38 protein-coding genes (1 of these 38 only partly in view) are annotated in these 47,606 nt (G+C 70.5%); 19 read left to right on the top strand and 19 right to left on the bottom strand.

The annotated features are described in order from the left end of the window. Window positions 1-582: 582 nt before the first annotated feature. Window positions 583-711, bottom strand: a complete 129-nt coding sequence (locus AAHF99_RS18615) for a hypothetical protein (RefSeq protein WP_342165985.1) — start codon at window positions 709-711, stop codon at window positions 583-585. A 24-nt stretch (window positions 712-735) separates the two neighbouring features. Beyond that, entirely contained in the window at window positions 736-945 is a 210-nt protein-coding gene (locus AAHF99_RS18610; protein WP_243951869.1) for a hypothetical protein, read from the bottom strand. Window positions 946-1,567: 622 nt separating this feature from the next. On the opposite strand from AAHF99_RS18610, the gene AAHF99_RS18605 reads away from it, so the two are divergent. Then, the gene (locus tag AAHF99_RS18605) at window positions 1,568-3,628 is read left to right on the top strand and encodes a beta strand repeat-containing protein (RefSeq protein ID WP_342165984.1); all 2,061 of its coding nucleotides are present in this window, start codon (window positions 1,568-1,570) and stop codon (window positions 3,626-3,628) included. Then, complete coding sequence (locus AAHF99_RS18600) at window positions 3,625-10,194, top strand: autotransporter-associated beta strand repeat-containing protein (protein WP_342165983.1); 6,570 nt, start codon at window positions 3,625-3,627, stop codon at window positions 10,192-10,194. The genes AAHF99_RS18605 and AAHF99_RS18600 overlap by 4 nt, the downstream gene beginning before the upstream one ends. A 13-nt stretch (window positions 10,195-10,207) precedes the next feature. Here AAHF99_RS18600 and AAHF99_RS18595 read toward each other — a convergent pair whose 3' ends face one another. Beyond that, window positions 10,208-10,510, bottom strand: a complete 303-nt coding sequence (locus AAHF99_RS18595; protein WP_342165982.1) for a DUF3862 domain-containing protein — start codon at window positions 10,508-10,510, stop codon at window positions 10,208-10,210. Further along, complete coding sequence (locus AAHF99_RS18590) at window positions 10,497-11,708, bottom strand: efflux RND transporter periplasmic adaptor subunit (protein WP_342165981.1); 1,212 nt, start codon at window positions 11,706-11,708, stop codon at window positions 10,497-10,499. Before AAHF99_RS18590 ends, AAHF99_RS18595 begins: the two co-directional genes overlap by 14 nt. A gap of 98 nt (window positions 11,709-11,806) precedes the next feature. On the opposite strand from AAHF99_RS18590, the gene AAHF99_RS18585 reads away from it, so the two are divergent. The 4 genes from AAHF99_RS18585 (at window position 11,807) to AAHF99_RS18570 (ending at window position 19,047) form a co-directional block, all read left to right on the top strand. Beyond that, window positions 11,807-14,995: an efflux RND transporter permease subunit gene (locus AAHF99_RS18585; RefSeq protein ID WP_342165980.1), complete on the top strand. Its 3,189-nt coding sequence runs from the start codon at window positions 11,807-11,809 to the stop codon at window positions 14,993-14,995. Window positions 14,996-15,080: 85 nt separating this feature from the next. After that, entirely contained in the window at window positions 15,081-16,112 is a 1,032-nt protein-coding gene (locus AAHF99_RS18580) for a fumarylacetoacetate hydrolase family protein (RefSeq protein ID WP_342165979.1), read from the top strand. Between the two features lie 154 nt (window positions 16,113-16,266). Continuing rightward, window positions 16,267-18,642, top strand: a complete 2,376-nt coding sequence (locus AAHF99_RS18575; protein WP_342165978.1) for a bifunctional diguanylate cyclase/phosphodiesterase — start codon at window positions 16,267-16,269, stop codon at window positions 18,640-18,642. 78 nt (window positions 18,643-18,720) lie between these two features. After that, the gene (locus AAHF99_RS18570) at window positions 18,721-19,047 is read left to right on the top strand and encodes an NIPSNAP family protein (protein WP_342165977.1); all 327 of its coding nucleotides are present in this window, start codon (window positions 18,721-18,723) and stop codon (window positions 19,045-19,047) included. Between the two features lie 6 nt (window positions 19,048-19,053). On the opposite strand, the gene AAHF99_RS18565 is transcribed toward AAHF99_RS18570, so the two are convergent. Then, window positions 19,054-20,058, bottom strand: coding sequence for an SDR family oxidoreductase (locus AAHF99_RS18565; protein WP_342165976.1), 1,005 nt, complete (start codon window positions 20,056-20,058; stop codon window positions 19,054-19,056). Between the two features lie 172 nt (window positions 20,059-20,230). Between AAHF99_RS18565 and AAHF99_RS18560 the strand changes: the two genes are divergently transcribed. From AAHF99_RS18560 to AAHF99_RS18545, 4 genes are all read left to right on the top strand, one after another. Next, a complete protein-coding gene (locus AAHF99_RS18560; RefSeq protein WP_342165975.1) occupies window positions 20,231-21,322 on the top strand; it encodes an efflux RND transporter periplasmic adaptor subunit in 1,092 nt (363 codons plus the stop codon). Then, window positions 21,315-24,452: an efflux RND transporter permease subunit gene (locus AAHF99_RS18555; protein ID WP_342165974.1), complete on the top strand. Its 3,138-nt coding sequence runs from the start codon at window positions 21,315-21,317 to the stop codon at window positions 24,450-24,452. The genes AAHF99_RS18560 and AAHF99_RS18555 overlap by 8 nt, the downstream gene beginning before the upstream one ends. Before the next feature lie 78 nt (window positions 24,453-24,530). Next, window positions 24,531-24,800, top strand: coding sequence for a type II toxin-antitoxin system ParD family antitoxin (locus tag AAHF99_RS18550; RefSeq protein ID WP_342165973.1), 270 nt, complete (start codon window positions 24,531-24,533; stop codon window positions 24,798-24,800). Then, window positions 24,793-25,095 carry a type II toxin-antitoxin system RelE/ParE family toxin gene (locus tag AAHF99_RS18545; protein ID WP_342165972.1) on the top strand — a complete coding sequence of 101 codons (303 nt, stop codon included), beginning with the start codon at window positions 24,793-24,795 and terminating at the stop codon, window positions 25,093-25,095. The genes AAHF99_RS18550 and AAHF99_RS18545 overlap by 8 nt, the downstream gene beginning before the upstream one ends. A gap of 3 nt (window positions 25,096-25,098) precedes the next feature. Here AAHF99_RS18545 and AAHF99_RS18540 read toward each other — a convergent pair whose 3' ends face one another. The 5 genes from AAHF99_RS18540 to AAHF99_RS18520 all read right to left on the bottom strand — a co-directional run bounded on the left by AAHF99_RS18540 (window position 25,099) and on the right by AAHF99_RS18520 (window position 29,519). Next, window positions 25,099-26,031: a hydroxyacid dehydrogenase gene (locus AAHF99_RS18540; protein WP_342165971.1), complete on the bottom strand. Its 933-nt coding sequence runs from the start codon at window positions 26,029-26,031 to the stop codon at window positions 25,099-25,101. A 19-nt stretch (window positions 26,032-26,050) separates the two neighbouring features. Further along, complete coding sequence (locus AAHF99_RS18535; RefSeq protein ID WP_342165970.1) at window positions 26,051-27,043, bottom strand: Ldh family oxidoreductase; 993 nt, start codon at window positions 27,041-27,043, stop codon at window positions 26,051-26,053. Between the two features lie 62 nt (window positions 27,044-27,105). Continuing rightward, on the bottom strand, window positions 27,106-28,383 hold the full coding sequence (locus AAHF99_RS18530; RefSeq protein ID WP_342165969.1) for a UxaA family hydrolase: 1,278 nt from the start codon (window positions 28,381-28,383) through the stop codon (window positions 27,106-27,108). A 7-nt stretch (window positions 28,384-28,390) separates the two neighbouring features. Further along, on the bottom strand, window positions 28,391-28,678 hold the full coding sequence (locus AAHF99_RS18525) for a UxaA family hydrolase (protein WP_342165968.1): 288 nt from the start codon (window positions 28,676-28,678) through the stop codon (window positions 28,391-28,393). Window positions 28,679-28,754: 76 nt separating this feature from the next. Next, on the bottom strand, window positions 28,755-29,519 hold the full coding sequence (locus AAHF99_RS18520; RefSeq protein WP_342165967.1) for a GntR family transcriptional regulator: 765 nt from the start codon (window positions 29,517-29,519) through the stop codon (window positions 28,755-28,757). 351 nt (window positions 29,520-29,870) lie between these two features. Here AAHF99_RS18520 and AAHF99_RS18515 point away from each other — a divergent pair, with 351 nt between their 5' ends. From AAHF99_RS18515 to sorB, 3 genes are read left to right on the top strand one after another with little or no spacing between them, the layout of a single operon-like run. Continuing rightward, entirely contained in the window at window positions 29,871-31,241 is a 1,371-nt protein-coding gene (locus AAHF99_RS18515; protein WP_342165966.1) for an MFS transporter, read from the top strand. 20 nt (window positions 31,242-31,261) lie between these two features. After that, window positions 31,262-32,458 carry a SorA family sulfite dehydrogenase catalytic subunit gene (sorA, locus tag AAHF99_RS18510; protein ID WP_342165965.1) on the top strand — a complete coding sequence of 399 codons (1,197 nt, stop codon included), beginning with the start codon at window positions 31,262-31,264 and terminating at the stop codon, window positions 32,456-32,458. Then, window positions 32,458-32,772 (top strand): SorB family sulfite dehydrogenase c-type cytochrome subunit, encoded by a 315-nt coding sequence (sorB, locus tag AAHF99_RS18505; RefSeq protein WP_342165964.1) that lies wholly within the window; start codon window positions 32,458-32,460, stop codon window positions 32,770-32,772. Before sorA ends, sorB begins: the two co-directional genes overlap by 1 nt. 13 nt (window positions 32,773-32,785) lie before the next feature. Here the strand turns inward: sorB and AAHF99_RS18500 are convergent, their stop codons facing one another. The 7 genes from AAHF99_RS18500 to cpaB all read right to left on the bottom strand — a co-directional run bounded on the left by AAHF99_RS18500 (window position 32,786) and on the right by cpaB (window position 40,725). Then, window positions 32,786-33,754 (bottom strand): type II secretion system F family protein, encoded by a 969-nt coding sequence (locus tag AAHF99_RS18500; RefSeq protein WP_243951898.1) that lies wholly within the window; start codon window positions 33,752-33,754, stop codon window positions 32,786-32,788. A 10-nt stretch (window positions 33,755-33,764) separates the two neighbouring features. Next, window positions 33,765-34,766, bottom strand: a complete 1,002-nt coding sequence (locus AAHF99_RS18495; RefSeq protein WP_342165963.1) for a type II secretion system F family protein — start codon at window positions 34,764-34,766, stop codon at window positions 33,765-33,767. A 4-nt stretch (window positions 34,767-34,770) separates the two neighbouring features. After that, the gene (locus tag AAHF99_RS18490; RefSeq protein ID WP_342165962.1) at window positions 34,771-36,207 is read right to left on the bottom strand and encodes a CpaF family protein; all 1,437 of its coding nucleotides are present in this window, start codon (window positions 36,205-36,207) and stop codon (window positions 34,771-34,773) included. 18 nt (window positions 36,208-36,225) lie between these two features. Then, a complete protein-coding gene (locus AAHF99_RS18485; RefSeq protein WP_243951901.1) occupies window positions 36,226-37,479 on the bottom strand; it encodes an AAA family ATPase in 1,254 nt (417 codons plus the stop codon). A 67-nt stretch (window positions 37,480-37,546) separates the two neighbouring features. After that, window positions 37,547-38,302, bottom strand: coding sequence for a CpaD family pilus assembly protein (locus tag AAHF99_RS18480; protein ID WP_342165961.1), 756 nt, complete (start codon window positions 38,300-38,302; stop codon window positions 37,547-37,549). A gap of 33 nt (window positions 38,303-38,335) precedes the next feature. After that, window positions 38,336-39,877, bottom strand: coding sequence for a type II and III secretion system protein family protein (locus tag AAHF99_RS18475; RefSeq protein ID WP_342165960.1), 1,542 nt, complete (start codon window positions 39,875-39,877; stop codon window positions 38,336-38,338). A 35-nt stretch (window positions 39,878-39,912) separates the two neighbouring features. Then, entirely contained in the window at window positions 39,913-40,725 is an 813-nt protein-coding gene (gene cpaB, locus AAHF99_RS18470; protein WP_243951904.1) for a Flp pilus assembly protein CpaB, read from the bottom strand. A 256-nt stretch (window positions 40,726-40,981) separates the two neighbouring features. Between cpaB and AAHF99_RS18465 the strand changes: the two genes are divergently transcribed. After that, window positions 40,982-42,223, top strand: coding sequence for an ABC transporter substrate-binding protein (locus AAHF99_RS18465; protein ID WP_342165959.1), 1,242 nt, complete (start codon window positions 40,982-40,984; stop codon window positions 42,221-42,223). Window positions 42,224-42,456: 233 nt separating this feature from the next. Here AAHF99_RS18465 and AAHF99_RS18460 read toward each other — a convergent pair whose 3' ends face one another. Both AAHF99_RS18460 and AAHF99_RS18455 read right to left on the bottom strand, forming a co-directional pair. Then, on the bottom strand, window positions 42,457-42,717 hold the full coding sequence (locus AAHF99_RS18460; protein ID WP_342165958.1) for a CopG family ribbon-helix-helix protein: 261 nt from the start codon (window positions 42,715-42,717) through the stop codon (window positions 42,457-42,459). A gap of 59 nt (window positions 42,718-42,776) precedes the next feature. Continuing rightward, a complete protein-coding gene (locus tag AAHF99_RS18455; protein WP_342165957.1) occupies window positions 42,777-43,937 on the bottom strand; it encodes an iron-containing alcohol dehydrogenase in 1,161 nt (386 codons plus the stop codon). A gap of 240 nt (window positions 43,938-44,177) precedes the next feature. Between AAHF99_RS18455 and AAHF99_RS18450 the strand changes: the two genes are divergently transcribed. The 5 genes from AAHF99_RS18450 to AAHF99_RS18430 form a co-directional block, all read left to right on the top strand. Continuing rightward, the gene (locus tag AAHF99_RS18450; protein ID WP_342165956.1) at window positions 44,178-45,302 is read left to right on the top strand and encodes a patatin-like phospholipase family protein; all 1,125 of its coding nucleotides are present in this window, start codon (window positions 44,178-44,180) and stop codon (window positions 45,300-45,302) included. Window positions 45,303-45,341: 39 nt separating this feature from the next. Continuing rightward, the gene (locus AAHF99_RS18445) at window positions 45,342-45,938 is read left to right on the top strand and encodes a sigma-70 family RNA polymerase sigma factor (protein WP_243951910.1); all 597 of its coding nucleotides are present in this window, start codon (window positions 45,342-45,344) and stop codon (window positions 45,936-45,938) included. A 78-nt stretch (window positions 45,939-46,016) separates the two neighbouring features. Continuing rightward, entirely contained in the window at window positions 46,017-46,763 is a 747-nt protein-coding gene (locus AAHF99_RS18440) for an anti-sigma factor family protein (RefSeq protein ID WP_342165955.1), read from the top strand. 42 nt (window positions 46,764-46,805) lie between these two features. Next, window positions 46,806-47,222, top strand: coding sequence for a cytidine deaminase (gene cdd / locus AAHF99_RS18435; protein WP_342165954.1), 417 nt, complete (start codon window positions 46,806-46,808; stop codon window positions 47,220-47,222). Further along, window positions 47,219-47,606, top strand: partial view of a purine-nucleoside phosphorylase gene (locus tag AAHF99_RS18430; protein WP_342165953.1) — the 5' end (the start) only. 431 nt of this gene lie beyond the right edge of the window; 388 of the gene's 819 nt are visible here — the first part of the coding sequence; its start codon is at window positions 47,219-47,221; the stop codon falls past the right edge of the window. The genes cdd and AAHF99_RS18430 overlap by 4 nt, the downstream gene beginning before the upstream one ends.

Genomic DNA, 47,606 nt, shown 5'->3' with positions numbered 1-47,606 from the left:
GTCGAAGCCGTAACCGGCGTTGAAACCGGCGTAGAAGCCCGTCCAGGTGAAGACCGGCACCGGGGTGAAGACCGGCGGCGGGGCGGCGCGGCGCGGCAGATCGGCGGCCGAGGCAGCGGCGGTCAGGGCCGTGAAGGCGGCGAGGGAGGCGATGAGCGTCTTCATAGGGTGGCTGTCCTCAGCAAAACCGTGGTTGAGCCCTTCCTATATCATTGCCTAAAACCTGACTGTAGCTGATCAGACACACTGGCCACCGAAGGAGATTTGCTGAGAGATCGAAGCGTTTTCGAAGATCGACGCTGGTTACCGAAGTGTAATCGCAATCGTTCGGGATTAAGACTTGGCAAACGCGATGCGGGCCGTGGGCCGGCGCGTGCGGTGTCCAGTTCCCCCGCCACGCCGACCCTCACGCGACCGCCCGGCCGAGGCTTCACGGGCAGGATGGGAGGAACTGGCTCGCATCCGCCTGTCGTCGCGTGCTCGCCCGCTGCGGACCGTGCGGTGTCGCGAACGCCTCGGGGCCGCGTGCGGGGAGAGCGCTGCCTTAGCAGGTGGGCCTGCGGCTGTCCTGCGGTGAAAAGGTCAGCGGCCGTTCGGCGGTGCCCCGTGAACGACCCGATTCCAGGCCTCGACGCCCCCCGCCTGAAGCCAGAGCCAAGCCGTCGCGGCCACCCAGGGACCGCCGATGAGGATGAAGGCGAGTAGGCCCATGATGCCCTCCATGGCCGTGGAGCGTCAGGCAGACCGCGCGAGTCGCGCCCGCAGCGCTTCGGCCTCAGCTTGCCACGCATCCCGCTCGATTTGAACGGCCTCGATCAGGGCGTGGAGATTGCCCGCGTCGATGGCGGTTTCCACGAGCATGTCCTGGGCTTGCGCGAGCTGGCCCCGCAGTTCGGCGTTCTCCGTCGCCAGGGCCATCAGGATGGCAACCATGTCGTCGCCCATCGCCGCTCCCTGACTCCACCGGAGCGGGGGCGTGTAGACCCGCCAGGGCGCAGCGGCAACCGCGTTTGCCGATCCGGGTCTCGGAGCCCGCATTAGCGTTCGGCAGGGCCCCAGCGCCGGGTAGCGGTCTCTCCGAATCCACCATTTGGTGCCTGCATTGCCGATCTGGGCGGTCGGGGATGTAGAAGGATTTGATCCGGTTTCGCCCGATCTGGTCAGGCTCCTCCACGGGCACGGCAAGGAGGACGCAGCCGAGCTGAAATATCGGTCTAAGGCTTGCTGGGCGTCGTGGCTTTGACAAGAGATCGAATAATCGGAAGTTTCGGTGAGTTAGCCGCTGGCTGACATATCGGAGAAGCGATATCGCGTTTTGATATTCCCATTATGGGAAATATTTGAGATAATTTTAGGTCTGTAAACAAATACGTGTATATTGAAGAACTATATATTCGCAATCCATTGTGACATTGGTGCAACCAACGGGCTTAACGGTTATCGGAAGGCCGCTAAACGACTCGGAAATACATTGCGCAATATGCTATCGGTCGTGCGGAGACAGGGCCGGCTCGCGGTTGGCGCTTGTCGCATCGCGTTCGATGGCGTTGTGAAAGCAAATCACATCATGGGCTGGATGAAGTTCGACGGGCCCGCACGTCTTGCGGTACGCGTCCGTCTTGCCTTTTCAACCGCGGCGTCGCGCAGCTTGCCGCTACAAGCACAGCGGTTCGCGGTCGCCGTCTGCCTGCTGTCCTCTACGGCGCTGACGCCGGCCCACGCCGCTTCGCCTGCCCTATGGACAGGTACGATCAGTACCGATTGGGCGGATACGCGCAACTGGAATTCAGGCAGCCTGCCGAGGATTAACGTCGATACCGTTGAGATCGACGTTATGCGTGAAAGCGTGGTTGGGGCTGCTAGAGCGGGCGCCAATCAAATCATCGTCGGTAAAAACGATCACGGCACATTGATTGTGCGAGGTGGACAGTCGCTTGATATATCGGAATCTGGTGCTCCGAGTTTAGTCGTTGGTCAAAACACTGGATCTAACGGATATATATCAATTAATGGGACAAATTCAAAGATAAAAGCTGAGGGTAGCGTAAATATCGGAGTTGACGGATTAGGCATATCCGAAATCATAAACGGTGGTAAGTTGACATCGGAAGACGAGATTGATCTGGGATATTTTGGAACTGGTATTTTAAATATTACGAGTGGTGGAGTTGTTTCTAGCGCAAAAGCAAATATTGGTTTTTCACCCAATGTTTCCGGCATAAGGGGCAGCGGCACAGTCACAATCGATGGTATCGGCTCGAATTGGAGTGCGTCGTCTAACTTCATTGTGGGCGCAGGCGGCAACGGAAGGCTGACTATTACGGATGGCGGATCGCTTTCCGCCCAGAACGGATTCTTGGGCGGCGACGTGACCGGTGTCGGTAGCGCTTCCATTGACGGGGATAACTCTACCTGGACCAACAACAACGGCCTGACAGTCGGCAACCTGGGAACGGGCACGCTGACGCTTTCCAATGGTGGGAAGGCCACCGCAGCGACGGCCTTTCTCGCCAAGAGCCCTGGCTCCATTGGCACGATCAACATCGGCGCGGCGCCCAATGCCACGGCGGAGGTGCCGGGGACGTTGCAGGTTCCTGCCCTCACCTTCGGCAACGGGACCGGCACCCTCAACTTCAACCATACGGGCGACGCCTACGAATTCGCGCCGCAGGTGTCGGGCGGGGGGGCAATCACGCTGGTGGCGGGCAAGACGATCCTGACCGCCGACCCGTCGGGCTTCACCGGCACGACCACCATCGACGCCGGGGCGAAGCTGCAATTCGGCAACGACACCGGCACCACCGCGCCGGACCTGACCTACGCGGGCATTCTCGCGGGCGCGGGCACCATGGAGGTCCTGGCGAACACCGTCCGTCTGACGGGCGCGTCGTTCGGCTTCGAGGGCACAGCCCGCATCGACAGTCACAGGACCCTGAAGGTCGCCACAAGCGGATCGTTCGGCGGGACCGTTCACGCCGACGGCCTGTTCCGGTATGCGAGCACCGCCACATCCTCCCTCACCTTCGAGGGGGCGGGATCGCTCGCGGTGGACAGCGGCCGCATCATCGCCGTGAAAAATTCCTCCGGCTTCACCGGCACCGCGACGGTCGCCCACGGCGCGGTCCTACAAGTCGCCGCGACGGGCGGGACGGCCGTCTTCGGCGGCGCGATCGGCGGCGCGGGCCTGCTCGATGTCGTCGCGACCGGAACCGGCACCCTGACCGGCGACGCCTCGGGCTTCGCGGGCACGGTCACCATCGCCAGGGGGGGAACCCTGCGGATCGGCAACGGCGGCCGGAGCGGGCTGCTCGGCGGTGCCGTCACCAATGACGGCACGCTGGCCTTCGACCGTGCCGACGCGTCGTCCTTCGCCGGCACCCTGGCCGGCTCGGGCACGATCACCACGCGCGGCGGGATCGTTCTCATGACCGGCGATGCCTCGGCCTTCGCGGGGGAAACCACCGTCGATGCCGGCGCGACCCTGCGGATCGACGACGGCGGCACCAGCGGCCGGCTCGGCGGCCGGATCGCCAACAGCGGCACGCTGACCTTCGGCCGGATCGATTCCATCACCGCCGCGAACGTGATCTCCGGCGGGGGGCCGTCGAACTGCGCTTCGGAACGGTGACGCTGACCGGCGATTCCTCCGGCTTCACGGGGACGACCCGTCTCGCCAACGGCGCGACGCTGCAGATCGGCGATGGCGGCACGAGCGGCGCCCTGGGGGGCAACATCACCGACGACGGCACCCTCGCCTATAACCGCCGCGATGCGTCCACGCTGGCCGGCGCAATCTCCGGTTCGGGAGCCTTCAAGATCCTCGGCGGGACGGCGGCGTTGACGAACGATTCGTCCGGCTTCGCGGGCACGACCCGCATCGCCACCGACACGACGCTCCAGCTCGATCCCGGCGGCGCCCTGGGCGGCCGCATCACCGCCGACGGCACCCTCACCTACAACCGCACCGATACGTCCACGCTGCCGGGCGCGATCTCCGGTTCGGGAGCCTTTAAGATCCTCGGCGGGACGGCGGCGCTGACGGGCGATTCCTCCGGCTTCGCGGGCACGACGAGCATCGCCAACGGCGCCACGCTTCGGATCGATGCCGGTGGCGCCCTCGGCGGGGGTATCACCGACAGCGGCACGCTGGCCTACAACCGGAACGATGCGTCCACGCTGGCCGGCGCGATCTCCGGTTCGGGTGCCCTCGACGTCCTCGGCGGGACGGCGGTGCTAACGGGGAATTCCTCCGGCTTCGCGGGCACGACCCGCGTCGCCAACGGCGCGACGCTGCAACTCGGCGATGGCGGCACGAGCGGAGCCCTGGGCGGCAGCGTCGCCATCAACGGCACCCTGGCCTCCCGCCGGAGCGACAGCGCCATCCTGTCCGCGACCCTGACGGGGGCGGGCACGTTCGACGTGAGCGGCGGCGCCGTCCTGACCGGCGACGCCTCCGGCTTCAGCGGCACGACCCGCGTCGCGAACGGCGCGACGCTGCAGATCGGGAATGGGGGCGCCGGCGGCGCCCTGGGCGGCAGCGTGGTCGATCGCGGCACCCTGGCCTTCAACCGGAATGACACGTCCACCCTGCCCGTCACGCTCTCCGGCGCGGGGGCCTTCAAAGTCCTCGGTGGGACGGCGGTGCTGACGGGCGATTCCTCGGGCTTCGCGGGTACCACCCGTATCGCCAACGGCGCGACCGTGCAGCTCGGCGACGGTGGGACGCGCGGCGCCCTCGGTGGCAGCGTCACCGCCGACGGGACGCTGGCCTACAACCGCACCGACAGGTCCACCCTGTCGGACGCGATCCTCGGTTCGGGGTCGTTCCGCGTCCTGCGGGGGACGGCGGTGCTGACGGGCGATTCCTCCCGTTTCACGGGCACGACCGGCGTCGGGCGCGGCGCGACCCTGCAGATCGGCGACGGCGGCAGGACGGGGGCGCTCGGCGGGGCGGCAACCGTCGACGGAACCCTCGCCCTGGACCGCGCGGACACCGTCGAGGTGGGCACGGCGATCTCGGGCAGCGGCACCCTCGTCCAGCGCGGCGCGGGCAACGCCCGGCTCACGGGGGACTCGTCCGCCTTTGCCGGCACGACCCGCATTACCGCCGGCACGCTCAGCGTGAACGGCCGGCTCGGCGGAACGGTGAACGTCGCGAGCGGCGGCACCCTCGGCGGCGGGGGGACGCTCGGCGGCTCGGTGAGCGTCGCGGACGGCGTCCTCGCCGCCGGCAACAGCCCCGGCACCCTCACCATCGCGGGCGATCTCGTCCTGTCGGCGGCCTCGATCCTCAATTTCGAGCTGGGGCAGGCGGGAGTCGTGGGCGGATCGATGAACGATCTCGTCGCCGTCGGCGGCAACCTCACCCTGGCGGGCACGCTCAACGTGACCCAGGCGGCGGGCGGCATCTACGGCGTGGGCGTCTACCGCCTGTTCACCTATGGCGGGACGCTGACGAACAACGGGCTCGCCCTCGGCACCATGCCCACCGGCTCGGCGAACACCCTGCAGACGACGGTGCAGGGGCAGGTCAACCTCATCAACAGCCAGGGCATGACCTTCAGCGTCTGGGACGGCACGGCGGGCGTGAAGAACGACGGGATCGTGCAGGGCGGCGACGGCGTGTGGACCGCCTCGGCCGCGCTCGGCGCGCCCAACACCGACAACTGGACCACCACCAACGGGACCCCGAACGCGGCCTTCTCCAGCGGCACCTATGTGCTGTTCGAGGCGCAGCCCGGCACGGTCACGGTGGATGGCGGCGCGGGGGCGATCCGCGTCACGGGGATCCAGTTCGCCGTCGATGGCTACCGGATCGTCGGCGATCCCGTCACCCTCACCCAGGCGGCGACGCCGATCCGAGGCGGCGACGGCACCGCGGCCGGCGCGGGCATGACGGCCACGATCGGCAGCGTGCTGGCCGGCAACGGCCTGCTCAAATCCGACCTCGGCACGCTGGTCCTGACGGGGGCCAACACCTACACGGGCGGCACCTCCATCGCCCAGGGCACCCTGGCGCTCGCCGGCACCGGCAGCATCGCCGCCTCCTCGGGGGTGACGGATGACGGAACCTTCGACATCGCGCGGACGAACGCGGGCGCGTCGATCAAGAGCCTCGGCGGCGGCGGCACGGTCGTGCTCGGCGACAAGACCCTCACCCTGACGGATGCGCGGGACACCTTCGCGGGCGGCATCGGCGGAACGGGGGGCGTGACCGTGACCGGCGGCACGCAGACCCTGACGGGGGCCAACGCCTACACGGGCGCCACCACCATCACCCCCGGCGCAACCCTGGCGCTGGCGAGCAATGGCAGCATCGCGGCCTCATCGGGCGTCACCGACGACGGGACGCTCGACATCGCGGGCACGAATACGGGCGCGTCGATCACCTCGCTGTCCGGCAGCGGCAATGTGGTGTTGGGCAACCGGACGCTGACCCTGACGAACGCGCGGGACAGCTTCGCCGGCACCCTCGGCGGGACGGGGGGCGTGACCGTCTCGGGCGGCACGCAGACCCTGACGGGGGCCAATCCGTACACGGGCGCCACGACCATCACCCCCGGCGCGACCCTGGCGCTGGCAGGCACCGGCAGCATCGCGGCCTCGTCCGGCGTCACCGACGACGGGACGTTCGACATCGCGGGCACGAATACGGGCGCGGCGATCACCTCGCTGTCCGGCGGCGGCACTGTGGTGCTGGGCGACCGGACGCTGACCCTGACGAACGCGCGGGACACCTTCGCGGGCGGCATCGGCGGCACGGGCGGTGTCACCGTGTCGGGCGGCACGCAGACCCTGGCGGGGGCCAATCCGTATACGGGCGCCACGACCATCACCCCCGGCGCGACCCTGGCGCTCGCAGGCGGCGGCAGCATCGCGGCCTCGTCCGGCGTCACCGACGACGGGACGTTCGACATCGCGGGCACGAATGCGGGCGCGTCGATCACGACGCTCTCCGGCACCGGCACTGTGGTGCTGGGCGACCGGACGCTGACCCTGACGAACGCGCGCGACACCTTCGCCGGCACCCTCGGCGGGACGGGCGGCCTCACCGTCGCGGGCGGGGCGGAGGTCCTGACCGGAACCAACACCTATACGGGCGCCACCACCCTCACGCCCGGCGCGACCCTCGTGCTCACGGGCACTGGCAGCATCGCGGCCTCGTCGCGCGTCATCGACAACGGCACGTTCGACATCGCCGGCACGAACGCGGGTGCCTCGGTCGGAAGCCTCGCGGGCAACGGCACCGTCGTCCTCGGCGGCCGGACTCTGACCGTGGCGGCGGGGCAGGACACGTTCGGCGGCACAATCGGCGGCGCGGGCGGCCTCACCGTCGCGGGCGGCACGCAGACGCTCGGCGGCACCAACACGTATACGGGGGCGACCACCCTCACGCCCGGCGCGACCCTGGCGCTCGCGGGCGATGGCAGCATCGCGGCGTCGTCGGGCGTCACCGACGACGGGACGTTCGACATCGCGGGCACGAATGCGGGCGCGTCGATCACGACGCTCTCCGGAAGCGGCAATGTCGTGCTGGGCAACCGGACGCTGACCCTGACGAACGCGCGGGACACGTTCGCGGGCGGCATCGGCGGCGCGGGCGGTGTCACCGTCGCGGGCGGAACGGAGACGCTGACAGGCGCCAACGCCTATACGGGCGTCACCACCATCGCCCCCGGCGCGACCCTGGCGCTCACGGGCGCCGGCAGCATCGCGGCTTCGTCGCGCGTCATCGACAACGGGACGCTCGACATCGCGGGGACCGCCTCGGGCGCATCGATCCGAAGCCTCGCCGGCACCGGCACGGTGGCGCTCGGCGGCCAGCCTCTCACGATCACGGCGGGGCAGGACCGCTTCGACGGCCGCATCGACGGGGCGGGAAGCCTCGCCGTCGCGGGCGGGACGCAGACCCTGACCGGCGCGAACACCTATACCGGCGCGACCACCATCGCCCCTGGCGGCACCCTGGCGCTCGCGGGTTCCGGCAGCATCGCCGCCTCGTCGGGCGTGGTCGACAACGGGACGTTCGACATCGCCGGCACCGCGTCGGGCGCTACGATCACGACGCTCGCGGGCACCGGCACCGTGACGCTCGGCGCCCGGACGCTCACCCTGACGAACGCGCGGGACACGTTCGCCGGCCAGATCGACGGACCGGGCGGCCTCGCGGTGGCGGGCGGGACGCAGGTCCTGGCCGGTGCCAACACCTATGGCGGCGGCACCGCCATCGCCCCCGGCGCCACCCTGCAACTCGCGGGCAGCGGCACGCTCGGCACCGGCCCCGTGGCGAACGAGGGCGTCCTCGCGGTCAACCGCGGCGATGCGCTCACCCTTGCCAACCCCATCGCGGGGACGGGGAGCGTTGCCCAGATCGGGACCGGCACGACCACGCTGGCGGGAGCCAACACCTATACCGGCGGCACCTCCATCCAGGCCGGCACGCTGGTCGGTTCGGCGGGGAGCTTCGGCAGCGGCGCCATCACGAACGCCGGCACGCTGGTGCTGGATCAGCGCACGGATGCGCCCTTCGCCAACACGATCCTCGGCACCGGCAGCTTCATCAAGCGCGGGGCCGGCACCCTCGTCGTCACCGGGGATTCCGCGGCCTTCGCCGGCCCCACCACCCTCGCCGGAGGCGGATTGCGGGTGAACGGCTCGCTGGCGGGCTCCGAGATCACGGCGCTCGCGGGCACGACCCTGTCCGGGTCGGGGCTCGTGGGGGCCGTGGTGGCGCAGGCGGGCTCCACCCTCGCGCCGGACGGTCTCACGGTGAAGGGCTCCACCCTGCAGCAGGCGGGCTCGGTCTACGCGGTCTCCCTGGCGGCGGCCGGCACGATCACGGGCCGGATCACCATCGGCGGCCGGGCGGTGATCGAGAGCGGGGCCATGCTCGCCGTCACCCGCCTCGGCACGGACGCGTTCCGGCCCAACACGCGCTACACGCTGATGAATGCGGCGGGGGGCGTGAGCGGCACCTTCACCCTCACCGGCGACACGATGGTCTCGGCCTTCTACGGTTTTCGCGACCATTACGGACCGAACGAGGTCTATCTCGAAGTGGAGCGGGTGAACACCTTCGTCGATGTGGCCCGCACCGCCAACCAGCGCGGCGTCGCCCTGAGCCTCGAAGCCATGCCGGCCACCTCGCCCCTGCGCGCCGCGGCCGAGCGCCTGCCCAACGCCGCCACGGCGCGGGCGGCGTTCAGCGCCCTGTCCGGCAGCCTCCATGCCACGATGATGGGCCTGCAGGCGGCCGGGAGCGCCGCTTCGCGGGAGATCGTCCTCGGCCGGATGCGCGGCGACGGCAGCGCGACCTGCCTCGACGAACCCCGGCGCCTCCAAGCCCCGCGGCGCGATTGCCCGGCGATCTGGGTGTCGGGCCTCGAAAGCTGGGGCCGGAGCAGCGGCACCGCCGAGGCGCAAGGCTTCCGATCCGGCCTCGGCGGCGTGCTGGCGGGTCTCGATGCCTCGATCTGGACCGGCAGCCGCCTCGGCCTGTTCGCGGGCTACCAGCGCCAGACGCTCACGGGCGCGCGCGGCGGCGGGTCCGCCTCGGCCGAGGCGCCCATCCTCGGCGCCTATGGCAGCGCGGACTGGGGCCGGTTCAGCCTGCGGACGGGGATGTCCTATGCCTGGGACGATGCGAAGGCGAGCCGGTTCGTGGCCCTTCCCGGCTTCTCGGACAGGCTGAGCAGCCATTCCGAATCCGGCACGGCGCAGGCCTTCGGAGAGATCGCCTACCGCTTCGACATGAGTGTCACGGACCGATTCACGGCCGCGCTGGAGCCGCTGGCCGGGCTCGCGGGGGTGCGCGTGGCCGCCGACGGCTTCACCGAGCGCGGCGGCCTCGCTGCCCTGGCGGTGGACCGGAGCGAGATGGACACCGGCTTCGCGACGCTGGGCCTGCGCGGGCGGTTCGGCTTCGATGTCGGCGGGGTCGCGGTGGAGGCCACCGGCACCCTCGGCTGGCGCCACGCCTTCGGCGACGTGGTCCCGGTGCGGACGATGCGCTTTGCCGGAACGGGACCCTTCCCGGTCCTCGGCGTGCCCCTCGACGCGGACAGCCTCGTCGGCGATCTCGGGATCGGGGCGCAGGTCACGCAGGGCGTCAACCTGTCGGTGTCCTATACCGGCGAGGTCGGCGAGCGGGCGCACCGGCAGGGGGTGCGCGGCGCCTTCAACCTCGCGTTCTGAGGCGCCGCGAGGCTCACCGCAGGCCGAGCTGGGTCTTGTCGGTGAGCCGGTCGTTGCGGAAGGTCAGGGTCAGGTTCGCGCCATAGGTACCGTGCCCGGCCCAGCTGTAGGTCGCCCTGTGGATGTCCCCGATGGTGAGGTGGGAGACGCGACGCCCCTTGCAGCCAAGATGCTCCGTCACCCGGTGGAGGGTCATCCCCTTGTGCAGGGCGGCGTAATGCGCCCGGTCCACCCGGCATCCCTTCGCGGCGGCGGGGAGGGGGGCGGCCAGTGTCGCCGCGACCAGGGCGAGGCGGAGGGCATCACTGCGAGTCACGGCGCGTGCTCCCGGTCTCGTCGGCCTTTATGCCCTGGCTCGCGTCCTGCGGGGTGCGGACCTCGACCTTGAGGTCCTGGCGCATGTCCTGAAGGTGGTCGGTCACGATCCGCTCGCCTTCCTTCAGGCCTGCGATGATCGCGGTGTTCTCCCCGAAGCTGTCGCCGGTCGTGACCGGCTTCTGGCGCACGACGCCCTGGTCATCGACCACGTAGACGATCTGCTGCGCGAGGCGGGCCGAGAGCGCGATGGTGGGTACGAGGAGCTTGTCCTCCGTGCCGAGGGTGACGCGGGCGCGAACGAACTGGCCGGGCAGGAAGCGCTCGTCCTCGTTGGGGAGCAGGGCGCGCACGAGGCGCCGGGCGGTGCGGGGGTCGAAGCGGTTGTCGAGCTGGTAGACCCTGGCCTTGCGGATCGGCTTGCCGGCCTCGTCCAGCACCTCGACGGCGACGGGACCCTTCTGCATCGCCTCGCGCAGGGCCTCCGAATCCTCCGAGGAGAGGGCCATCTGCACGTCGATCGGGTCGAGCTGCACCACGGTGACGAGCTGCGTCTGGTTCTCGATCACGAGGTCGCCGGGATTGACGATCGAGAGGCTTGCCCGCCCGTCGAAGGGGGCGTTCACCTCGGCGTAGTCGAGGTTGAGATTCTGGCGGGCGATGGCCGCCTCGGCGCCTTGCACCTGCGCGGCGGCCGAGGCCGCGTTCGATTGCTGCTGCTGGAGGCGCTGTTCGGAGGCGTAGCCCTTGTCCGCGAGGGAATCGGTGCGGTTCACCTCGGCCTGGGCGAATTGCAATTGTGCCTTCGCCTGCGATTCCTGGGCCTTCGCCTGGGCGAGGGCGACCTCGAAGGGGCGCTTGTCGATGCGGAAGAGCAATTGCCCCTTCTTCACGTGGCTGCCGGGCTCGAACGGCCGCGCGGTCACGTCGCCCGTCACCCGCGCCTGCAGGGCGGCGTCCTGCTGCGAGATGATCGTGCCCGTGTAGACGAAGCTGATCGGCACCGATTGCCGGTGGGCCGGCACCGCCGTCACGGTGATCGTGGGCTCGGCCTCGTCCGGCTGGGCCGGCGCCTTCGTTCCCGGCAGCATCGCCAGGATCGCGGAAGGCGAGGGCTTGCCCGCCACGTACCAGCCGCCGCCCGCCAGAGCGAGGGCGAGCCCACCGCCCACCAGTCCAATTTTCACGCCCCTGCGCACGCCGCTGACCCCCCGCGTCGAACAGGACGGGGAACACGCCAAACCGGATCGCGTTGCATGCCCGGCTTTCGCGGCCATTCCTGTCCCGGCGAGGTTCGATGTTCGCCCGCTTTGTCGATCGCCCCATTTTGGCGGGCGTGATCTCGGTGCTGATCACCCTGATCGGCGCCGTGGCGGGCCTGACCCTGCCCATCGCGCAGTTCCCGGAGATCGCGCCGCCGATCATCAACGTCCAGGCGACCTATCCCGGCGCCAGCGCGCAGCAGGCCTACGACGCGGTGACGACACCGCTGGAACAGGAGATCAACGGCGCGCAGCACCTGCTCTACATCGCCTCGACCAGCAACACCGACGGCAGCGTCAACCTCGACGCGACGTTCGAGATCGGCTCCGACCTCGACGCCGCCGCCGCCGAGGTGCTGACCCGCGCCAACCGGGCGGAGGCGAAGCTGCCGGCTTCGGTGCGGGCGCAGGGGCTGGAGATCCAGAAGAGCACCCGGCAGCAGCTCGGCAACATCGTCCTCTATGCCGAGCCGGGCTCGCCCTACGACGAGCTGTTCCTGGCGAACTGGGCCGAAACGCAGGTGATCAAGCCCCTGCGCCGGGTCTCGGGCATGGGCCGCATCCAGAACTTCTCCCAGAAGCGCTACGCCATGCGGTTGTGGCTCGATCCGGTGAAGATGGAGGCGCTGGCGATCAGCCCCGATACGGTGATCAAGGCGGTGAGCCAGCAGAACGAGCAGATCACCACCGGATCCCTCGGCAAGCCGCCGACGGGCGGCAACCCGACCGCCTTCGAATTGCAGGTGATCACGCAAGGCCGCCTGAGCCAGCCGCAGGAATTCGCCAACATCCTCCTGCGCGCCAACCCCGACGGCTCCGTGGTGCGGGTGCGGGACGTGGCGCGGGTGGAACTCGGCTCGGAACAATACGGCGTGCGCTCCAGCTTCGACGGCCGGCCCTCGGCGACGCTCGGCCTCTACCAGACCCCCGGCGCCAACGCGGTGCAGGTGATGGACGGGGTGAAGGCGACCATGGCCGACCTCGCCCAACGCTTCCCCCCGGGGCTGAAGTACAAGATCGCCCTCGACCGCACGGAATTCGTCCGCGAGGCGATCACCGAGGTGGTGCACACCCTGTTCGAGGCGCTGATCCTCGTAGTCGTCGTCACCTACATCTTCCTCCAGAACTGGCGGGCGACGATCATCCCCTCCATCGCGGTGCCGGTGGCGCTGGTGGGCACGTTCGGGCCGATGGCCCTGCTCGGCTTCTCCTTCAACACCCTGAGCCTGCTCGGCATGGTGCTGGCGGTGGGGCTCGTGGTCGATGACGCGATCATCGTGGTGGAGAACACCGAGCGGCTGATGGACGAAGGGATGGAGCCCCGTCCGGCCGCCCGCGAGGCGGTGAACGAGGTGGCGGGCCCGGTCATCGCGACGACGCTGGTCCTGGCCGCGCTGTTCGTGCCGGTGGCCTTCATCCCCGGCCTGACGGGCCAGCTCTACAACCAGTTCGCGCTTACCATCGCCATCTCGGTGATGATCTCGGCGGTGGTCTCCCTCACCCTCACGCCGGCCCTGTGCGGGATGATCCTGAAGCACCGGCCGGAGGGGGCGGACAAGCACCAGAGCCGCTGGAAGGCACCGCTGCGCTGGTTCAACCGGGCGCTGGAGAAGGCGGCGAACGGGCTGACGACGATGATTGGCGCGCTCAGCCGCCACATCGTCCTCGTGGGACTCGCCTTCGCGGCCTTCGCGGCGGTGACGGTGCTGCTGGTGATGCAGCGGCCCGGCGGCTTCGTACCGAACGAGGACCAGGGCTATTTCTTCGCCGACGTCGCCCTGCCCAAGGGTGCCTCGGTGGCGCGCACCGACAAGATGGTGGAGCGCCTGGGCAAGTCCCTGCGGGAGATGCCGGAGGCGGAGCACACGATCGGCGTGATCGGGCGCAGCATCCTCGCGGATGCGGTGGCGCCGTTCTACGGCTTCCAGATCCCGATCCTGAAGCCCTGGGGCCAGCGCACGGCCACCGCCGACGACGTCATCGCCCGCGTGCAGAAGGAGTTCCGGCACGATCCGGACGGGAAGGTGCGGGTGGTCAACCCCTCGCCGCTTCCCGGCCTCGGCACCCGCAGCGGCCTGACCCTGGAGATCCAGGATCGCAGCGGCGCGGGCGGGATCAAGCTCGCGGAGGCGGCGCAGTCCTTCATCGACGAGCTGAGCAAGAACCCGAATATCGGTCAGGCGCTGCCGACCACGAGCTACGGCGTGCCGCAGATCCGGCTGGAGATCGACCGGGCCAAGGCCGAACAGCTCGGCGTGCCGCTGCAGAACCTGTTCGATGCGCTGGGCACCTATGTCGGGTCGAGCTTCGTGAACCTCTTCAACCGGTTCGGCTTCGTCTATCAGGTCTACGTGCAGAGCGAGGCCACCGGCCGGCGCACGATCCAGGACCTGGAGGCCCTGCCGGTCCTCAACGGGCGTGGCGAGCCGGTGCGAATCGGCTCCCTGGTGCGCGCGGAGTTCACCACCGGGCCGACGGCGGTCCTGTCGTACAACACCTATCCGGCCATCGAGGTCGCCATCGAGGTGGCCTCCACCGCGAGTTCCGGCACGGTGCTGAAGGAGGTCGAGGCGCTGGCCAAGAGCAAGCTCCCCTCGGATTACGCCGTGGAATGGACCGACGTCGCCTACCAGGAGAAGGTCGCGGGCGGCTACGCGCCGCTGATCTTCGGGCTCGGCGTGCTGATGATCTTCCTGCTGCTGGCCGGGCAGTACGAATCCCTGCGCCTGCCCTTCGTGATCCTGCTCGCGACGCCCATTGCGATCTTCGGCGCGGTGGGGTCGCTCGCCCTGCGCGGGCTCGAACTCGACATCTTCGGGCAGATCGGCCTGCTGCTCCTCGTCGGCCTCGCGGCGAAGAACTCGATCCTGCTGGTCTCCTTCGCGGAGGACTTGCGGCGGCAGGGCGAGGACGTGCTCAAGGCGGCGCAGGATGCGGCGCGGCTGCGGATGCGGCCGATCCTGATGACCTCCTTCGCCTTCATCACCGGCTCGATCCCGCTGGCCATCGCCTCGGGGGCGGGCGCCAACGCCCGCGTCTCCATGGGCACGGTGGTGATCGGCGGGCTCGTGGTGGCGACCTTCATCACCCTGTTCGTGACGCCGACCTTCTACGTCGCCTTCGAGCGCCTGCTGGGCAGCAAGGACAAGGACAAGGACGAGGCGAAGGACGCGCCCGGAAAGACGCCCGAAAAGGCGCGGGAGGCCGAGCCGGCGCCGACGTGAGACAGCGCATTGCATTTTGAATGCGCGAGGCAGAAGCTTCCCCGGTACCGCCCCAACGAAGGGTGGGCCGGAGGAGACGGTTTCCATGAGCACACGGCGCGACTTCCTGCACCTCACCGCGGCGGCTACCGCCGTCGGCGCCCTGGCGGCACCGGCCAGGGCGCAGAGCCTGGCCACCGGACCGGGGCACCCGATCCCGCCCAGCGGCGGCGACATGCTCCGCCTCGTCACCTTCGTCCCCGATGCGGGCAAGGCCCCGCGCCTCGGCGCCGTGAAGGGCGACGGGCGCGTGATCGATCTCTCGCAGGTCGCCGTGCCGGGGCTCGACACGACGCGGATGGTCTCGCTGATCGAGGCGGGCCCGAAGGCCCTCGACATGGTACGCCGCGCCGCCGCCTCCGGCGACGGGCCGAAGGTCGAGACGGTGCGGCTGCTGGCGCCGATCCCGGCCCCGACGCGCAACGTGTACGCCGTGGGCTGGAACTACCTCGAACACTTCGCCGAAGGGCAGGCGACGAGCCTCGCCAAGACCGAATACCCGGCCCATCCCGTGTTCTTCACCAAAGGCGTGAACACGGTGAACGGGCCCTACGACCCGATTCCCTACGATCCCGAGGTCTCGACGCAGATCGACTGGGAGGCGGAGCTCGCGATCATCGTCGGCACGGGCGGGACCAACATCAAGGAAGCCGACGCCCTGAACCACGTCTTCGGCTACAGCGTCCTGAACGACACCACCGCCCGCGACATGCAGCGCACCCTGCACGGCGGCCAGTGGTTCAAGGGCAAGAGCCTCGACGGCCACGGGCCGATCGGACCCTGGATCGTCCCGGCCTCGGACATCGACCCCACGGACCTGCGCCTGCTCCTGCGCGTCAACGGCGTGGTGAAGCAGGACGCCTCGACCAAGCAGATGTACTTCAAGGTGGCGCGGATCATCTCGGAACTGTCGCGCGGCCTCACCCTGGTGCCCGGCGACATCATCGCCACCGGCACGCCCCCCGGCGTCGGCTTCGCCCGCAAGCCGCCGGAATTCCTGAAGCCCGGCGACGTGATGGAGACCGAGATCGTCGGCCTCGGCACCCTGCGCAACGTGATCCAGCCGGTCCATTCCTGAGCGCAGGCTATAGCCCCGAGTCGAATGTGGCATCGCGACAAAACGCACCACGTTTTTTCTTTCAATCGGGGCGGCCGCCGAGTCGAACGTAAAAGGAAGTTAAGGTCAGGCAGGTAACGTAAGGGGCAACGACAAATCTACCTTCGGTTGCCTGATGCTCACCGTGTTGGGATGTTTCTTCGGCGAGCACGACCTCTGGTTGGTTGCGCTCGCCGCTCTCATCTGCACGCTGGCCTCGGCCGCCTGCGTCGCCCTGCTTCACCATGCCCGACGGAGCCAGAGGCCCTGGCAGGGGGCGTGGATCGCCGTGGCGGCGGTGGCGGGCGGCTCGGGGATCTGGGCGACCCACTTCATCGCCATGCTCGCCTTCGAGCCGAGCCTGCCGACGGGCTACGCGACCCGGCTGACGATCCTGTCCCTCGCCTACGCCATCGCCCTCACCGGGGCCGGGCTGGCGGTGGCGCTGTCGCGGCGGTTGCCGGCGGCGCCGGTGCTCGGCGGACTGGTCCTCGGCGGCGGCATCGCGGCGATGCACTACACCGGCATGGCGGCCTTCGAGGTGCCGGGCCACCTCCGATGGGACCACACCCTCGTCGCCGTCTCGCTGATCCTCGGCGGGGTGCTCGGCGCGGCCGCGCTTCAGGTGGGGCTCGGGCGCGAGGGGAAGGCCGGGCAGGTCGTCGGCACGGTCCTGCTCCTGGCGGCGATCTGCAGCCACCATTTCACCGCCATGGGCGCGATCACCATCGTGCCCGATCCGTCGGTCGCCATCACCGACAGCGCCCTGCCGGCCCGCTGGCTCGGAGTCGGCGTGGCGCTCGCGAGCGTCGCAATCCTCCTCATGGCTGGCGCGGCGCTGCTGCTCGACCTGCGTGAGCGCCGGCAGGCGATCCTGGCGCGGGAGCGGCTGAACAGCCTCGCCAACGCCGCCGTCGAGGGGCTTCTGGTCTGCCGGGGCACGACCATCGTGAACGGCAACGACAGTTTCGGCGCCCTCGTCGGGCTGCCCGCCTCGGATCTCGGCGGCGTGCCCCTGGCGCGCTTCCTGCCGGGGGCTGGGGCGCAGCTCGTCCTGACCGGGCAGCCGGAGCAGCCCATCGAGGCCGAGCTGAGCGGCGCCGGGGGCGAGACGATCCCCGTGGAACTCATCGTCCGCCCCGTCACCTACGGCAACGAGCCCCATTTCGCCGTCGCGGTGCGCGACCTGCGCGCCCGGCGCAAGGCCGAGGGGCAGATCCAGTTCCTCGCCCATCACGACGCGCTCACCGGGCTCGCCAACCGGGCGAGCTTCAACCTGCGCCTGGACCGGGAGATGAAGCTCGCGGCGGCGACCGGCGGCAAGCTCGCGGTGCTGTGCCTCGACCTCGACCGCTTCAAGGAGGTCAACGACCTGTTCGGCCACGCGGCGGGGGACGCGCTCCTCGTCACCGTGGCCCGCACGATCACCGGGCTCCTGACCGAGAACCAATTGATGGCCCGCCTCGGCGGCGACGAGTTCGCGATCCTCATGCCCTGCGACCACGCCGTTGCGGCGGGCCGCCTCGCGGAGACGGTGCTCGATGCCCTGCGCGCGGAGAACCGCGACATGGTCGGGCCGTCCGCTGGCACCAGCCTCGGCATCGCGATCTACCCGGACAACGCCGACGAGCGCGCGCTGCTCCTGAGCTACGCCGACACCGCCCTCTACCGGGCGAAATCGGAGGGGCGGGACACCTACCGCTTCTACGAGGCGACGATGGGCGCGCAGGTGCGCGACCGGCGGCATTTGGAGCACGACATGCGCCATGCGGTGGCGCGGGACGAGATGCACCTCGTTTTCCAGCCGCAGAGCGACGTCGCCTCGGGCCGGGTGATCGGGTTCGAGGTGCTGCTCCGTTGGCAGCATCCCGTGCGTGGCTCGGTCTCGCCGGCGGTCTTCATCCCCATCGCGGAGGAGAGCGGCCTGATCCTGCCCATCGGCGAATGGGTGCTGCGCGAGGCGTGCCGCGAGGCGGCGGGCTGGACCAGCCCGCTCACCGTGGCGGTGAACGTGTCGGGGGTGCAGATCCACGCGCCGAACCTCGTGCCCCTGGTGGAGGAGGTCCTGCGCGAGACCGGCCTCGCCCCCGAGCGCCTGGAGATCGAGGTGACGGAGACGGCCCTGATCCGCGAGCCCGCCCGCGCCCAGCTCACGCTGCGCCAGCTGAAGGCCCTCGGCGTGCGCATCGCCATGGACGATTTCGGCACCGGCTACTCGTCGCTCTCGAACCTGCGCGCCTACCCGTTCGACAAGATCAAGATCGACGGCTCGTTCATCCGCACCGTCGATTCCAACGAACAGACGGCGGCCATCGTCCGCTCGGTGCTCGGCCTCGGCCGGGGCCTCGGGATGCCGGTCCTCGCGGAGGGCGTCGAGACGGTGGAGGAGCTGAACTTCCTCATGGGCGAGAATTGCTCGGCGGTGCAGGGCTTCCTGATGGGCCGCCCCAGCCGGATCGCGACCTTCGCCCACCTCACCCATCCGCCGCAGGACAGCCCCCTCGCCGCGTGAGGGCTTTCGGGAAATTGACGCGGGCGCGGCCGGCGCCTACGCCCGGGTTCTTCCGCCTCCCTCGCGAAGGACCGAGCGATGATCGTCGAAATGCGCGTCTATTACTGCGCCCCGACCCGGCTTCCCGCCCTCCTCGACCGGTTCCGCACCATCACGATGGGCTTCTTCGAGAAGTACGGGATCGAGCAGGTCGGCTTCTTCACCACCCTGGTCGGGCCGGACAACCACGCCCTGACCTACTTCCTGAAGTGGGACAGCCTCGCCGATCGCGAGCAGAAGTGGAACGCCTTCCAGGCCGATCCCGAATGGATCGCCAAGCGCGCCGAGACCGAGAAGGACAAGCCCATCGTGGCGCGGATCGAGAACACCTTCCTCGCCCCGACGGATTTCTCGGCCCTGCGCTGACGCGCGTCAGGAGCGCCGCGCCGACCGGAGCAGGGTCGCGGCGGCGAGGCCGAGGCCGACCACCGCCGAGGCCGTGGCGAGCGGGTGCAGGCTCGCCCGCGTGTAGGCGCTCCGGCGCAGCACCGGGAAGGGCTGGTCGCCGTGGACATGACCGGTGTCGTCGAGCTGCGGCGCGTGCAGCGCCCCGGCCGGGCGGCGTGGCGCCATGGTGCGCTTTTGCAGGGCAGCGATCTGCCCGGCGAGGTGATCGTAGGCCCCCGGCGCGAACTCCTTACCGGCGATGAACATCTTGCCCGCCCCGCCGACCACGATGTCCCGCTGCGGGCGCACGGCGGCGTGCAGGATCGCCCGCGCCACCTCGTCCGCCGAGTAGACCGGCGGCGGCAGCATCGGCTCCTTGTCGAGGTAGTTGCGCGCCCGGCGGGGGAGGGGGGTGTCGATGGAGGCGGGCTTGACCAGCGTCACCGAGATCGGCGCGTCGTCGAGGCGCAATTCCATGCGCAGGGCGTCGGTGAAGCCCTTCACCGCGTGTTTCGAGGCCGAGTACATCCCCTGGAAGGGGAAGGCGAGGTCCGAGGCGATGGAGCCGACATTGATCAGCGCCCCGCCACGCGTCTTCATCAGCCCGACCGCCACCAGCGAGCCGTGGACGGTGCCCCAGAAGTTCGTGCGCATCAGGCGCTCGTGATCCTCCTGGCTGACCACCCCGAGGGGGCCGTAGATCGTCAGCCCCGCGACGTTGACCCAGGTGTCGACGCCGCCGAATTCGGCCACCGCCTTGGCGGCGATCTCCTCGACCTGCTCCCGCTCGCCGACATCGGCGCCGACGGCCACAGCCTGCCCGCCCTCCCGGACGATGTCGGCGGCGATCCGGTCGAGGGCCGCGCCGCTGCGGGCCGCCAGCACGACCCGCGCGCCCTGGGCGGCGGCCCGCCGCGCCGTGGCCAGCCCGATCCCGGACGAGGCGCCGGTCACGACGATCGTCTGGTCCGCGAGGGGTTTGTGCTGCATGGCCGGTGGTCCCGAAACTGACGCGGCCCGGAGGCCGCTCAGGTTGGCTACCCCCGAGACTGCGCTCAAGTTTCCCGATCCTCCGTACGGGGCCGGGTAGGCCAGCGCCGCCGTTTTCGTGTATCGGCTGGGAATCGGGACGATTCGGCAATCGGTGGGAAGGGGATTGGCGTTGGGCCAAGCGCGCACGGTCCTGCTCACCGGAACGCTGCTCGCCGTCGTCGCGGGGGGCGCCTTCGCCATGACGCGGCTGGGCGCCACCGCCGCCCTCGCCGGGTGGCGCGAGTCCCTGGACGCCCTCCTGCCCGGCCGGACGCCGGCCCCCGCTGCCCGGCTGCCCGCGCCGCGCACCGCCGTCGAGGATGGGCGCACAATCGTCCGCCTCACCGCCGCCGAGCGGGCGCGGGTCGGCATCGTCACGAAGGTCCTGCCGGCGGAGCCGCATCCGCGCGAGGCCACCGGCTACGGCAGCCTCCTCGACCTCGCCCGCGTCACCGAACTCACGAACAGCTACGCCGGGGCGGTGGCCGCCCTCCAGACCGCCAAGGCCCGCGCCGAGGTCTCGGTGAGCGCCGCCCGCCGGCTCCGGAGCCTCGGCGCGGCGGCGGTCGCCACGGCGCAGATCGAGACCGCCGAGGGCACGGCGCTCACCGAGCAGGCGGCGGTCACGGCGGCGGAATCGCAGGTGCGCACGCTCGCCGCCACCGCCCGGCAGGAATGGGGCGCGGTGATCGGCAAGGCGATCATCGAGCGCGGCGCCCTGGTGACGCGGCTCATCGAGCGCGATGACCTACTGATGCAGGTGACGTTGCCGCCGGGGGAAACCGTGGCGAAGCCGCCGGAGGCCGCCTTCGCGGAGGTGCCGCCGCAGAGCGTGCGGGTGAGCCTACGCCTCGTCTCCCCCGCGACGCGCACGGATCCCAGGATCCAGGGACAGAGCTTCTATTATCTCGTCTCCGGCGACAGCGGGCTCCTGCCCGGCATGAGCGTCATGGCCTTCCTGCCCACCGGCAAGGCCGCGACGGGGGTGCTCGTCCCGGAGGACGCGGTGGTCCACGCCGAGGGCGGCACCTGGGTCTATCGCGGCCTTGGGGACGATTCCTATGTCCGCCACCCCGTGCGGCCCGACGCACCGATGTCGGCCGACAGCTTCGTCGTGGAGGATCTGCCCGACGGCAGCGAGATCGTCCTCTCCGGCGCGCAGGCGCTCCTGTCGGAGGAGTTGAGGAGCCGCATCCGCGTCGTCGGCGACGACGATGACTGACGAGACGCCCTCCGGCCTCCAGGCGGCCCTGGTCGGCGCGTCGGTGCGGCTGCCCCGCGTAGTGCTGGCGCTGGCCTGCGCCCTCCTCGTCTTCGGGCTCTCCGCCCTGGCGGGGGCGCGCTACGACGTGTTCCCCGAATTCACGCCGCCCACGGCCACGATCCAGACCGAGGCGCCGGGCCTCGACCCGGAGCAGGTCGAGGTGCTGGTGACGCAGATCGTGGAGGGCGCCGTCGCCGGCCTTCCGGGGCTGGAGACCCTGCGCTCCTCCTCGATCCAGGGCCTGTCGGTGGTCACGGCGACCTTCCGGGCGGGCAGCGGCGTCGATCAGCTGCGCCAGCGGGTGAACGAGCGCATCGCCGCCCTGCCGGGGCGCCTGCCGCAGGGCGTCTCGGCGCCGTCGATGACGCCGCTCACCTCCTCGACCCTCACGGTGCTCCTCGTCGGCCTCACCTCCGCGCGGCGGGACGCCATGGAGCTGCGCACCCTCGCCGATTGGACCGTGCGCCCGCGCCTCCAGGCGGTGCCGGGCATCGCCCAGGTCTCGGTCTATGGCGGCGCGGTGCGCTCCCTCCAGGTGCAGGTGCGCCCCGACGACCTGATCCGCCACCAGATCGGCCTCAACGACGTCCTCGCCGCCGCCCGCAAGGCGACCGGCGTGCGCGGGGCGGGCTTCGTGGACACCCCGAACCAACGCGTGGTGCTGCGCACCGAGGGGCAGGCCCTCACCCCGGAGGCGCTGGGCCGCACGGTGCTCGCCAACGAGGGCGGGGCCAGCGTGATCCTGGCCGACGTCGCCACCGTCACCGCCGCGCCGGAGCCCGCGATCAGCGCCGCCCTGGTCGACGGCAAGCCCGGTGTGCTGATGATGGTCGGCGCGCAGGTCGGCGTCGACACCCTCGCCGTCACCGCCCGGCTCGAAGCCGCCCTCGACGAGTTGCGCCCGGCCCTCGACCGCGAGGGCGTGTCCCTGCGCCCCGACCTGTTCCGCCCGGCCGACTTCGTCGGCGTCGCCACCGGCAACGTGCTGTTCGCCTTGGGCCTCGGCGGCGGGCTGGTGGTGATCGTGCTCCTCGTCTTCCTGGGGGATTGGCGCACGGCGCTCATCAGCGCGGCGGCGATTCCGCTCTCCCTCGTCGCGGCGGCCCTGGTGCTGCAAGCCTGGGGCGAAAGCCTCAACACCATGACGCTCGGGGGCCTCGCGCTCGCCATCGGCGAGGTGGTGGACGACGCGGTGATCGGCGTCGAGAACGTCACCCGCCGCCTGCGTGAGGCCGGGCGCGCCACCCTCGGGCAGCGGGCACGGCTGGTGCGCGACGCCATCCTGGAGGTGCGCAGCTCCGTCGCCTACGCGACGCTGGCCGTGCTGCTGATGTTCCTGCCGGTCCTGGCGCTCACCGGCGTCGCCGGACGGCTGTTCGGGCCGCTGGCGCTGGCCTATGTCGCGGCCGTCGTCGCCTCGCTCCTCGTCGCCCTGACGGTGACGCCCGCGCTGTCGCTCGTCCTCCTCGGCGGCAGGACCGGGCGCGCCGGGCCGGCGACGGAGCCGCCCGCCGTGCGCTGGAGCCGCCGGTTCTACCTCGCGCTCCTCCGACGCGCCGGCCGCGCGCCGCGGACGGTCGTCGCCTTCGGGATCGTCTCCGCGCTCGCCGGGGCGGCGCTGGCGCCCGGCCTCGGCCTGTCCTTCCTGCCCGACCTGCGGGAGGGGCACCTGATCCTCCACATGGTGGCCGCGCCCGGCACCTCGCTGAGCGAATCGCAGCGGCTCGGCACCCTCATCACCGCCGAGCTGAAGGCCATCCCCGGCGTGCGCGCGGTGGCCTCGCAGATCGGCCGGGCCGAGGCCGGCGAGGACACCGCCGGGCCGCATTACAGCGAGATCCACATCGACCTCGAACCCGGCCTCGGCGGGGCGGCCCAGCGCGGGATCGAGGGGCGGATCCGCGACCTGATCGCGGGCTTTCCCGGCCCGGCCTTCTCGCTGAAATCCTTCCTCACGGAGCGGATCGAGGAGGTCATTTCCGGCTTCACCGCGCCGGTCGTCGTCAACGTGGTCGGCAACGACCTCGACCGGATCGAGGCCGCCGCTCGCGCGGTCGCACGGGAACTCGCCGAGGTCCGGGGGGCGCGGGACGTGCAGCAGGCCGCCCCCGCCGGCCTGCCGCAGGTCACGGCCGCCCTGCGGCAGGTCGATCTGCGCCATTGGGGGCTCGATGCCATCGACGTGCTGGAAGCGGTGCGCACCGCCTACCAGGGCGACATTGTGGGCCAGACCTACCGGGGCAACGCGGTGTTCAACGTGATCGTCCTGCTCGAGGCTCATGCGCGGGAGCGCCTGAGCACCATCGGCGACCTGCCCCTTCGCACGCCGGGCGGGCGCTACCTTCGGCTGTCGCAGGTGGCCGACGTCTACGAGAGCACCGGCCGCTATCAGGTGCAGCACCAGGGCGCGCAGCGGGTGCAGGCGGTGACGGCCAACGTCGTCGGGCGGGACATCGCGGGCTTCGTCGCGGCGGCCAAGCGCAAGATCGCCAAGGAGGTGCGCCTGCCGGCGGGCGTCTACATCACCTTCGCGGGCGCCGCCGAGGCGCAGGCGCGGGCGCGGCGCGACCTCCTGTTCCACACGGCCTTGGCCGGGTTCGGCATCGTGGTGCTGCTCGCCATCGTCACCGGCTCGGGGGCGAACCTCGCCCTGGTGCTCGCGAACCTCCCCTTCGCCTTCGTCGGCGGCGTCGCGGCGGTGCTGCTGACGGGGGGCACGCTCTCGCTCGGCTCCATCGTCGGCTTCGTCACCCTGTCGGGCATCTCGCTGCGGAACAGCGTGATGATGATCGCCCATTACGAGCAGATGGTCGCCCGCGAGGGCCGCCCCTGGGACCGGGCCACGGCCTTCGAGGGCGCCGCCGACCGGATGGTGCCGATCCTGATGACCTCCCTCGTCACCGGCCTCGGCCTGCTGCCGCTGGCGCTCGGCGCGGGCGAGCCCGGCCGCGAGATCGAAGGCCCGATGGCCGCCGTGATCCTCGGCGGCCTCGTCACCTCGACGGTGCTGAACCTCCTGATCCTGCCGATCCTCGCCCTGCGCTTCGCCCGCTTCCGGCGGGGGGAGGAGTGGCGCGAGGCGGCTTAAAGCGCCTCGGCTTTCGTGATAAGAACATGTGTGAAAAACGCTTATCGCGATGAGCGTCAGCCGCTGCCGAGGGGCGCCATGGCGACGATGACTATCTCCCTCCCCGATCCGATGAAGGACTGGATCGAGGCTCAGATCAAACAGGGCGAATACGCCAGCACGAGCGACTATGTCCGAGATCTGGTGCGCCGCGACCGGGAGCGGCGGGCCAAGCCCGAGCTGACCCTCGAGGATCTTCGCAGGATCGTGGACGAGTCGCGGGCGAGCGGACCGAGCCCGCGCAAGGTCCGCGACATCCTCGCGCGCGCCAGGACGCATGTGCAGGGCGACCCGCCGCCGGATGTGTGACTACCGCCTCACCAAGCGAGCGGAGGCGGACCTGTTCGACATCGCCGTTCACGGCTACCGGCAGTTCGGCGCCCGCCAAGCGGAAGCCTATGCCGCCGGACTTGAGCACGCGTTCGAACTCCTCGCCGACAATCCCGGCATGGGCCGAAGGGCCGACGTGATTAGGCCGGGCGTGCACCGGCACGAGCATGCCTCCCACGTCATCCTGTACGAGAGCGTGGGCGACGGCGTTCTGATCCTGGCCATCGTTCACCGCCGCAGCGTGAGGCGCCTCACACTGCGGGAGGAGGGGTGACGCCTACAGCGCCCCCGCCACGGCCTTGGCGATCATCCGCGAGACGCGCACGTTCGATTCCACCGTCACCCCCGCGATGTGGGGCGTGAGGATCAGGTTCGGGCAGTCTGCGAACACCGCCCCGGCCTCGGCCGAGAGGGGTTCGGCGTCGAACACGTCGAGGGCCGCGCCGCCGAGGTGGCCGTCCCGCAGGGCCTGCGCCACGGCGGCCTCGTCCACGACGCCGCCGCGCGCCGCGTTGATCAGGATCGCGCCCGTCGGCATCCGCGCGGTCATCCGCGCATCGATGAGGCCCCGCGTCGCGTCCGTCAGGGGCACGTGTAGCGAGAGCACGTCCGCCCCCGCCACGAGGTCGTGCAGGGACAGGCTGGCGACGTGGCCGCCGGGCTGCGCCCAGGCGGGGTGGTCGGCCGGCAGGAAGGGGTCGTGCGCGCTCACCCGCATCCCGAGGGCGGCGGCGCGCTGGGCCGTCTCGCGGGCGATGGAGCCGAAGCCGACGAGGCCGAGGCGCTTGCCGGCGATCTCCCGGCCCATCAGCCGCCCGCGCGGCCATGTCCCGGCGGCGACGTCGGCCGTCGCGCCGTAGGCCCCGCGCAGCAGCAGCATCGCCGTGGCGACGACGTATTCGGCCACCGAGACGTCGTTCGCCCCCGTCGCCGGGATCACCGTGATGGCCCGCGCCTGGCAGGCCGGTTGGTCGATGTTGTCGAGGCCGACGCCGAGGCGTCCGACGACGCGCAAGGCCGGGCCGGCGGCCAGCAGCGCCGCGTTCACCTTCGTCCGGTTGCGGACGATGAGCGCCCGCGCCCCGGACAGGGCGGCGCGCAGATCGTCGGGGCGGTCCACCAGGGTCGGATCGTAGGCCACGTCGAAGCCCGACAGGGATTCGCGGATCGCGTCCTCGTCCATGAACTCGGTGATGACGATGTCCGGCATCTTCTGTTCCTTGGATGGGTCAGATCGCGGCGATCTCGGCCAGGAGCTTGGCGTCCACCGCGAGCCCATCGCGCGCGGCCTTCCGGCGGAGCCCGAGCCGGCGCTGGCCGGGCAGGCGCGCGCCGGGCTGGTCCTCGATGACCGCGGCGAGCCCGGCGAAGCGATCCAGGGCGCCGTCCCCGAAGGCGTCCGGATCGAAGGCTAGGATGAGCTGGCCGGTGCCGGGCGGGCCGCCCTTGTCGTCGAGGAAGGAGGAGGCGTCGGCCGCGAAGGTCGCGCCCGTCAGGCCGGCGGCCAGCAACTCCACCATCAGGGCGAGCGCCGTGCCCTTGGCGTCGCCGAGCGGCAGCATGGTGCCCGCGAGCGCGGCCGTGGCGTCGGTGGTCGGACGGCCCTCCGCATCGACGGCCCAGCCCTCGGGGATCGGCTCGCCGCGCTGCTTGGCCGAGACGATGTTGCCCCGCGCCACCTTCGACAGGGAGAGATCGACCACCACCGGCTCACGCCCCGGCAGGGGGCAGGCGAAGGCGATGGGGTTGGTGCCGAACACGGCGCGCTTGCCGTTCCAGGGGGCAATGGCCGCCGGGGTGTTGGCGAAGAGCAGGGCGACGAGGCCTCGGCTGGCCAGATCCTCCACGAACAGCCCCGCCGCGCCGCAATGGTGCGAGCGGCGGATGGCGGCGGCGGCGAGGCCGCTCTCGCGGGCCATGCCGGGCAGGGCATCGAGGGCGAGCGCCAGGGCCGGATAGGCGAAGCCGCTCGCCGCATCGATGGCCGCCACCGCCGGGCGGGGACGGTCGAGGGTGGGGGTCGCGTGGCCGTCGACCTTGCCGGCCTTGGCCTGCGCCGCGTAGCTCGGCACCCGCGAGAGCCCGTGGCCCTTCAAGCCGTCCGCCTCGGCCCGCACCAGGGCGGAGGCGACGTGCCGGGCATTGCCCGGCGCGGTGTTCGCCCGGACGAGGGCGTCCGTCACCAACGTCTCGGCGTCCGGGATCGTGAGGATGTCGGCCATGGCGCTCCGGGGGTTGGAGTGTCCTCCCCCTCTCCCCGCTGGCGGGGAGAGGGGCGATGGGATCACGCGCTCCGGTAGAGCTTCGTCATCACGAACTCCCGGTGGCCGAGGGATTCGGCCGCCGTGAGCCGGCCGTTGGCCGTGCGCACCACCATGTCGATCAGCGCGTCGCCCGCCGCATCGAGCGTCATGTCCCGGCGCAGCACGCCGGTCACGTCCACGTCGATGTGCTCGCCCATCGTGCGCAGCGTCTTCGGGTTGCCGCTGATCTTGATCACCGGCACGATCGGATTGCCGATTACGTTGCCCTGGCCGGTCGGGAAGGTGTGGATCACGTAGCCCGCCGCCGCCATCAGGGTCACGCATTCGGCCGCCGCCGAGGACGTGTCCATGTAGTAGAGGCCCGGACCCTTGGCCGGGGCTTCCGCCGGCTGAAGGGCGTCGATGTATCGGCACTCGCGGCCGATCTTCTCGAGGTTGCCGAGCGCCTTCTCCTCGATCGTGGTCAGGCCGCCCGCGATGTTCCCCTTGGTCGGCTGCGAATCCGACAGGTCGTCGGTCTTGTGCGCCTCGATCACATCTTCCTGGTACGCTTTCCACATCGCGTACCACTTCTCAGCGATTTCCGGGCTGGCGGCCCGCTCGCGGCACAGATGCTCGGCGCCGGTGATCTCGGAGGTCTCGCCGAACACGCCGTAGATCCCGTGGGGGATCAGCTTGTCGTACATGTTGCCCACCGTCGGGCAGGAGGCGAGGCCCGTCGTGGTGTCGGACTCGCCGCACTTGGTCGAGACCCACAGGTCGGTGATCGGGCATTCCTCCTTGGGCAACTCGCTCGCCCATTGCAGGAGGCGCTTGGCGGCGTAGCTCGCCTTGGCGATGGTGGCGATGTCGCCGTGGCCCTCGATGCCGAAGCCCACCACCGGCTTGCCGGTCTTGGCGATGCCCTCGACCACGCGGGACGTCCAGCCGTCCTCGATGCCGATCACCACCACGGCGGCGACGTTCGGGTTCGAGCCGATGCCGATGAGGGTGCGGAAGTGGATCTCCAGATCCTCGCCGAACTGCAGCCGCCCATAGGCGTGCGGCAGGGCCATCGTGCCCTTCACATTGTTGGCCACCGCCTCGCAGGAGGCGTTCGACAGGTCGTCGAGGGGCAGGAGGACGACGTGGTTGCGCACGCCGACCCGCCCGTTCTCCCGCCGCCAGCCCATGAAGGTGGCGCCGGCATGATCGTCCGAGGCGCGCTTCGTCGGCAGCGCCTGGGTGGTGAACTGGTCGGGGGCCCCACCGGCATAGGCGGCGGGCATGGAATGCTCGAAGGCGGCCTGCAAGCTCATGGGACCCTCACCAACGCTTCGTCTTGAGATTGTGGGTGTGGACGTGCTCGCCCTTGGCGATGTCGGCCACGGCCTTGCCGATGTCCTGGCCGTACTTCCACACCGTGTCCCCGGAGCGGATGTCCTGCAGGGCCACCTTGTGACCGATGGGGATCTCCTGCTTCGCCGTCAGCCGGAAGTCCGAATTGTCGTGCGTGACCACGCACAGCATGTCCGTCCCGGCATTGAGGTTCTCGACCACGACGACGCCCACCGAATCCTTGGGGTCGTGGACGAGGAGTTGGGGAACTCCCATTGCGTATCTCCCGCTGCTTGGTCCGCCTGTCTTGTATAAGACCTAAGAATGGGCGGTCAAGGGCGGCGGTGCGGTCTCAGGCGCTGGCGCCGTCCGTGTCGACGATGTCGGCCGAGTAGCGGTTCTCGCGGGTGTCGCAGCGGCTGATGCGCAGTTCCACGGGGCGCCCGCTCACGTCGAAGGCGACGCGGACGATCTCCAACAGGGGCGATCCATCCGGCACGCCCAGCGCCTGCGCCTCCTCCGGGCCGGCGGCGATGGCCTGAAGCCGTTCCTGCACGCGGGTGATCAGGATGCCGTGGCGCTCCTGGTAGATCACGTACATCTCCTCGCTCATCTCCTCCGTCGTCGGCAGATCGAGGACGGGGATGATGGCGACCGGCACGACCACGAACTCGTAGATCGCGGGGGCATCCTTGAGCGTCCGCACCCGCGTGACGGCGTGCAGGGGCGCGCCCTCGGTGAGGGACAATTGCCGCGCCTCCTCCGCCGTCGCGGGGCGGGTCGCCTGCGCGATCAGCCGGCTCTTGGGGGAGAGCCGTGCGCCCTCCGGGGTGACGATGCGGAAGAACCGGAACAGCACCGTGTCCCGCGCGTGCCGGGCGACATAGGTGCCGACCCCCTGGCGCCGCACGATCAGCTTCTCGCCCTCCAGCGCGATCAGCGCCTTGCGCACCGTGCCCTGGCTCACCCCATACTCGGCGGCGAGCTCGTGCTCCGTCGGCAGGAGGTCACCGGGCTTCCAGGCTCCGTCCGCGATCCGCTTCGTGATGAGGCCCTGGATCTGGACGTAGAGCGGCCTCAGCTCCGGCTTGAAGGTCGCGGCGGGGTGGTCGTTCATCGCGGGCTCGGGGAGCGTCGTAAGGGCGGCGGGTCTCTGCCTTGACTGCGTCAGATATCTTATATAAGACCTTCCGACCAGCTTAGTGGCAGACCCTCGCGAAGGGGGCAGGCGAACCGGCCAAGCCGGTTCTATCACAAGCGTTCCTGGGAGGGAGCGATGAGGCGAGAAGCCGGCACCGGCGGGGCCACCCGTCCCATGCGCACGCGCCGTCATTCCAGACACCGCCATCGCTGACACGCGCCCCGCCGCAGCGGGGCCTTCCGACATGCGCCTCCGGCCCCTCCCGGCAAGGACGGGTGGGGCCGGGGCTCCTCGCGGCCGAGACCGCCAGCCCGGAGATGTCGAGTCATGACCACGCGCCAGCCCGCACCACCGAGTCCCAAGACGACGGATCGCAAGACCATCTCGCTCCTCGCCTTCTCGGCGACATCGGGCGTGCTGGTCGAGTTCTACGACTTCTTCATCTTCGGCTATGCGGCGGCGAGCGCCTTCCCGCACACCTTCTTCCCGAACATCTCGCCGACCTGGGCGCTGATCTTCTCCTACCTGACCTTCGGCGCCGGCTTCCCGGCCCGCCTCCTCGGGGCCTACCTGTTCGGCCATTTCGGGGACCGCGCCGGCCGGAAGACCTCGTTCCTCATCAACATCCTGATCGTCGGCGCCACGACCTTCATGGTCGGCCTGCTGCCGGGCTACGAGACGATCGGCATCGCCGCGCCGATCCTGCTCGTCACCCTGCGCATCGTGCAGGGGATCGGCCTCGGCGGCGAGTTCGGCGGGGCGGCCTCGCTGCTCGCGGAGTTCGGCGCCACGCGCAAGCACCGGGCCTTCTGGGTGTCGCTGGCCAATCTCGGCATCCCCGGCGGGGCGATGGCGGCGAGCGCCGTGCTCTACATCCTGGCCGACAGCTTCTCGACCGGCGGCTGGCGCATCGCGATGCTGCTCTCGGTGGTCGTGGTGGTGCCCGGCCTGCTCGCCCGGTTCAAGCTCGCGGATTCGCCGCTCTTCGAGCAGCTGAAGGCCAAGGACGAATTGTCCAAGATGCCGAGCCTCGACGTCACGCGGAAGCACTGGCGGCCGATCCTCCTCCTCGCCCTGTTCTGCGCCTTCCAGCAGATGGACGGCTACGTCAGCGGCACCTACGCCATCTCGTTCATGAAGTCGGCGGGCATCCCGCTGGCGACGACGGCGGTGATCATCTTCATCGCGCGGATCGGCGACGTCCTCGGCGTGGTGATCAGCGGCCCGGCCGCGGATTTCATGACCCGGAAGAAGCTCGGCTACATCGCGGTGATCCTCACGGCCGTGCTGTCCGTGCCCTACGCGCTCGCCATCCTGCACCAGCAGGTCTGGCTGGTGCTCGGCCTGCAATTCGTCATCACCCTGACCGGCGTCGGCATCCTGCACGGGCTCGCGCCGATCCTGACCTCGGAGAGCTTCCCGACCAAGTACCGCTATTCCGGCGCGGGCATCTCCTACAGCCTGTCGGCGATCCTCGGCGGCGGCATTGCGCCGCCGCTGCTCGCCGGGCTCATCGGGCAGGACGTGGCGGGGAATTGGTTTTATATTCCTGTCGTCTACGGCATCTACGCCGTCATCGCCGTGGCGGCCCTGGCCCTCACCCCCGAGACGCGGAATCGCCGCCTCGACGAATTCGCCGAGACCGGGGACGGGCAGGCCGGCGCCGGGGGCAAGGTCGCCTGCGGGGCGCCCACATGAGCGGCAGGAGGGAGCGGGCGATGATCGACAGGCGGGACCTCCTGAGAGGCATGGCCATCGGGCTCGGCGGGGTGGGCCTCTCGGCCCGCGCCCTGCACGCCGAGGAGGTGATGCTGCCCTTCGGCAACGGCGAGCGCCCGCTGGTCGCCTTTCCCGGCAAGCGCCCGCTCCTGCAGATGACGGCGCGTCCGCCGCAGCTGGAGACGCCGTTCTCGGTCTTCGACCACGGGGCGATCACCCCGAACGACGCGTTCTTCGTGCGCTACCACCTCGCCGACATCCCGACCCGCATCGACGCGGACGCCTTCCGCCTCGCCGTGACGGGCCATGTCGAGCGCCCGCTCTCCCTCTCGCTCGCCGACCTCAAGGGGATGCCAGGGGCGGAGGTGGTCGCGGTCAACCAGTGTTCGGGCAATTCGCGCGGCTTCTTCGAACCGCGCATGGCCGGCGGGCAATTGGCCAACGGCGCCATGGGCTGCGCTCGCTTCACCGGGGTGCCGCTGAAGGCGGTGCTCGACAAGGCCGGCGTGAAGGGCGGGGCGGTGCAGGTCGCCTTCGAAGGCCTCGACGGGCCGGTCCTGCCGGAGACGCCCGATTTCGCCAAGGCGCTCACCCTCGACCACGCGCGCGACGGCGAGGTGATGCTGGCCTGGGGCATGAACGGGGAGGACCTGCCCTGGCTCAACGGCTTCCCCCTACGCCTCGTGGTGCCGGGCTACTACGGCACCTACTGGGTCAAGCATCTCAACGCGGTGAGCGTCCTCGACAAGCCCTTCGAGGGCTTCTGGATGAAGAGCGCCTACCGCATTCCGGACAACGAGTGCGCCTGCACCGAGCCCGGCAAGGCGGCGGACAAGACGGTGCCGATCGGCCGGTTCAACGTCCGCTCCTTCGTGACGAACCTGACGGACGGGCAGGAGGTGAAGGCCGATAAGCTGCCCCTGCGCGGCATCGCCTTCGACGGCGGCTCGGGGATCCGCGCGGTCGAGGTCTCCACCGACGACGGCAAGAGCTGGACGGGGGCGACGCTGGGCCAGGATCTCGGCCGCTACGCCTTCCGCACCTGGACGAGCGAGGTCGCGCTGGCCCCCGGCGCGCATGTCCTGCGGGTGCGGGCGACGGGCAACGACGGCGGCACGCAGCCGATGGAACCGCGCTGGAACCCGGCCGGGTACATGCGCAACGTGGTCGAGACGACCCGGGTGAGGGCGGCCTGATGAGACTGACCGGATCCGTCGCGCTCCTGCTCGCGCTGGGCGGCCCGCTCGCCGCCGCGCCGCAGGATTACGCCCTGCCCGAACCCACGGCGCAACTGCGGGCGCCCGCCGACCCCGCGCACCAGCCGGGCTTCGAGGCGGCGCAGGGCAATTGCATGGTCTGCCACTCGGTGGACTACATCGCCATGCAGCCGCCGAAGAAGGGGGCGGGGTTCTGGAACTCCGAAGTGACCAAGATGGTCAAGGTCTACCACGCCCCCGTCGGCGAGGCGGACGCCAAGGCCATCGCCGCCTACCTCGCCGCCACCTATTGAGGGCGGCGCGCCCTCACTGGGTGCGCATGATCTGGATCACCGCCGGGGTGATGATCACCACGAACAGCACCGGCAGGAAGAACAGGATCATCGGCACGGTGAGCTTCGGCGGCAGCGCGGCGGCCTTCTTCTCGGCCTCGATCATCCGCAGGTCGCGGCTCTCCTGGCTGAGCACCCGCAGGGCTTGCCCGACCGGCGTGCCGTAGCGCTCGGCCTGGCTCAGGGCGGTCGCCACCGCCTTCACCGGATCCAGGGCGGTGCGCATCACGAGGTTCTCGTAGGCCATGCGCCGGTCCGGCAGGAACGACATCTCGGCCACCATCACCGCCAATTCCTCCGCCAGCACCACGGACGACACCGCGATCTCGGTGCTCACCTTGCGGAAGGCGTTCTCGATGGCCATGCCGGATTCGACGCAGATCAGCGTCAGGTCGAGGGCATCGGGCCACGCCTTGCGGATCTCGGTCTGGCGCTTCTTGGCGGCGTTCACGAGGAACAGTTCCGGCGCCTTGATGCCGAGGAAGGCGGCGCCGATCGTCATGGCGACGCGCATCAGATAGGAGACGTCGAACGCCTCCAGGATGAACAGGTAGAAGACCGCCGCGATGAACGCGGCGACCGGCGCCACGAGGCGGAAGAACAGGAAGGCGGTCTCGGCGCCCTGGCCCCGGTAGCCCGCCATCAGCAGCTTGCGCTTGGCGGTGTCCGTGCCGAGCCAGCGGCGCAGATTGTACCGGTCCACGACCTCCTTCATGTACGCCTTGGGCTCGGTGCGCAGGCTGCCCTTGGTGGTCAGCTTCTCGCGCTCGCGCCGCCGGATGATCTCGCGCTCGTCACTCACGAGCTTCATCCGCTTGCCGAGCTTGTCGGGTTCGAGGAAGGGCTGCGCCACGGCGAAGGCGGTCGCCGCCGCCGCGAGGGCGGCCAGCGCCGTGCCCACGAAGCGGGCGTCGAACAGCTTTGCGGCGATCTCCTCGACCATCCCGTCCCCGTCAGATCTCGAAGGCGATCATCTTCTTGATGACCAAGATGCCGAGGCTCATCCAGATCGCCGAGCCCACCAGGGCGATCTTGCCCGCGTCGGTGGTCCAGAGCAGCGAGATGTAGTCGGGGCTGGTGAGGGTGGTGATGCCCGCCACGCCGAAGGGCAGGGCGGCGATGATCGAGGCGGAGGCCTTGGCCTCCATGCTCATCGCCTGGATCTTGCCGCGCATCTTGGCGCGGTCGCGCAGCACCCGCGAGAGGTTGTTCAGCGCCTCGGAGAGGTTGCCGCCCGATTGCTGCTGGATGTTGATGACGATCGAGAAGAAGTTCACCTCGGCGGTGGGCACCCGCTCGTGCAGCCGGGCCACGGCCTCGCCGAGGGACAGGCCGAGCGCCTGCGTCTCCACGATGGTGCGGAACTCGCCGCGCAGGGGCTCTTCCGCCTCGCGGGAGACCATGCGGAAGCAATCGCCCACGGGGATGCCGGTCTTGATGCCGCGCACCACCACGTCGACGGCGTTGGGCAGTTCCTTGTTGAACTTCGCCACCCGGCGCAGGCGCAGCCAGCGCAGCAGGAAGGGCGGCAGGCCGCAGGCGCCGAAGAAGGCGCCGCCGAGGGCGGCGAACACGCTATCGGTGAGGAGGAACAGGAAGAACGCCGAGACGAAGCCGGCGATGCCGGCGAAGGTCCAGTAGGTCTTCTTGGTCCAGTCGAGGCCGGCGCGGGCGATCTTCAGTTCCAGCGTGACCTTGGCCGCGCCCTTGGCCTTGGCCTCGATCTCGCTCAGCGTCTTGGCGACCTGATCGCGCCGGTTCACGCCGCCGCCCCGTCCGGTCGCGGCGACGTTGGTCACGGCGATGGACTTCAGGCGCTTGGTCGCCCGGCGCTCGCCCGGCATCAGGGCGACGATGCCGGCATAGGTGATCAGCGCGACGGCGACGCCCATGAGGCCCGCGGCGACGGGCAGGCCGGGCAGGAGCGCGTCGAGATCGGGCCAGAGGTCGGGCATGGCCTCACGCCCCTTCGACGACTTCGGCCGCGTCGAGGGCCGCGCCCAGGCGGCCTTCCAGCCCGTAATAGCGGGCGCGCTCCCAGAAGCGCGGGCGGCCCACGCCGGTCGCCCGGTGGCGGCCGATGATCTTGCTGTTCGCGTCCTCGCCGAGGATGTCGTAGAGGAAGATGTCCTGCGTGGTGATGACCTCGCCCTCCATCCCCAGCACCTCGGTGATGTGGGTGATGCGGCGCGAGCCGTCGCGCAGGCGGGTCGCCTGGATGATCACGTCGATCGAGCCGCAGATCATCTCGCGCAGCGTCTTCGAGGGCAGGGTGAACCCGCCCATGGAGATCATCGATTCGATACGCGACAGGCACTCGCGCGGGCTGTTAGCGTGCAGCGTGCCCATCGAGCCGTCGTGGCCGGTGTTCATGGCCTGCAGGAGGTCGAACGCCTCCGGGCCGCGCACCTCGCCGACGATGATCCGCTCGGGGCGCATACGCAGGCAGTTCTTCACGAGGTCGCGCATCGTGACCTGACCCTGGCCCTCCATGTTGGGGGGGCGGGTTTCCAGGCGCACCACGTGCGGCTGCTGGAGCTGAAGCTCCGCCGCGTCCTCGCAGGTGATGACACGCTCGTCGTGCTCGATGAAGGCGGTCAGGCAGTTCAGGAGCGTCGTCTTGCCGGAGCCGGTGCCGCCGGAGATGACGACATTGCAGCGCGACTGGCCGATGATCTTCAGCACCTCCGCCCCCTCGGGGGAGATGGCGCCGAAGCGGACGAGCTGGTCGAGGGTCAGCTTGTCCTTCTTGAACTTACGGATCGTGAGGGCCGGGCCGTCGATGGCCAGCGGCGGGGCGATGACGTTGACGCGGGATCCGTCGGGTAGGCGCGCGTCGCAGATCGGCGAGGCGTCGTCCACGCGCCGGCCCACCTGGCTCACGATGCGCTGGCAGATGTTCATCAGCTGCTGGTTGTCGCGGAACCGCACGCTGGTGAGCTGGATCTTGCCGGAGACCTCGATGAACGTCCGCCCGGCGCCGTTGACCATGATGTCGGCGATGTCGTCGCGGGCGAGCAGCGGTTCGAGCGGGCCGTAGCCCAGCACGTCGTTGCAGATGTCGTCGAGCAGTTCCTCCTGCTCGGAGATCGACAGGACGATGTTCTTGAGCCCGATGATCTCCGTGACGATGTCGCGGATTTCCTCTCGCGCCGTCTCGGCGTCGAGATGGGCGAGCTGCGTCAGGTCGATCGCCTCGATGAGGGCGCCGAAGATCAGGCTCTTGGTGCGGTAATATTCGTCCGAGCGCGCGGCCTCCACCACCACCGGCGCCTGGCGCGCGGGTGGGGGCGCCTCGCGCGCGAGGGTCGGCGCGGGAGAGGGCTGCTGCATCGCCCGCGCCTGGACGACGGGGGGAGGCGCGGCGGTCGAACCGGATTGCCGTCTACCGAACATGATCGTTGCGGACCCGCATCACGAAGCCTTGCGGCGGGCGGCGAGCTTGGCGAGCAGCGGCTCGAGCAGGCTGGCGCCCCCGCCCTTGCGTCGCGTCTCGACCCGGCCGATGGCGGTGGCGGCGAGGTCGTTGAACAGCTCGGCCACCTTGGAACCGGGCTGCACCTCGGCAATCATCTGGCCGTTGTTGGCGGCGGTGCCGAACAGGGCCGGATCGAAGGGAATGGTCGCCGCCAGCGGCACGTCGAGGGCCTTGGCGAACTCGGCCGCCGCGATCTCCGGCCGCTTGGCCATGCCGCTGCCGTTGAGCAGGATGCGCGGGGGCGCGTCGTTGGGGCGGCCGTGCTTCAGGGCGCCCATCAGGTTCTTGGCGTTGCGCAGGCTGGCGAGATCGGGGCCGGCGACGACGAGGATCTCGTCCGAGGCCGCGAGGACCCGCTTCGTCCAGGCGTTCCACTGGTGCGGCACATCGAGGACGAGGCAGGGCACGTTGGCCCGCAGGTGCTCGATCAGCGTGTCGAAGGCGGGCTCCGACAGGTCGATGGTCCGGTCGAGGCTCGCGGGCGCCGAGAGCAGGCTGAGGTTGTCGCTGCACTTCGAGAGCAGGCGCTCCACCAGGGCGGCGTCCAGGCGCTCGGGGGCGAACACCGCCTCCGCGATGCCCTGCGGCGGGTCCTGGTTGAAGTTCAGCGAGGCGGTGCCGAAGGCGATGTCGAGGTCGGCGATCACCGTCGGCACGCCCTGGCCGCGGGCGATGGACCACGCGAGGTTGTGCGCCACGGTCGAGGCGCCGATGCCGCCGCGCACGCCGAAGACCGAGATGGTGCGCCCGATCGGCTTCACCCCGGCGGCGGTGAACATCTCGGAGATGGCGGCGATCAGCCCCAGGGGCTCGACCGGGGCCATCAGGTAGTCGGAGACGCCGCGCTGGAGGAGCTGGCGGTAGAGCGTCACGTCGTTCAGGTGGCCGATCACCACGACGCGGGTGCCCTCGTCGCAGACCTCGGCGAGGGCGTCGAGGCATTCCAGCGGCTTCGAGCGGGCGCCTTGCACCTCGATGACGATGACGTTCGGCGTCGGGGCGTGGCGGAACGCCTCGATGGCGGCCGCGCCGCCGCCCATGCGGACCTTCACCCGCGCCCGCTGCAGGCGCCGGTCCTCGGCGGCGGCCTCGATCATGGCCGCCGTCTCGGTCAATTCGCAGAAGGCCTGGATCGTGATCCGGGGCACCGGGGCGATCACGCGATCGGCCGTCTCGCTCTGCTCCGCCATCACGGGACTCTCGGGGTTGAAACGCGGTTTTCGGCGCCGGGGGCCGCTCGGTCCCCGGCGTGACACATCAGTTGCCGACCTGAGCCTTCACGGATGTCTGGCCATCCTGACGCCACTGGGTTGACGGATCCTTGCCTTCGCGCAGTTGCCCGACGTCGCGGATGCGCTTGACCGAGTCGATTCGGCCCTCCGGACGCCCGCGGACGAGGTCGATCGGGTCGGCGACCTGGGCGGCCACCATGGACTGCGTCGAGCAGCCGAGGTTCCAGACCGGGCGGTTGCTGTTGTCGAAGGCGAAGTTGCTGCCGCCGAGATCCTGCGGCCAGGTCCCGCAGGCATCGGCCACCTTGGCCTGCATCCGCTGGAAGCTGAGGCGGATCGGTGCCGCGAGTTCGGGCGCGGCCACCGCGTAAGGGTTGGCGACGATGTCGCGCCGGGCCACGCCGTCCTGGCCCGCCCGCTGCACGATGAGGCCCGCCGTGCGCTCGGTGGCCACGGCCCGCACCGGTGGCAGCCCGCGCGGCACCTCCATCAGCATCCCGCCCCGCCCGTAGCGGCGGTATTCGAGCATGAAGGCGTCCACGTCGTCCCCCTGGCGGGGATCGAGATGGCCGGGGCCGGTGGGGAACACGTCGAGGCTGCGGGTGCCGTCCGCCAGCACGATCGGGTGCCGGGCACGGTAATCGGAGGTGCCGATCGCCCCCGTCACGGGGGGCTCGGCCTTGCAGGCGCCGGCCAGGGCCGCGAGGGCGCAGACACAGGCGAGGTGCAGCCGCAGCCTGGACGGCGTCTGCGAGGGGGCGGGCGTCGTGCGTCCGGTCATCTCGGTCCTCGGCTCTCCGGCCGCGTGTGAGGGCTACTCGACGATGAAGCCGACGCGGCCGCGATAGGTGGGGGCCAGCGCCGGGGCGCCGGCCTTGCCGTAGAGGCGGTTGAACTGGCCGAGCAGCACGGCCTGGGTGTCGGCCGTGTCGACGAAGTTGTCGTCCGGCCGGCTGGCCTGGCGCGGCTCCACCGGCTTGGCGATGTAGGGGGTGACCATGATCATCAGCTCCGTCTCCTGGCGCTGGTAGTCGCGGGAGCGGAACAGGGCGCCGAGGATCGGCAGGTTGATCAGGCCCGGCAGGCCGGTGAGGGCCTGCTTGTTGACCTGCTGGATCAGGCCGGCGGTCATCATCACGCCGCCCGAGGGCAGTTCCACCGTCGTCTCCGAGCGGCGGACCCGCGTGCCCGGCACGGCGACCGAGGCGGAGCCGATCGGGAAGTTGAAGCTTTGCTGCGGGTCGATCTCGGTCACGTCGGTGGCGACGCGGATCGAGATGCGGTTGTCCGCCAGCACGACCGGGGTGAAGGACAGCGCGACGCCGTATTGCTTGAACTCGATGCCCGGCGTGCAGACGCCGGTGGTGCAGGCCGCCGAGGACGGCACCGGGAACTCGCCGCCCGCCAGGAACTTCGCCGCCTCGCCGGAGATCGCGGTGAGGGTCGGCTCGGCGAGGATGCGCGAGACGCCGGCCTGCTCCAGGGCCTTCACGGTGGCGGTGAGGGAGAAACCCGCCCCCCGGGCCGAGGCCTGGAACTGGCCGCTGCCGGTGCTGCCGCCGCTGATCGGGAAGGCGGTGGGGTTGCTGAAGCCGGTAAGGGACGGATCGGCGATGTTCCCGAGCGGGTTGATGGCCGACCAGTTGCCGTTCAGGTTCACGCCGAACTGCTTGATGACGTTGCGCGAGACCTCCATCACGGTGACGCGCAGCATCACCTGATCCTTGTTGCGGATCGTGAGGTTGTTGATCACCGCGCCGCGCGCGCCGGAGGCGACGCCGCCCGTGGAGCCGCCCCCCGTCGCCCCGCCGGCACCGAGGCCGACGAAGGCGTTGGAGATGTCGATGGCCTGCTGCGCCTCGGCCGAGGAGTTCACCGAGCCGGAGAGCAGCACCGAGGCGCCGGAGGAGCGCACGTCGAACCGCCCGCCGGGGATGCTCTGCTGCAGCAGGTCGCGCAGGGTGCTGAGGTTGAGGTCGCGGGCGACGGTGACGTCGAGGGCGGCGATCTGGCGCCCCTCCGCATCCATGATGAAGATGGTGGTGGCGCCGTCGGCCATGCCGATCACGAACACCTTGCGGGTCGAACGCACCACGGCGTTCGCCACGGCCGGGTTGGCCACGAACACTTCCTTGGCGTCGCGCGGCAGGTCGACGATGACCGAGCGGCCGGCGGTCAACTCGACCCTCCGGCTGGTGTTGGCCTCCGCCACGCCCACGGTGACGACCGGCGCCGGCCCGAGGGAGCCGCGCTCCTGCGAGCCGCGCAACTGGGCCGTGGCCGGACCCGGCAGGGCGGTCAGGGCGGCGAGCGCCAGCGCGCCGAGGCGGCGCGGGGCGGCGGGGCGGGTGATCATGGCGCGAGCCTTCCTGTCGCGAACCGTCATGGCGCTCACGGCGTGTGCTGCCGGGTGATGCCGAAGCGCACCACGGTCAGCCCCTGTTCGGGACCGGCCGCCTCGGCGACCGGCGTTTCGGCTTCGGCCGTGTGGCCGGCATCGGCGAGGCTGCGCAGGGCCAGGGAGAGCGACCCGATCTTCTGGGCCAGCGTCACCGTCTCGGCCTGGGGCGGCGTGAGGGCCAGCGTCGCGGTCTCGCCCGTGACGACGTTGGTGCCGTTCTTTTCCTGGATGAGCTGGCCCACGGCCAGCACCCGGATGTCGCGCAGGATCGTCTGGGAGACCTGCACGTCCGACCCCGCATTCTTCGAGGCGGCGTCGTCGCGGAAGGTGCGGATCACGTCGACCCGGTCGTTCGGCAGGATGAAGCCGCCGGCCGAGTTGGTGCCCCGGCTGTCGGTGACGATGGCCACCGCCCGCATGCCGGCCGGCAGGATCGCGGCCATGAAGCCGCTCTCGGGCCGCACGAGCTTCTGCGCGCGGATCGGCTCGCCGGCGAGGAAGGGGGAGCGCACGGTGGCCCCCACCGTCGTCTCCAGGGCGTCGGGCTTGTCCTTGCGGGTCACGAAGCCGGGGGAGACGGCCGATTCGGGCCAGGGCTGCCAGCGCAGGTCGGCGGCCTGGAGCACCTGCCCCATCGCCTCGTCGGCGGCGGCGACCAGCACGTCGGTCGTGGGCGGCGGGGGCGCCTGCACGACCTTCTCCGGCGGGGGCGGCGGGGGCGGCGGGCTGCCCCCCATGAGGTAGGCCGCCCCGCTGCCCGCGAGGAGGGCGATGCCGAGGACGGCGAGGCGGGCGGGTTTCATCGGGCTTCCGGTCGGGCCTGGGGGTCAGCGGAGCGCCGGATCGGCGGACATGACCGGAAGTTGCGCTCGATTGGTGTAAACATGGTTAAGTGTTGCTGACCGATGCGCCGCCGGCCCTGTCTCGCCGTGCGAAAGGAGGCGGGAACCGTCACGTCCCCGTGCTCGCCGCCGTGGCGCGGCTCCGGCGCTTGTCCTAGGCTCGCGCCCGACTCGGCCCGTCAGAGGCCGGGGATACCAGCACGACGGGATGAAACGCATGGTCAAGGGTATCGGCGGCGCGGCGCTCGCGGCCGCCCTCGCGGGTTCGGTGCTCGGTTCGGGCCCCGCCGCGGCACAGGCCCCGGCGCAGGGGGCCTATTCGGGCAACGCGGTGAAGATCGGCATCCTCAACGATCAGTCCGGCCTCTACGCCGAGTTCGGCGGCACCGGCTCCGTCGAGGCGGCGAAGATGGCCGTCGAGGACATGGGCGGCAAGGTCGGCGGCGTGCCGATCGAGATCGTCTCGGCCGACCACCAGAACAAGCCCGACATCGCCTCGGGCATCGCGCGCCAATGGTACGACCGCGACGGCGTCGACGCGATCATGGAGCTCACGACCTCCTCGGTGGCGCTCGCGGTGCAGGGCCTGTCGAAGGAGAAGAAGAAGATCACCATCACGACGGGCGCGGCCTCCAGCGACCTCACCGGCAAGGCCTGCACGCCCTACGGCTACCACTGGGCCTACGACACCCATGCGCTGGCCGTCGGCACGGGCGGAGCCCTGACGCGGGCGGGGGGCAAGACGTGGTTCTTCCTCACCGCCGACTACGCCTTCGGCACGGCGCTGGAGAACGACACCTCGGCGGTCGTGAAGGCCAATGGCGGCTCGGTGGTGGGCTCGGTGCGCCATCCGCTGTCGGGCCAGGACTTCTCCTCGTTCCTGCTCCAGGCCCAGGGGTCGAAGGCGCAGGTGATCGGGCTCGCCAATGCCGGGCTCGACACCTCGAACTCGATCAAGCAGGCGGCGGAATACGGCATCACCGATGGCGGCCAGAAGCTCGCGGCGCTGCTCTTCACCTTGTCCGAGGTCCACGGGCTCGGCATCAAGGCGGCGCAGGGCCTGACCCTCACCGAGGGCTGGTACTGGGACCTCAACGACGAGACCCGCGCCTTTGGCCAGCGATTCATGAAGCGCACCGGCCGGATGCCGAACATGATCCAGACCGGCACCTATTCGGCGGTGCTGTCCTACCTCAAGGCCGTGAAGGCGGCGGGCACGGACGAGACCGACGCGGTCAACGCCAAGCTGAAGGCCCTGCCGGTGGACGACGTGTTCACCCATAACGGCCACGTCCAGCAGACGGGCCTGATGGTGCACGACATGTACCTGTTCGAGATCAAGAAGCCCGCCGATTCGAAGGGCGAGTGGGATCTCTACAAGTTGGTCTCCACCATCCCCGGCAAAGAGGCCTACGCCACCGAGGCCGAGAGCGGCTGCCTGCTGGTGGCGGGGAAGTAAGGGGCTTGAACCCCCGGCGTCATTGCGAGCCACGCGAAGCAATCCAGTCGGCACTGAATCGTCCGGACGCGTCGCGCCCTGGATTGCTTCGGCTTCGCCTCGCAATGACGCAGTTGGGGGGGGCGGCGAAAGTGCCGGACCGAAGTGATGACGCGGAGATCGTATGAAGCCCTTGCCGTCATTGCGAACGCAGTGAAGCAATCCAGGGATGCGCCGCGGCCGGAGAGGGCCTGCTACGAATACCCGCCCTCGAGCCGCGCCATCCAGGCATCGGCTTCGCGGTCGGTCAGGTGCAACCCTGTCGCCTCATAAGTCGCCCAGGCGGCAACGGCCTCCTGCCGGAAGGCCTCGCGCTTTTCCTCGCGGGCGACGTATTCGGTGATGGCCTCGCGCATCAAGTAATGCGCGGAACGGTTTTGAGCCTTGGCGAGCTCACGCACCCGCGCATGGACCTCGACGTCCAGCTTCACGGCGACGGGGCGCGTGGCGGGCATCGACTCGCTCCTCGGTATCGAAAGGTAATACCGAGGATAGCGCGCTGCCTCGGCCCCCGCTACCCCGCCCACACCTCCCGGTACAGGGCAGCGATCTCCTCCGCGTTCGGCACGCGCGGGTTGTTGCCCGGCGAGCCGGAGGCCAGGGCCTGCTCGGCCATGGTCGGGATCAGCGCGTCCCATTTCGCGGCGTCGAGGCCGTATTCCTGCGGGCTCGGCACGTCGAGGTCGTCGTTGAGGGCGCGCAACTCGTTGACCAGCGCCGAGGCCGCCGCCTCGTCGCCGGGGCCGCACTTCACCCCCATCGCCCGGGCGCAGGCGGCGTAGCGGTCGATGGCGCCGGGGGCCGAGAAGGCCGTCACCGCCGGCAGCAGCATCGCGTTCGACAGGCCGTGCGCCACGTGGAAATGCGCGCCGATCGGCCGGCTCATCCCGTGGACCAGCGCCACGGACGCGTTCGAGAAGGCGATGCCGGCCTGGGTCGCGCCGAGCATCATCGCCTCGCGGGCGGCGCGGTCGCCGGGATCGGTCCAGACCCGGCGCAGGTTCGGGGCGATCAGCCCCATCGCCTGCAGGGCGAGCCCGTCCGAGAAGAGGTTCGACCGCCGCGAGACATAGGCCTCAATGGCATGGGTCAGGGCGTCGATGCCCGTGTCGGCCGTGAGGCGCTTGGGCTTGGTCAGCGTCAGCTCGTAATCGACCAGCGCCGCCACCGGCAGGTAGGCGAGGCCGATGCAGAGCATCTTCTCGTCGTTGGCCTCGTCGGTGACGATGGTGAAGCGCGTCGCCTCCGATCCGGTACCGGCGGTGGTCGGGATCGCCACGATGGGCAGGCCCGCCTCCTCCTGCAGGTGGGGCGCCTTGTAGCGCCGCATCGGGCCGCCGTGCCGGGCCAGCACCGCCACCGCCTTGGCCGTGTCCATGGGCGAGCCGCCGCCGAAGCCGACGACGCAATCGTAATCGCCCTGCTGGAGCGCCGCCAGCGCCGCATCGACCGAGGCCACCGTCGGGTCGGGCACCGTCTCGGAGAAGATCCGCGCCGTCACCCCGCCGGCCGCGAGCCGCTCCGTCAGGGTCTCCACCGCGCCGCTGCCGGCGAGGAACGGATCGGTGACGACGAAGGGGCGGGACAGGCCGAGCTGGCCGAGCACCTCCGGCAGGAGCCGGGAGGCTCCGGCGCCGACGCGCATGAGACGCGGCAGGGCGATCGAGGCGACCATTGTTTCCTCCATGCGGCCCGCCGGCGCGGGACCTTTCTCCTGTTTCCATAGGCCTCGGGAGAGCCGGGCGAAACCGGCGATCCTGACAAGCGTGGGGGCTTCACCCGTGCCCTGGCGCACCTTCCGGCATGAACCGCGCCCGCCCTCGCGCGTTCGGTGCCGGATTGCTGCATTGCAAAAACGCCCGTTGCGGCCGGCGCGCGTCCCCCCGATCTTCCCAGGCCAGGAAAGGAGGCCAACATGAGCGAGCATCCCCACGGCGCCGAGCCGACCAACCCCGCCACCGCCGTCCCCGAGCGTTCGCCGGACATGGTGGCCCCCGAGACCGCGCGCTTCGCGGGCCACGTCCTCGCCGGCCCGAAGGCCGAGAAGACGGTCGCCCTCGCCCTGCAGGGTGGCGGTGCGCACGGCTCCTTCACCTGGGGCGTCCTCGACGCCCTGATCGAGGACGGGCGGCTCGGCTTCGAGGCCCTGACCGGCGCGAGCGCCGGGGCGATGAACGCCGTCGTGATGGTCGATGGCTGGGTCAAGGGCGGGCCGGACGGCGCCCGCGAGGCGTTGGAGCAGTTCTGGCGGGAGGTGAGCCTCGACGGCGACCTTGGCCCGACGCAGCGCAACATGGTCACGGGCCTGCTCAACCTGTGGAAGGGCAACCCCGTCGCCGAGTTCTGGCTCAAGGCCCTGACGCCGAGCCCCTACGTGTCGAACCCGCTCAACATCAACCCGCTGCGCAAGGCCCTGGCGAAGCAGGTGGATTTCGAGCGCCTGCGCGATGCGCCGACGGCGGGGGTGTACGTGTCGGCCACCAATGTCTGGACCGGCAAGCTCGCCGTGTTCGAGCGCGATACCCTCACCGTCGATCACCTGATGGCCTCGGCCTGCCTGCCCACGGTGTTCCAGGCGGTGGAGATCGAGGGCGTGCCTTATTGGGATGGCGGCTACCTCGGCAACCCGCCCCTCTACCCCCTCTACCGAGGCGCGCGGACCCGCGACATCCTGCTCGTGCAGATCAACCCCGTCGAGCGGCGGGAGACCCCGCGCACCGAGGCCGAGATCCGCGACCGGCTGAACGAGATCACCTTCAACGCCAACCTGATGCGCGAATTGCGGGCGATCGACTTCGTGGACGGGCTGATCGAGGAGGGCACGCTGGGCCGCAACGGCTACGAGCGCGTGCTGATCCACCGGATCGACGGCACCGATGCCCTGGAGGATTACAACGCGGCCTCGAAGCTCGACGCCCGCTGGAAGGTTTTCCTGCGCCTGCGCGACAAGGGGCGGGCGGCGGCCCAGGCCTGGCTCGGCCAGCATTTCGAGCAGGTCGGCCAGACCTGCACCATCAACCTGCGCGACGCCTATCAATAGCGCCGGGATTAATCCCGGACCCTGCGGCGTTCACCTGACATGCCCGATAAGAACGCCCTACCGGACATCGTCGACCTTCTGGTGCCGCTTCGGCGCTATGCCCGTGCGCTGACACGGGATGCCCTGAAGGCCGACGACCTCGTGCACGACACCCTGGTGCGCGCCCTGGAGGCGAAGGGGACGCTGCGCCCCAACACCAACCTGCGCACCTGGATGATGACGGTGCTGCACAACGTCTTCATCGACGAGCAGCGCCGCCGCCAGGTCGAGGTGCGTCACGCCGACGCCCTCGTGCGGATGCACGACGAGACGAGCCCGCCCGCCCAGGAGGGCCAGGTGCGGCTCGCGCAGATCCGCGAAGCCTTTGCCACCCTGCCGGAAGAGCAGCGCGCCGCGCTCCACCTCGTGACCATCGAGGGCATGGCCTATGCCGACGCGGCGGCTGTGCTCGGCATCCCCATCGGTACGCTGATGTCCCGCCTTGGGCGCGGGCGCGCCGCCCTGCGCGCCTTCGAGGAGGGGACACGTCTCGGCCGCGACGCGGACGATCCGCCGGGCCCGGCCCGACCGGCCCGTCCGCCGCTGCGGCTCGTCACAGGCAACGGCGCCCCACGGCGGGCCGTGGGTGATTCGTGATTCGGGGCGCTGCGCCCGCCCCCTTTCCGGGAGCCCGTCACGCCGGACGGGAGACCGGCAGACTTTAGGATGTCACCGATGATCGATCCGATCACAGACAGCGATCTCATCGCCTTCGTCGATGGGCAGATCGACCCGATGCGCCGCCTCGAGATCGAGGCCCATCTGGCCGCCCATCCCGACGCGGCGGCCCGCGTCATGGCGGATTTCCACGACCGCGACGCCCTGCGTGCCAGCTTCCGCGAACGCCTCGGCCCCGGCCCGGACCGCAACTTCGCCCTGGCCCGGCGGCTCGACCGCTCCCTCCGCTGGGGCCGGGTCGCCTCGCGGATGAAGCGGGCGGCGGCCATCGCCGTGCTGGTCGGCGCGGGCTGGCTCGCCCATGACGAGATCGGCCGCTTCGGCGTGCCGGATACCCTGGCCTCCCCCATCGATGCGAGCCTCGTAGAGGACGCACGCCAAGCCCGGGCCGTGGCGCATTTGCGCCTCGTGACGGCGGCGGATGCGGCCTCCTACGACCGGGACCGCCTGCGCCGGGCCACCGGGGTCGAGCTGCCGCCCCTGCCGGAGGGCTGGCGGGTCCGCGACCTGCAGGTCTTCCCGTCGCGGCACGGCACCGGCATCGAGGTCGCGTTCGAGGCGGAATCCATCGGCGAGGTCTCCCTCTTCGCCACCCGCGCCGACGGCCGCTCCGGCCCGGCCATGCTCGGCGACACCGCCGAGGGCCGCGTCCTCGCCTGGACCTCCGGCGGCAACGCCTATGCGGTGAGCGGTCCCCTGCGGGATGCGGTGCTGCAGCGCGCGGCGAACCTGCTCGGGGGCTGAGCGCCCTCGACAGAGCGGCCCGCTTGGTGCGAAACACGGGCCATGCGGGCGGGATCGGAAGACGAAGGGCTCGGCGCCCTGTTCGAGGCGGCCCTGGCCGCCCGCCAACGGGCCTACGCGCCCTATTCCCGGTTCAGCGTCGGCGCCGCCCTGCGTGACGAGACCGGCGCCCTCCATGCCGGCTGCAACGTCGAGAACGCGGCCTATCCGGTCGGCACCTGCGCCGAGGCGGGGGCCATCGCCGCCATGGTCGCCGCCGGGGGCAGGCGGATCGCCGCCCTCCTCGTCTGCGCGGACGGAGCCGTGCCCGTGACCCCCTGTGGCGCCTGCCGCCAGCGCATCCGCGAATTCGCCGGGCCCGAGACGCCCGTCTTCGCCGCCGGGCCGGGCGGGGTGCTCGCCCGCCACACCCTCGACGCCCTGCTTCCCGCTTCCTTCGGCCCCGAGACCCTGTCGTGACGGAGGGTGCCCTCGCGACCCTGCGAGAGGCCGGCTTCCAGGGGCCGTATGCCTGCGCCATCGTGGCCGGGACCGGGCTCGGGGCGCTGGCCGAGGGGCTGGAGGACGCCACGAGCCTCGACTACGCGGCGATCCCCGGCTTTCCAGGGGCGGGCGTCAGCGGCCATCGCGGACGGCTGCACCGGGGCCGGATCGGCGGGCGGCCGGTGCTGGTGTTCGAGGGCCGCGCCCACGCTTACGAATCCGGCGATCCGGCCGCGATGCGCCTGCCCCTGGCCTGCGCCCGCGACCTCGGGGCGCGCTGCCTGTTCCTCACCAACGCCGCCGGCTCGCTCCGGCCGGAGGTCGGGCCGGGGCGGCTTGCCCTGCTCACCGACCACATCA

Source organism: Methylobacterium litchii, assembly GCF_038442315.1.
GTDB classification, from domain to species: Bacteria; Pseudomonadota; Alphaproteobacteria; order Rhizobiales; family Beijerinckiaceae; genus Methylobacterium; species Methylobacterium litchii.
This window is presented reverse-complemented; position numbering and strand designations above follow the sequence as displayed.

Coding starts and splice junctions, on each gene's coding strand:
- AAHF99_RS18610 (WP_243951869.1), bottom strand. CDS start 945: ATGGGCGACGACATGGTTGCCATCCTGATGGCCCTGGCGACGGAGAAC.
- AAHF99_RS18460 (WP_342165958.1), bottom strand. CDS start 42,717: ATGCCCGCCACGCGCCCCGTCGCCGTGAAGCTGGACGTCGAGGTCCAT.
- AAHF99_RS18585 (WP_342165980.1), top strand. CDS start 11,807: ATGTTCGCCCGCTTTGTCGATCGCCCCATTTTGGCGGGCGTGATCTCG.
- AAHF99_RS18575 (WP_342165978.1), top strand. CDS start 16,267: ATGCTCACCGTGTTGGGATGTTTCTTCGGCGAGCACGACCTCTGGTTG.
- AAHF99_RS18500 (WP_243951898.1), bottom strand. CDS start 33,754: ATGGTCGAGGAGATCGCCGCAAAGCTGTTCGACGCCCGCTTCGTGGGC.
- AAHF99_RS18515 (WP_342165966.1), top strand. CDS start 29,871: ATGACCACGCGCCAGCCCGCACCACCGAGTCCCAAGACGACGGATCGC.
- cpaB (WP_243951904.1), bottom strand. CDS start 40,725: ATGAAACCCGCCCGCCTCGCCGTCCTCGGCATCGCCCTCCTCGCGGGC.
- sorB (WP_342165964.1), top strand. CDS start 32,458: ATGAGACTGACCGGATCCGTCGCGCTCCTGCTCGCGCTGGGCGGCCCG.
- AAHF99_RS18495 (WP_342165963.1), bottom strand. CDS start 34,766: ATGCCCGACCTCTGGCCCGATCTCGACGCGCTCCTGCCCGGCCTGCCC.
- AAHF99_RS18570 (WP_342165977.1), top strand. CDS start 18,721: ATGATCGTCGAAATGCGCGTCTATTACTGCGCCCCGACCCGGCTTCCC.
- AAHF99_RS18555 (WP_342165974.1), top strand. CDS start 21,315: ATGACTGACGAGACGCCCTCCGGCCTCCAGGCGGCCCTGGTCGGCGCG.
- AAHF99_RS18440 (WP_342165955.1), top strand. CDS start 46,017: ATGATCGATCCGATCACAGACAGCGATCTCATCGCCTTCGTCGATGGG.
- AAHF99_RS18485 (WP_243951901.1), bottom strand. CDS start 37,479: ATGGCGGAGCAGAGCGAGACGGCCGATCGCGTGATCGCCCCGGTGCCC.
- AAHF99_RS18465 (WP_342165959.1), top strand. CDS start 40,982: ATGGTCAAGGGTATCGGCGGCGCGGCGCTCGCGGCCGCCCTCGCGGGT.
- AAHF99_RS18530 (WP_342165969.1), bottom strand. CDS start 28,383: ATGAGCTTGCAGGCCGCCTTCGAGCATTCCATGCCCGCCGCCTATGCC.
- AAHF99_RS18565 (WP_342165976.1), bottom strand. CDS start 20,058: ATGCAGCACAAACCCCTCGCGGACCAGACGATCGTCGTGACCGGCGCC.
- AAHF99_RS18540 (WP_342165971.1), bottom strand. CDS start 26,031: ATGCCGGACATCGTCATCACCGAGTTCATGGACGAGGACGCGATCCGC.
- AAHF99_RS18580 (WP_342165979.1), top strand. CDS start 15,081: ATGAGCACACGGCGCGACTTCCTGCACCTCACCGCGGCGGCTACCGCC.
- AAHF99_RS18525 (WP_342165968.1), bottom strand. CDS start 28,678: ATGGGAGTTCCCCAACTCCTCGTCCACGACCCCAAGGATTCGGTGGGC.
- AAHF99_RS18520 (WP_342165967.1), bottom strand. CDS start 29,519: ATGAACGACCACCCCGCCGCGACCTTCAAGCCGGAGCTGAGGCCGCTC.
- AAHF99_RS18455 (WP_342165957.1), bottom strand. CDS start 43,937: ATGGTCGCCTCGATCGCCCTGCCGCGTCTCATGCGCGTCGGCGCCGGA.
- sorA (WP_342165965.1), top strand. CDS start 31,262: ATGATCGACAGGCGGGACCTCCTGAGAGGCATGGCCATCGGGCTCGGC.
- AAHF99_RS18450 (WP_342165956.1), top strand. CDS start 44,178: ATGAGCGAGCATCCCCACGGCGCCGAGCCGACCAACCCCGCCACCGCC.
- AAHF99_RS18605 (WP_342165984.1), top strand. CDS start 1,568: ATGGGCTGGATGAAGTTCGACGGGCCCGCACGTCTTGCGGTACGCGTC.
- AAHF99_RS18480 (WP_342165961.1), bottom strand. CDS start 38,302: ATGACCGGACGCACGACGCCCGCCCCCTCGCAGACGCCGTCCAGGCTG.
- AAHF99_RS18475 (WP_342165960.1), bottom strand. CDS start 39,877: ATGATCACCCGCCCCGCCGCCCCGCGCCGCCTCGGCGCGCTGGCGCTC.
- AAHF99_RS18550 (WP_342165973.1), top strand. CDS start 24,531: ATGGCGACGATGACTATCTCCCTCCCCGATCCGATGAAGGACTGGATC.
- AAHF99_RS18615 (WP_342165985.1), bottom strand. CDS start 711: ATGGGCCTACTCGCCTTCATCCTCATCGGCGGTCCCTGGGTGGCCGCG.
- AAHF99_RS18535 (WP_342165970.1), bottom strand. CDS start 27,043: ATGGCCGACATCCTCACGATCCCGGACGCCGAGACGTTGGTGACGGAC.
- AAHF99_RS18490 (WP_342165962.1), bottom strand. CDS start 36,207: ATGTTCGGTAGACGGCAATCCGGTTCGACCGCCGCGCCTCCCCCCGTC.
- AAHF99_RS18445 (WP_243951910.1), top strand. CDS start 45,342: ATGCCCGATAAGAACGCCCTACCGGACATCGTCGACCTTCTGGTGCCG.
- AAHF99_RS18545 (WP_342165972.1), top strand. CDS start 24,793: ATGTGTGACTACCGCCTCACCAAGCGAGCGGAGGCGGACCTGTTCGAC.
- cdd (WP_342165954.1), top strand. CDS start 46,806: ATGCGGGCGGGATCGGAAGACGAAGGGCTCGGCGCCCTGTTCGAGGCG.